The 57,671-nt window shown below is 61.2% G+C and carries 43 protein-coding genes (1 of these 43 running past the window's edge); 32 read left to right on the forward strand and 11 right to left on the reverse strand.

Annotation, left to right across the window (positions count from 1 at the left end; translation table 11 throughout):
- Window positions 1-376: hypothetical protein (locus KY459_10695; GenBank protein ID MBW3565182.1), on the reverse strand; the 376-nt coding region annotated here is incomplete at its 3' end.
- Between the two features lies 1 nt (window position 377).
- Here KY459_10695 and KY459_10700 point away from each other — a divergent pair.
- The gene (locus KY459_10700; protein MBW3565183.1) at window positions 378-563 is read left to right on the forward strand and encodes a hypothetical protein; all 186 of its coding nucleotides are present in this window, start codon (window positions 378-380) and stop codon (window positions 561-563) included.
- Between the two features lie 62 nt (window positions 564-625).
- On the opposite strand, the gene KY459_10705 is transcribed toward KY459_10700, so the two are convergent.
- A complete protein-coding gene (locus KY459_10705) occupies window positions 626-1,282 on the reverse strand; it encodes an outer membrane beta-barrel protein (protein MBW3565184.1) in 657 nt (218 codons plus the stop codon).
- Window positions 1,283-1,441: 159 nt separating this feature from the next.
- On the opposite strand from KY459_10705, the gene KY459_10710 reads away from it, so the two are divergent.
- From KY459_10710 to KY459_10740, 7 genes are all read left to right on the forward strand, one after another.
- On the forward strand, window positions 1,442-3,448 hold the full coding sequence (locus KY459_10710; protein MBW3565185.1) for an oligopeptide transporter, OPT family: 2,007 nt from the start codon (window positions 1,442-1,444) through the stop codon (window positions 3,446-3,448).
- Window positions 3,449-3,712: 264 nt separating this feature from the next.
- On the forward strand, window positions 3,713-6,451 hold the full coding sequence (locus KY459_10715; GenBank protein ID MBW3565186.1) for a TonB-dependent receptor: 2,739 nt from the start codon (window positions 3,713-3,715) through the stop codon (window positions 6,449-6,451).
- Window positions 6,452-6,531: 80 nt separating this feature from the next.
- Entirely contained in the window at window positions 6,532-7,965 is a 1,434-nt protein-coding gene (locus KY459_10720; protein ID MBW3565187.1) for a GWxTD domain-containing protein, read from the forward strand.
- 260 nt (window positions 7,966-8,225) lie between these two features.
- Entirely contained in the window at window positions 8,226-10,148 is a 1,923-nt protein-coding gene (locus KY459_10725; protein ID MBW3565188.1) for a hypothetical protein, read from the forward strand.
- An 86-nt stretch (window positions 10,149-10,234) separates the two neighbouring features.
- A complete protein-coding gene (locus tag KY459_10730) occupies window positions 10,235-11,170 on the forward strand; it encodes an alpha/beta hydrolase (GenBank protein ID MBW3565189.1) in 936 nt (311 codons plus the stop codon).
- 177 nt (window positions 11,171-11,347) lie between these two features.
- Window positions 11,348-12,058, forward strand: a complete 711-nt coding sequence (locus KY459_10735) for an HAD family phosphatase (GenBank protein MBW3565190.1) — start codon at window positions 11,348-11,350, stop codon at window positions 12,056-12,058.
- A complete protein-coding gene (locus KY459_10740) occupies window positions 12,055-14,691 on the forward strand; it encodes a PAS domain S-box protein (GenBank protein ID MBW3565191.1) in 2,637 nt (878 codons plus the stop codon). Before KY459_10735 ends, KY459_10740 begins: the two co-directional genes overlap by 4 nt.
- Before the next feature lie 87 nt (window positions 14,692-14,778).
- Here the strand turns inward: KY459_10740 and KY459_10745 are convergent, their stop codons facing one another.
- The 3 genes from KY459_10745 to KY459_10755 all read right to left on the reverse strand — a co-directional run bounded on the left by KY459_10745 (window position 14,779) and on the right by KY459_10755 (window position 16,116).
- Complete coding sequence (locus tag KY459_10745; GenBank protein MBW3565192.1) at window positions 14,779-15,351, reverse strand: hypothetical protein; 573 nt, start codon at window positions 15,349-15,351, stop codon at window positions 14,779-14,781.
- Window positions 15,317-15,829 carry an exosortase H gene (xrtH, locus tag KY459_10750; GenBank protein ID MBW3565193.1) on the reverse strand — a complete coding sequence of 171 codons (513 nt, stop codon included), beginning with the start codon at window positions 15,827-15,829 and terminating at the stop codon, window positions 15,317-15,319. Before xrtH ends, KY459_10745 begins: the two co-directional genes overlap by 35 nt.
- A gap of 104 nt (window positions 15,830-15,933) precedes the next feature.
- A complete protein-coding gene (locus tag KY459_10755; GenBank protein ID MBW3565194.1) occupies window positions 15,934-16,116 on the reverse strand; it encodes a hypothetical protein in 183 nt (60 codons plus the stop codon).
- Window positions 16,117-16,376: 260 nt separating this feature from the next.
- On the opposite strand from KY459_10755, the gene KY459_10760 reads away from it, so the two are divergent.
- The 3 genes from KY459_10760 (at window position 16,377) to KY459_10770 (ending at window position 21,788) form a co-directional block, all read left to right on the forward strand.
- On the forward strand, window positions 16,377-18,620 hold the full coding sequence (locus tag KY459_10760) for a carbohydrate binding family 9 domain-containing protein (protein ID MBW3565195.1): 2,244 nt from the start codon (window positions 16,377-16,379) through the stop codon (window positions 18,618-18,620).
- Between the two features lie 644 nt (window positions 18,621-19,264).
- Window positions 19,265-21,064 carry a DUF885 domain-containing protein gene (locus KY459_10765; protein ID MBW3565196.1) on the forward strand — a complete coding sequence of 600 codons (1,800 nt, stop codon included), beginning with the start codon at window positions 19,265-19,267 and terminating at the stop codon, window positions 21,062-21,064.
- 124 nt (window positions 21,065-21,188) lie between these two features.
- Window positions 21,189-21,788: a DUF1579 domain-containing protein gene (locus tag KY459_10770; protein MBW3565197.1), complete on the forward strand. Its 600-nt coding sequence runs from the start codon at window positions 21,189-21,191 to the stop codon at window positions 21,786-21,788.
- Window positions 21,789-21,813: 25 nt separating this feature from the next.
- Here KY459_10770 and KY459_10775 read toward each other — a convergent pair whose 3' ends face one another.
- Complete coding sequence (locus tag KY459_10775) at window positions 21,814-23,043, reverse strand: hypothetical protein (protein ID MBW3565198.1); 1,230 nt, start codon at window positions 23,041-23,043, stop codon at window positions 21,814-21,816.
- A gap of 68 nt (window positions 23,044-23,111) precedes the next feature.
- Here KY459_10775 and KY459_10780 point away from each other — a divergent pair, with 68 nt between their 5' ends.
- The 4 genes from KY459_10780 to KY459_10795 all read left to right on the forward strand — a co-directional run bounded on the left by KY459_10780 (window position 23,112) and on the right by KY459_10795 (window position 27,752).
- Window positions 23,112-23,471, forward strand: coding sequence for a hypothetical protein (locus KY459_10780; protein ID MBW3565199.1), 360 nt, complete (start codon window positions 23,112-23,114; stop codon window positions 23,469-23,471).
- A gap of 50 nt (window positions 23,472-23,521) precedes the next feature.
- Window positions 23,522-24,811 carry an asparagine--tRNA ligase gene (gene asnS, locus KY459_10785; protein ID MBW3565200.1) on the forward strand — a complete coding sequence of 430 codons (1,290 nt, stop codon included), beginning with the start codon at window positions 23,522-23,524 and terminating at the stop codon, window positions 24,809-24,811.
- 459 nt (window positions 24,812-25,270) lie between these two features.
- Entirely contained in the window at window positions 25,271-26,917 is a 1,647-nt protein-coding gene (locus tag KY459_10790) for a ribonuclease J (protein ID MBW3565201.1), read from the forward strand.
- A 4-nt stretch (window positions 26,918-26,921) separates the two neighbouring features.
- Entirely contained in the window at window positions 26,922-27,752 is an 831-nt protein-coding gene (locus tag KY459_10795) for an undecaprenyl-diphosphate phosphatase (GenBank protein ID MBW3565202.1), read from the forward strand.
- A gap of 100 nt (window positions 27,753-27,852) precedes the next feature.
- Here the strand turns inward: KY459_10795 and KY459_10800 are convergent, their stop codons facing one another.
- The 4 genes from KY459_10800 to rho form a co-directional block, all read right to left on the reverse strand.
- The gene (locus tag KY459_10800; protein ID MBW3565203.1) at window positions 27,853-30,858 is read right to left on the reverse strand and encodes an FAD-binding oxidoreductase; all 3,006 of its coding nucleotides are present in this window, start codon (window positions 30,856-30,858) and stop codon (window positions 27,853-27,855) included.
- Between the two features lie 59 nt (window positions 30,859-30,917).
- Window positions 30,918-32,459 (reverse strand): glutamine-hydrolyzing GMP synthase, encoded by a 1,542-nt coding sequence (guaA, locus tag KY459_10805; GenBank protein ID MBW3565204.1) that lies wholly within the window; start codon window positions 32,457-32,459, stop codon window positions 30,918-30,920.
- Between the two features lie 94 nt (window positions 32,460-32,553).
- Entirely contained in the window at window positions 32,554-35,562 is a 3,009-nt protein-coding gene (locus KY459_10810) for a TonB-dependent receptor (GenBank protein ID MBW3565205.1), read from the reverse strand.
- A gap of 156 nt (window positions 35,563-35,718) precedes the next feature.
- The gene (rho, locus tag KY459_10815) at window positions 35,719-37,014 is read right to left on the reverse strand and encodes a transcription termination factor Rho (GenBank protein MBW3565206.1); all 1,296 of its coding nucleotides are present in this window, start codon (window positions 37,012-37,014) and stop codon (window positions 35,719-35,721) included.
- Window positions 37,015-37,218: 204 nt separating this feature from the next.
- Here rho and KY459_10820 point away from each other — a divergent pair, with 204 nt between their 5' ends.
- The 3 genes from KY459_10820 to KY459_10830 all read left to right on the forward strand — a co-directional run bounded on the left by KY459_10820 (window position 37,219) and on the right by KY459_10830 (window position 42,636).
- Window positions 37,219-40,020 carry a TonB family protein gene (locus KY459_10820; protein ID MBW3565207.1) on the forward strand — a complete coding sequence of 934 codons (2,802 nt, stop codon included), beginning with the start codon at window positions 37,219-37,221 and terminating at the stop codon, window positions 40,018-40,020.
- 134 nt (window positions 40,021-40,154) lie between these two features.
- A complete protein-coding gene (locus KY459_10825; protein MBW3565208.1) occupies window positions 40,155-40,385 on the forward strand; it encodes a hypothetical protein in 231 nt (76 codons plus the stop codon).
- 76 nt (window positions 40,386-40,461) lie between these two features.
- Window positions 40,462-42,636, forward strand: coding sequence for a bifunctional (p)ppGpp synthetase/guanosine-3',5'-bis(diphosphate) 3'-pyrophosphohydrolase (locus tag KY459_10830; GenBank protein MBW3565209.1), 2,175 nt, complete (start codon window positions 40,462-40,464; stop codon window positions 42,634-42,636).
- 3 nt (window positions 42,637-42,639) lie between these two features.
- Here the strand turns inward: KY459_10830 and rpmB are convergent, their stop codons facing one another.
- The gene (rpmB, locus tag KY459_10835) at window positions 42,640-42,834 is read right to left on the reverse strand and encodes a 50S ribosomal protein L28 (protein ID MBW3565210.1); all 195 of its coding nucleotides are present in this window, start codon (window positions 42,832-42,834) and stop codon (window positions 42,640-42,642) included.
- 191 nt (window positions 42,835-43,025) lie between these two features.
- Here rpmB and KY459_10840 point away from each other — a divergent pair, with 191 nt between their 5' ends.
- The 14 genes from KY459_10840 to KY459_10905 all read left to right on the forward strand — a co-directional run.
- Window positions 43,026-44,081 (forward strand): pilus assembly protein PilM, encoded by a 1,056-nt coding sequence (locus tag KY459_10840; protein MBW3565211.1) that lies wholly within the window; start codon window positions 43,026-43,028, stop codon window positions 44,079-44,081.
- Window positions 44,078-44,704: a PilN domain-containing protein gene (locus KY459_10845; protein ID MBW3565212.1), complete on the forward strand. Its 627-nt coding sequence runs from the start codon at window positions 44,078-44,080 to the stop codon at window positions 44,702-44,704. The genes KY459_10840 and KY459_10845 overlap by 4 nt, the downstream gene beginning before the upstream one ends.
- Before the next feature lie 16 nt (window positions 44,705-44,720).
- The gene (locus tag KY459_10850; GenBank protein ID MBW3565213.1) at window positions 44,721-45,314 is read left to right on the forward strand and encodes a type 4a pilus biogenesis protein PilO; all 594 of its coding nucleotides are present in this window, start codon (window positions 44,721-44,723) and stop codon (window positions 45,312-45,314) included.
- A gap of 2 nt (window positions 45,315-45,316) precedes the next feature.
- Entirely contained in the window at window positions 45,317-45,832 is a 516-nt protein-coding gene (locus KY459_10855; GenBank protein MBW3565214.1) for a pilus assembly protein PilP, read from the forward strand.
- Window positions 45,825-48,407 carry a type IV pilus secretin PilQ gene (gene pilQ, locus KY459_10860; protein MBW3565215.1) on the forward strand — a complete coding sequence of 861 codons (2,583 nt, stop codon included), beginning with the start codon at window positions 45,825-45,827 and terminating at the stop codon, window positions 48,405-48,407. The genes KY459_10855 and pilQ overlap by 8 nt, the downstream gene beginning before the upstream one ends.
- Before the next feature lie 14 nt (window positions 48,408-48,421).
- On the forward strand, window positions 48,422-48,964 hold the full coding sequence (locus tag KY459_10865) for a hypothetical protein (GenBank protein ID MBW3565216.1): 543 nt from the start codon (window positions 48,422-48,424) through the stop codon (window positions 48,962-48,964).
- A gap of 30 nt (window positions 48,965-48,994) precedes the next feature.
- Complete coding sequence (locus tag KY459_10870; protein MBW3565217.1) at window positions 48,995-50,917, forward strand: IPT/TIG domain-containing protein; 1,923 nt, start codon at window positions 48,995-48,997, stop codon at window positions 50,915-50,917.
- 61 nt (window positions 50,918-50,978) lie between these two features.
- A complete protein-coding gene (locus KY459_10875) occupies window positions 50,979-51,833 on the forward strand; it encodes a tetratricopeptide repeat protein (GenBank protein ID MBW3565218.1) in 855 nt (284 codons plus the stop codon).
- Between the two features lie 13 nt (window positions 51,834-51,846).
- Complete coding sequence (locus KY459_10880) at window positions 51,847-52,173, forward strand: roadblock/LC7 domain-containing protein (GenBank protein MBW3565219.1); 327 nt, start codon at window positions 51,847-51,849, stop codon at window positions 52,171-52,173.
- Between the two features lie 4 nt (window positions 52,174-52,177).
- Window positions 52,178-52,666, forward strand: a complete 489-nt coding sequence (gene accB, locus KY459_10885) for an acetyl-CoA carboxylase biotin carboxyl carrier protein (GenBank protein ID MBW3565220.1) — start codon at window positions 52,178-52,180, stop codon at window positions 52,664-52,666.
- A 12-nt stretch (window positions 52,667-52,678) separates the two neighbouring features.
- Window positions 52,679-54,010 carry an acetyl-CoA carboxylase biotin carboxylase subunit gene (gene accC, locus KY459_10890; protein ID MBW3565221.1) on the forward strand — a complete coding sequence of 444 codons (1,332 nt, stop codon included), beginning with the start codon at window positions 52,679-52,681 and terminating at the stop codon, window positions 54,008-54,010.
- An 88-nt stretch (window positions 54,011-54,098) separates the two neighbouring features.
- Window positions 54,099-54,638: a shikimate kinase gene (locus tag KY459_10895; protein MBW3565222.1), complete on the forward strand. Its 540-nt coding sequence runs from the start codon at window positions 54,099-54,101 to the stop codon at window positions 54,636-54,638.
- Window positions 54,635-55,378, forward strand: coding sequence for a metallophosphatase family protein (locus KY459_10900; GenBank protein ID MBW3565223.1), 744 nt, complete (start codon window positions 54,635-54,637; stop codon window positions 55,376-55,378). The genes KY459_10895 and KY459_10900 overlap by 4 nt, the downstream gene beginning before the upstream one ends.
- Before the next feature lie 151 nt (window positions 55,379-55,529).
- Window positions 55,530-57,671: the 5' portion of a FecR domain-containing protein gene (locus KY459_10905; protein ID MBW3565224.1), read on the forward strand. It continues 141 nt past the right edge of the window; only the first 2,142 of its 2,283 coding nucleotides appear in the window; the start codon lies at window positions 55,530-55,532; its stop codon lies off the right edge, out of view.

Genomic DNA, 57,671 nt, shown 5'->3' on the forward strand with positions numbered 1-57,671 from the left:
ATCCGATCGCCTCGAGCTCCCGCGCGAAAACCCTCCCGACCGCGCGAACGCCTTCGAGATTCGTCGTCGCGCTCGGGATGCGGACCGTCTCCTCGATCAGCTCGATCGCCTCGTCCATCCGGGCATCCGCGGCCTCGACGATCTCCTCCTCGAGCGGTGTCAGCCCTTCGGATACCGGAACGGAGGAAACAGGAGGGGGTGCGGACGTGGCGCAGGAAATCGAGGCGACGAGAAGGAATGAAAAGCCGAGATGTCTGAACATGACGGGAGTATAGCGGTGTAGAAGAGTGAAGAGTGAAGAGTGAAGAGTGAAGAGTGAAGAGTGAAGAGTGAAGAGTGAAGAGTGAAGAGTGAAGAGTGAAAAAAGGCGAGACACGGTGACCTACCACCGGGAGGGCGAGGCGCCTGCCGAGCCGCACCGCCACGACCTTGCGCGACCGGGAAAAGAGAATGCGGTACGGAAGAGTAAAAAGAAGCGCCGGGGAAAAGCTCGTGGAGTCGGAAGAGTGAAGAGGTCTTTCCTTTCACTCTTCACTCTTCACTCTTCACTCTTCAAAAAGTGAAGAGGTCTGGAGAGATTACCTTCGCGGCGTCTCTCCTTTCACTCTTCACTCTTCACTCTTCATTAAAACATCAGGCGGAGCCCGCCGGAGAACATGAGCGGATTGATCTCGATGTCCGTGCTCGTGCCGTCGCCCGCGAGAAACACCGCATCCGCGGCAGCCTCCACCGGGACGTATTTCGCATCGAGATAGAGACCGATCATCTCTGAAAAGTTCACATTCAGTCCGGCGTTCACGACGAGACCGACGTCGTCTTCGATGTCGACGCTCTCGAGGTTCGTGTCGTCGCGGTCGAAATCGTCGGCATCATCGAACAGGATGTACGCGGCTCCCGCACCGATGTACGGATCGAGCATGCCGTCCGGATTCAGGTGCCACTGAAGCGTGAGGGTGACCGGGATCATCTCGAGCTCGGTCCGCGCCGTGATCGGTACGGGTCCGCCGGTGGTCAGGATGAACTCCGGCTCGACCACGGAGGCTGCGAGCTCCAGGGCGATGTTGTCCGAGAGGTGAAATCCGAGCGCCGCTCCGAATCCCTCGCTCGAGTCGAAGTTCGCATCGAGGTCATCGAGGTCGGAGTTTTCGTCGATTCCTTCGAACACCCCGTCTCCCTGCGGGTCGAGGCTGGTGACGAAACCGGAAAGTGAGAACGTGTGGTCCTGTGCGGCGAGCGGCATCGCGAGAATCGCGAGCGCCAGAATGAAGAAGGTGCGTTTCATATGGACGGCTCCTTTGGTTGAGTACTGAAAATGGAATTCCACTCCGTGACGGGAGCAGTGCAGAAAAGTTGCCAGATGCCGAGTTATTGTGAATTCTGAATTGACGCCCGGGGCGCCGATCTCTAGAGTGCCATCTCAAACCGAGCCGGGGAGGCGTCGATGAGCCGAGGACTGAGTCGCAAAGCGTACGAGCCGTTAGCGGAGGGAGAAAAGTACGAACCCTGGGTCCCGGCCACGGAGGGACCGCTCGAGTTCACCTTCCGCTCGATCCTTCTCGGAATCATCTTCGGAATCCTCTTCGGAGCCGCAAACGCCTTTCTCGGATTGAAGTCGGGACTTACGATCTCGACCTCGATTCCGGTTGCCGTCATGACGGTCGCGGCGTTCCGCGCGTTCAGCCGAGTGCGCGAGGGAAGCTCGATTCTCGAGGCCAACATGGCGCAGACGATCGGCTCGGCATCGAGCTCGGTTGCCAGCGGCGTGATCTTCACGCTTCCCGCGCTCTTTCTATGGGGGATGGATCCGTCGATCGCGCAGATGACGCTTCTGGCGATGTCGGGGGGACTCATCGGCGTGCTCTTCATGATCCCGCTCCGGCAATATCTGATCGCCCGGGAGCACGGGAAGCTCCCCTATCCGGAGGGGACCGCGTGCGCCGAGGTGCTGGTTGCGAGCGAAGGCGGCGGGGCGCGTGCGGCGAGTGTCTTCTGGGGGCTCGGGATCGGAGCGCTTTTCCGGCTGCTCACGGGGTGGGTCAAGCTCGTTCCCGGTGAGGTCGAGTTCGGAGTGCCGGGGCTGCGCAAAGGGGAGATCTCGAGCGAAGTCTCCGCACCACTCTTCGGAGTCGGATACATTCTCGGTCCGCGCATTGCGAGCGTGATGGTGGGTGGCGGCCTGCTCTCCGCGCTGATCATCATTCCCGCGATCGCCTACTGGGGTGCCGGTCGCACGACGCCGCTCTATCCGGAGACGGTGCTGACGATCACCGAGATGTCACCGGGAGCGATCTGGACCCGATACATCCGCTACATCGGAGCGGGGGCGGTCGCGATGGCGGGTCTGATCACGCTCGCCAAAAGCATCCCGACCATGATCGAGAGCTTTCGAGTGGGAGCCTCCCAGATCCGGAACCGGCTCGGTTCGGATGATGTCCAGGTCGAGCGGACCTCGCGCGACCTTCCGCTGAAGGTCGTCGGCATCGGGATCTCGCTCGTCGCACTCGCACTGATCGTGATTCCAGCGTACGGCGTCTTCACCGGAGCCCTTCCGCGAGCGATCGCCACGATTCTCGTCGTGATCTTCGCGTTCTTCTTCGTGACGGTGTCGTCGCGGATCGTCGGGTTCGTCGGTGTCACCTCGAATCCCACCAGTGGAATGACCATCGCGTCGCTGCTGGGAACCTCCGCGATTTTTCTGATGATGGGCTGGACCGATTCGGTCGGCATGGCCGGCGCTCTCACGGTCGGCTGCGTGGTCGCGATCGCGGCATCGATTGCAGGCGACACCTCGCAGGATCTCAAGACCGGATTCATCCTCGGTGCGACTCCCGCCCGGCAGCAGATCGGTGAGCTGGTCGGCGTGATCACGTCCGCCGCATTCGTCTGCGGCGCCGTGATTCTTCTCGACAGAGGAATCGGGTTCGGCACCGAGGAGCTCTCCGCGCCGCAGGCCACGCTGATGAAGCTCGTGATCGAGGGGGTGCTGCAGCAGTCGCTGCCCTGGGTTCTGGTCGGAATCGGGGCGGCGATCGCGATCATCGTCGAGCTGCTCCGCATTCCGAGCCTTCCCTTCGCCGTCGGCGTTTACCTTCCGCTCGCCACGATGTTCCCCGTTTTTCTCGGAGGTCTCCTCCGCTGGTTCGCGGAACGTGGCGCAAGGGACGGAGTGGAGAAGGACGCCCGGAGGGAGCAGGGGATTCTCTTCGGCTCGGGTCTCGTCGGCGGCGCAGGACTGACGGGGGTCCTGATCGCGGGCGCGGCCGTATGGTCGATCTCGCGGGGAGGACAGCCCTGGGGCGGGCTCGGGATCGAGTACACCCACATCGCGGGCAATCTCACCGGGCTCGTGACCTTTGCGATTCTGGTCGGGATCTTCTGGTGGATCGCGACCAGAAAGCTGGCCGCCCCGGAAGAGCCACCGAAGAGCGCCGGGGTCGATGGAGTGTGATGCGGGAGAGCACAAACCCCCGCTTCGTCCTCGGGCCCGGGATATTGAATCGGATCTTCGGGATTCCGGAATTGTGGCATCGGCAGCGAGCTCGATGTCACGGTGCGGTTTCCAGTTAAATTTCTGAAAACAGGAGCGATGTGGCAAAGTGACGGTTTAAATACAAACCGGCTGAGACTTTGCGTTTACCGTGGATCAGTTATTGAGTATTTCGAGAGAAGTTCATCTCGTCCCATCTGAAACATAACTTTTAAGGAGGCAAGAGTGAAAACCAGATTTCTCAGTTACGGACTTGCATGTCTGCTGATGGTTTTCGGCGGGACCGCGGCGTTTGCGCAGGGGTTCCAGGTCGGAACCGTGAGCGGCCAGGTCCTTGATGACACCGGGGGGGCACTGCCCGGGGTCACGGTCGAGCTGATCAGCGAAGACCGGGGTACGACACGTGTGGAGCTGACGGATTCGCAGGGCGATTTCCGATTCTCGCAGGTGCCGGTCGGAACCTACACGGTCGTGATCAGTCTCACCGGGTTCCAGAACCGCACGCTGACCGGCAACCGGGTCTCGGCCGACAAGAACACGCGACTCAATGTCACGCTGCCGCTGAGCGCGATCCAGGCATCGATCGTGGTCACGGGCGAAGCGCCGGTCGTCGACCGGACGAATCCGGCAGTCGACACTTCGATTCCGGAGGAAACTTTCGAGAAGCTTCCGCTTGGGCGTTCGTATCAGACGCTGATGACGAGCGCACCGGGCGTTGTCGGCAGGGGTAACGCGAATGTCAACGGCGCACTGCGCAACAGCAACGTGTTTCTGTTCGACGGAGTCGACACGACGGACACGACGACCGGTACTTTCGGCGCCAACATGAACTTCGAGGCGATCCAGGAGGCTTCGATCATCACTGCTGCGGCCTCGGCGGAGTACGGACGCGCGACGGGCGCGATCGTCAATGTGATCACCAAGTCGGGCACCAACGAGCTCGAGGGATCGGCCAAGTACATCATCAACAACGATGACTGGGACGAGCAGAACAAGACGACCCATCCGCTCACCGGTGAATCCTTCGCACGCACCAAGAACGACGTCGACAACATCACTTACACGGGAACCCTCGGCGGCCCGCTCTGGAGAGATCGTCTGTGGTTCTTCGGCGCCTATTCGACCAACGAGCAGCCCCGCGGCCCGGTCCAACTCCCGATCTCGGGTGATGAGTACACCTACACGGTCGACTTCACGACCCAGAACTACCGGCTGACCACGCAGCTGACCCCGACCCAGAACCTCTGGGTGAAGTTCGATGACGACCCGGCAGGAACCTTCCTGGTCCGGTATGGCAGACCGGCCGAGATCGAAGCGCTCACCGCGCAGGATCAGGGTGGCGAGCGTTGGGCCGGTCAGTACACCGGCATCCTCGGTGACAATTTCTCGTACGAGCTCATGTACGGCACCAATGACAGTACGATCACGGTCGGGTCGCATGCGGCGGACAGATCGCTGACCAACGGCGCGCTCCATTTCGATCTCGCCACGAATCGCTTCTACAACGGGCCGCTCTTCGAGGGCTTCGTGGATCGCCCGAGAGAGCAGGCTGTCGGAGCGATCTCGTATTTCACCCAGCTCGGCGATAACGATCACGAGCTGAAGTTCGGAGCGGACTGGCAGAAGCTGAACTCGAGCAACTTCTTCGCGCCTTCCAACGGGCAGATGTTCATCGACGAATCATTCGATCATGTGAACAGGACGTTCGTTCCGCTGCTCCGTCGCGACTATGCGATGGCTCCTTCGACGTCGTCGGGCGAGCTCCTGGCTTTTTACGCCCTCGACAAGTTCGAAGTCGGAGACCGGCTCTTCTTCAATCTCGGTGTTCGTTACGAAGAGCAGACGGGTGAGAGCGACATCGGACGTCAGACCGTCGACACGCAGACGATCTCGCCACGACTCTCCGGCAGTTACGACCTGATGGGCGACGGCCGCGCGCTGGTTCGAGGAACCTACGGTCGCTACTACCAGTCGATCATTCAGGACTTCAGCGACAACTTCGCCGCGGTCCCTCAATACCGGAATTTCACCGAGTACATCTGGAATGGAACCGAGTTCGTATTCCGGCGCGAAGTCGATTTTTCGGGTAGTTCGCTCGAAGCGAATCTCGACCTCGAGCCGACCTACGTCGACGAGATCACGGTTGGTGTTCAGTATCAGCTCGCCGGTGATTTCGGAGTCGGCGCTCGCTATCTGTGGCGCGAATGGGACGATCTTCAGGACGATATCGTCGACTTCGACGCTGAAGGCAACGACATCCTCCGGTTCGTCAACAACCCGGACGCGACGAGAGAATACAACGGTCTGCAGCTCACTCTCGAGAAGCGATTCTCGAGGAACTGGGCGGCGATCGCGAACTACACGATCTCCGAGTCGAGCGGTAACTACTATTCGGACTTCGAGGGCGCTCTTCTCGACTATACGAATCAGCAGTGCGAGGTTCAGGACGAAAACATCGGCACCGTACCGTGTGCCGACGTCAATTCCCCGAGCCGGCATGAGGGGAACCCCGAATTCGACCGCGATCAGTTCAACCTGCTGGGGCTTTACAGCCGTCCGGTCGGGCCGGTGAACCTGAGCGTCGGAACCAACGTCCAGTGGTCGGAGGGCATTCGGTTCGCGCGACGGTCGCTCGCCGAAGTCCTGGTTGGTGGCGAATCGACTGGCACCACCTATAGCTACTTCTACGAAGATCCGGGCTCGAGGCAGCTGGGCAGCATCTGGACTGCGGATCTTTCGCTCGAAGGTACCTACATGATCGCCGGGCTTGCCGAGATCGGCGTCAAGGCAGAAGTCTTCAATGTCACCGACGAGCAGAAGCAGGACGACGTCACGGAGACTCTCTTCTGCACCGATGACACCTCGCTCTGCCAGGAGAGACGTGAAGAGTTCGGTCTCGGACTCACCCGTGGCGCCTACCAGTCGCCCCGTTCGTATCGGGCTTCGGTGGTCCTGCGGTTCTGATCCTAACTAGATAGCCGGTATCGTTTGTTGAAGGGCCCGGGGGACTCCCCCCGGGCTCTTTTTTTCTGGAGGACGATTCGATGAAACGTTTGATTCTGTTGTTTGCCGCGCTGCTCTGCGCTCCAGCCGCCCTCGGGCAGCTCAGTGGGGAGCTGCGAGAGTGGGGCGAGGGGCCGGTGCGCTGGCTCATGACCCAGGAAGACCGGAGTACCTGGAACTCACTCGGTGTGGATGAGTATGCGCGCGAGTTCATCGAGCTCTTTTGGGCACGACGGGATCCGACCCCCGGTACCGACGCCAATGAATGGAAGGAGGCATTCGAGAAGCGGGTCGAAGCCGCCGACAAACAGTTCGGCGACTCCCGGATGCGGGGATCGCTCAGCGATCGCGGGCGTGTGTTCATCCTCCTCGGCTCCCCCTACCGCCGGACCGTCCAGCAGGAAACCTCTGTCGGCGGCAGCGAGGCGCGGGCCTCACTCGAGCTGTGGCACTACGAACGGGGCTCCAAGCCCCCCTTCGCCGAGGGACCCGACTTCGAGATCGAGTTCATGGACACCTGGGGACGAGGAGAGTACGTGCTCGTCATGAGCGGGCGCCGAAGCCCGAGAGCGCTTCTCGATCGGGCCGTCGAGTACTACATCTTCCAGCCCGGGGCAGGAGCCGCTCCCGCGGGCCCGATGCCCTGGGACCGCGACTCCGGAATCGATGGCGCCGCGCTGCGCGAAAGCGCGCAATCCCTCAGCGAAGGAGAATTCTCGGGTGTTGGGCTTGCCGTCGCTTACGATCAGGCGGTCACGCCGGCCGGTGACTACTACGTTCCGATGCAGCTGTTCGTATCCGACGCCGAGGTGCTCGGCAATATGGATGAGCTCCGGTTCGTCGGACTCGTCGAGAATGCGGAAGGGGAGATCATCGCCTCCTACGATGAACCGGCAGACCTGAAGCGGACGGGCGATGGAGCGTACTTCGACCGCTCACTGCGGGTACGTCCGGGGGTTTATCTCGGAACGTTCGGTCTCGCGCGCGGAGAGATCGTCGCGGTGGGAACGACGTTTCTCGAGCTTTCCGAGCAGGATCCCGAGGTTGCCCGTATCTCCGAGCTGACCCTGTCCAGGGACGTCCACGTCCTGCAATATGCGCAGAGTCCGACCGAGCCGTTCGCCTGGGGCGGAATGAAGATCGTTCCCGAAGGTGATCTCGAGTTCGCGCCGGGCGATGAGATCTGGTATTTCGTCATCGCGCGGATTCCGGGAATCGAGATCGGCGCCACGCCGCAGCTGAACGTCCAGCTGACGATCGAAGGTGAGACCGCGACGGGACAGCCCGTGCGGATGGCCGCACCGGTGATGCGCGACATGGCGCAGCCGATCCGCGACACGCCGGACCATTTTCTGATCGGGAGCTCGCTGCCTGCCGGGACGCTGCAGCCAGGGAACTACCGTCTCGGGATGGAGATCGTGAACGTATCGGATGGAACGCAATGGAATGCGGCCAGGAGATTCACGGTGCGATGACCTGAATGGCGCACGCTCCTCCGGTACCTCGTCTCTGCGAAAACCTTCCTATCTGAGCATTGACCTACGGGTCGGTGAGAGGACGCTTTCCTACCCTCGGTCGTGACGAGTGTGTATTTCCCTCGGAGCGAGGGAGGTCGGACAGCCCCGGCCCGGTCGGTTCATGATCAGGAATTCACTACTCTCGTCGCCCGGCGGGGAAACCCTCATTTCCAGCCCGTCTAAACGCATGTCTGGGCTCTCAGGCCACTGACGTTAAGATGCCGCCTGAGAAACGCCGGAAGGGAGTTCGCCTGAAAAAGACGCTCATCTTCGCCTCGGTTGTCCTGGCTCTGTTCATTGCGTCACTCATGGTGGGTAATCCGACCGCCTTCGGACACGCGATCGGCCGGCTGATCGGACCGGTAACGGTTGCGCTTCTCCTCGCCCTTGCCTGCATCGGGTTCGGGGATCTCTCTCTGCGGATCGCGCGGAAGATCGTCGCCGAAAAGAGAGAACCGGCCGACCCCGCCTTTCTCCTGGTCATCGGCTACCCCCTGTTTGGAGGGCTTCTCTTTCTGGCCGGCCTGCTCTCGACCGCCCCGGTGGTGGTCGTTTCACTTGCGGCTCTGGCCGCTCTGTTCGGTATGCGGGCGCTTGGAAGGGAACGCTCGAGGAAGCGCGAGCGCCTTTCCATTTCGCTTCTACCCGGTCTCCTTCTGGGGGCGGCCGGATTGATTTCCGTTCTGATGGCCTCGCTGCCCGCCGTCTCTCTCGACGAGGTCGCTTATCACCTCGCCATACCCGACGTATGGCTCTCGACCGGGCGTGCCGTTGCCCTTCCGCTCATGTCGCATTCGTTCTTCCCGCTCGGGACCGAAGCGGTCGATCTGGTGTCGCTCGCGCTGCTCGGACACGCCGGAGCGATCGCATCGCACTTTCTTCATCTCATGGTCGGGCTGGGAGGCGTTTTACTGATCCTGAGATGGCTGGAGCGGAGGGGTTCATCGCTCGGAGCCTTCGGCATTGCCGCCATCGTGAGCACGCCTTCCCTCCTCATCGCCGCCGGCTGGTCGGGAACCGACGTACCTCTCCTCGCGAGCACGGCCGCTCTCTTCATCGCGATCGACGATTTCGTGTGGGAGAGCGCTTCCGCGGCGCGCATCGCGACTGCTCTCGCGTCGGGACTGCTGATCAAGTACACGTTCATCCCACTTGCGTTGATGCTGATCGCGCTCGCGCTTCTCCGTTCGTCACGCCGGTCGCTGCTCGTCCGCGCGGTTCTGCTCGGCGGGATCGCGGGATCGATTTTCTTCGTCAGAAATCTTCTGCTCACCGGCAACCCGATCGAGCCGTTTCTGACCGGCGAGACGGAAGGCATTGAAAGATTTCGCTGGATGGGATCCTTCGGGTCGACGTTCTCGTCGTATTTCTTCTTCACTCGTTACATCGACGACTCACTCGGACTGCTTCTGCCCGCGCTTGCGCTCGCGGCGCTGGCCTCATGGCGAAGAATCGATGAGGGCTGGCTTCGCGCCGCAGCCGTGGCCTTCACCGGGGCTGCGATGGTGCTCATGATCCTGGCTCCCGCCGGCCGTATCCTGCTCCCGTTTCTGCTGATTCCGGCCATGATCGGTCTCGCTGCGATCGGGATCGGACCCGAGGCGATCGCGGGAAAGGTTATACGAGGGGTGCTCGTGGCCGGGACGGTCGTCCAGCTCGTCATGTCGGGGCTTTTCGTTCTTCGCCTGGATCCGTTTCCCGTCGCGTTCGGTCAGATGGATGAACAACGATGGCTCTCCGAGAGAAGGGGGGCACAGGATCTCATCATTGAGGGCAACAGCGTGCTTCTCGACGCCGGCCGGACCCTGGTCCTCGGACTGAACGAGCTCTTCTGGTTCGAGGGAGACGTTCGCGGAGGGGGCAACTTCGACTCACAACGGTTCGTAGCGCTGTTTTCGGATGAAGACTTTCCCGAACGGCTGAGCGAGGAGGGAATCACGCACCTTCTCGTCTATCCGGGCGGAATCGTGATCGACTACGCTCCGGAAGATCCGGAAGTACGGCAGCGTCTGCTCGTGCTGACCATCGAATCTGCTGAGAATCTGCGGCGCTTTCTGCAGGAAGAAACCGAGATCGTCGCCCTGACCGAGAACGCCGGTCTGCACCGGATCAGGGCGATTGGGGAATCGTCGAAACGTTGACTCGGTGAGTCGGTGTGTCCAAACGGCTCAGTGGCTGCCGAGTCTATCGATCTCGATCGACCGCGGAGTAATATGCGGGCCACCTGATGAGAAAGCCGCTGAAGATTCTGGGGATCTCCGTTCTGGCTTTGGCGGGGTTTCTCGGCGTGGTCGAGATTCTCGCCCGGATGAACATCGCCCGCGAACGAGAGAAGCGGAGCCATCTGGGCGACCAGCTCTACAGGGAAGTTTCGGGTGAGGGCGATCCGGTGGTCCTGATCCCCGGGCTCCAGGGCTCGACCCGATATTGGGCGGATGAGCTCGATGATCTCGCACGGACGCATCGGCTGATCAAGGTCGACCTTTACGGATTTGGGCGGTCTCCGTGGCCGCTCGAGGAACCGGATCTCGACGAGCACATCGCATGGTTGCGCCGTACGCTGGTCGCCGAGGATGCGACGCGGGAGGTGACGTTGGTCGCCCATTCGTTCGGAGGGATCGTGGCTGCCGGTTATGCCTCCCGGTATCCGGACGAGGTGTCGAGGCTGATTCTCCTCGGAGCTCCCGTTTTCAACGGAGAGGACGAAGCGCGCGATCGGATCTGGGACCTTTCCGCGATGACTGCCGTCTTCTCGCTGAAACCCGTACTCGCACGCGAAGCATGCATGACGATGGGTGCGTTCCGCCCGGTTTTACGGAAGATCCTCCCACATTTTGCGCAGACGACGCGGCCCGAGGTCATGGAGGATGCGGTTCTCCACGACTGGCCCTCGATCAACGGTGCGATCCAGAACATCCTTCTGGGCGAACCGATCGCGCAGCATCTCGACGGGGTCGGTGAACGAACGATCTTCGTCCATGGAGCGGAAGATCGCGTCACGTCGATGGCGCGCATCCAGTCGCTGGCGGAGCAGATCGATGCGTCGGTCGTGAAGATTGCCTCGGATCATCAGGGTTACGTCGACTACGCCGGAAGGATCATGGATCTCGCGCGATCCGGCAGAACGAAGAGTGAAGGAAGAGTGAAGAGTGAAGAGTGGTGAAGAGTGAAAGAAGAGTGACGAGCGACGAGCGATGAGTAAGGCACTCGTCATTCTGAGCCCGGCGCAGCGCGGGCGAAGAATCCGGGCGGGGTTGTTGAAGAGTGAGGAAAGAGACGCCGTGAATGACTGAGATTTCCTGAATTAGTGAGAATAACGCGAATTCGTCCCGGGTCTGGTATGGACCGGGCAAGAGGTGCAGGCGTGATCGAGGCGCTCATCTTTGATTTCGACGGGTTGATTCTCGATACCGAGACTCCCGAACTGACGGCCTGGCAGGAAGCCTTTGCGGGATTCGGCTGCAATTTGCCGATCGACACCTGGGCGGACTGCGTCGGGAGGCCACCCGGCTCGTTCGATCCCTGTCTCGAGCTCGAGCGTCAAACGGGGCGCCGGCTCGATCGCGAGAGTCTTCGAGCCGAGGTGCGCGCGCGATGTCATTCACTGATCGACAGGGAGGTCATCCGGCCGGGAGTGGTCGACTGGCTCGACGAGGCGGAAGCTGCCGGAGCGGCTCTCGCGGTCGTTTCGAGCTCCCCTCATTCCTGGGTTGACCGTCACCTCGAGAAGCTGAACTTGCTCGATCGTTTCGAACAGATCGTCTGCCGGGAAGACGTCGAACGGCACAAACCGGATCCGCTTCCTTATCAGAATGCGGTCGAGCGACTCGGACGAGAGCCGTTGAATGCGATCGCCGTCGAAGACTCTCCGCATGGTGTTCGGTCCGCGAAGGCCGCCGGGCTATGGACGGTAGCGGTTCCGAACCACGTGACGCGAACGTTGGTCTTCGAAGGCGCCGACCTGACTCTCGCATCGCTATGCGAACGATCGTTCACCTCCGCGGCGGAACAGTTCGTCGCGCCCCTTTCGGGCGAAATAGCGACTCGATGAGCAGAGTGCCGACAGGACGGGGTCTCGCGGGGGGAGCGGGAGGCGATCCGCAGAGCGATCGCAGCGAGGCTCTGAACCTGTCCACTGACCTCGCGGGGCGGGTTTTGGTCGGCCCGCACGCCGGCGAGCTCATCACGAGAATTCAGAACCATCGGGGGGAATGGCAGTTCGCCCGCGGGTGGAAGCACGCGGAGAGCCTGGCCTACCGGGACGGGTCGAGAATCCGATTCATCATAGGGGGAAACCGAGGTGCGCGCTCCGAGGCTGACGAGAGTCTGACGCGAATTGCCATCGACCTGGCGGGCGCCGATCGGAGTATCGATGAGATTCCGGGCACGCTGGCTCGAGTGGGAGCGATGACCGGGTCGTCGCGGGTCTGCATCTTCACGGCGGAAGATGGAGGTGCCGGTTCCCTGTCGAACAGTCACGAATGGTGCGCTGAGGGCGAACGCCCCCTGATCCATCGGAGTCAGGAAGTCGATGCGTCGCAACTCGAGCCCATCATGACCCGGTTCGAACAGAAACCGTGGAACTTTGTGGACGGGACCGCCGGAGAGGACGGGGGCGCTCACAGCTGGCTCGATTGGAGATCGACTCAGGCGATCCTCTCGGTCGCCGTGTTTGACCATGGCATTCTCCGCGGGCTCACCTGTTACGAGGGGATCGATCGGGATCATGGTGAAGTCGTTGAAGATTTGCGCCTCATTGCGATTCTTCTCATGCAAGCGATCGGGGAGGCGAAAATCGAAAGGGAGCTTCGCAAGACCGATGAGCTGTTTCAGTTGCTGCGAAACTCCACAGGCGACGTCGTGTTCGACAGTGACCTCAGTTTTGTAGGCGCCGGCGCGCCGAGCGATGGAGCGGGGAGCAATCTCGACGATTGGGATGGAAAGCGGCGATTCACCGGCGAGGAGTGGTTTTCGATCATCCATCCCGAAGACGTGGAGAGTGTGCGGAGAGCGGTCGAAGCGATCTTTGCCGATCGGGAGCGTAACTCTTTTTCCATCGAATACCGTGCTCGACGCCGGGATGGAAGCTACATTCACCTTCTCGATCGTGGAGAGGTGATCCGGGACGATGCCGGGAATCCGATCCGCGTGATCGGATTGTCGACCGACGTGAGCGAAAGAGTGATCGCATGGCAGCGGTTGAGAGAGAGTGACAGGCGCTTCAGGGCGGTCATCGAGAACGTGTCGGAAGTGATTCTCGTCCTCAACGGGGACGGATTCGTGGAGTACGCCAGCCCTTCGTCACGCCCGGTGCTCGGCTACGAACCTTCGATAATCGAAGGCTCCAGCATTTTCGACAATGTCCATACGGAGGACGCCGAGCGGCTGCGCGCCATCCTCTCCCGGGAAGCAGAGTGTGGAGACATCTCCTCCATGGCGACTTTTCGTTACCGGCATACTCTCGGGAACTGGATTCTGCTGGAGTCGACTGCGACCACGCTGAGAAGGGATGCTCAGATGCAAGGTTCGGTTCTGGTGTGCCGGGATGTCACCGAGCGGCGTCGAGCGGAACGGCAGATCGAACAGTCCACGCGTCTGACCAGCCTTGGTCATCTCGCTTCTTCGCTAGCCCACGAGTTCAATAACGTCCTGATGGGAGCCCGGCCGTACATCGATGTGATTCGACTGACGAGCGACCCGGGAGTGGTCGAGAACGCCATCGACCGGATCGAGGCTGCGATCGATCGCGGACGGTCGATCTCCGAGAGGATCGTTTCGTTTGCCCAGCCGGCCGACACCGTCGTCGAGGCAATTGCCCTCGGACCATGGATTCGTTCGGTCGAGAAAGAACTTCGTGATCTGCTCCCTCCGACGGTCGCGCTCGATCTCCAAGGGCCGGAAGAGGGGATCTACGTTTCGGCCGATCCGGTCGGGCTGCAGCAGGTCCTCGTCAACGTCATCATCAATGCCCGCGACGCCACCGGTGGCCGAGGAAGGATCACGATCGAGTGGAACGGTGCGAGTGAGAGGAGAAAATACTCCCGCCTCGCTCTGGTTCCTGCCGATCACGCCGTGATCGAGATTCACGACACCGGCAGCAACCATTCGCGACTGCCGGATCAGCCGATCGATTGGAGCGCTGGAATGGAGCAGTCCGCGCCGGCACTCGGTCTCACCGTTGTGCGTCAATTGCTGAGTGCCCAGGGTGGAAGCATCGAGATCGATCGCTCCGACCGGGGGACTTCCTATTTTCTGATCCTGAGGACGGCGCAATCGGCGAGGACGGCCGAGGCTGGCTCGATTGCCGAGAATGAAACGGGACGACGGATACTCCTCGTCGAAGACGACGAGGTCGTCGCATCCGGCATTTCAGCCGTCCTGCAGCTCGAGGGGCAGCAGGTCGAAGCCGTCAGCACCGGAAAAGCCGCAATCGAGCACATCCGAGAATACGGAGTGCCTGACGTCGTCATCCTCGACATCGGTTTGCCCGACATCAGCGGTGTCGAAGTGTTTGGCCGCCTCCGGACCCGGCACCCTCATCTTCCGGTCATCTTCTCCAGCGGTCACGGCCGTCGCAAAGAGCTCGAGCCGCTTCTCGCGCAACCTGAAGTGGCCTTTCTCCAGAAGCCCTACGATGCTCGAACGCTGATGGAGACGGTCGAGAGGATTGTCGGGGTCGGATGAGAGGGGCTGGCGCCACAATGAGACGGGGTCGGGTCTGAACTTGGAACTTAACTCCAAAAGCCATCGAAACACGGAGCATTTCAGTGGTTAAGTTCCAAGTTCAGACCCGACCCCGTCATGCCTCTCCGGCTGTCGGCCGAACGTCCACCAGAGCAGAAACGCAACGGCGAAGATCCCCGCGACGCTGTAGAACTGATCGAGAAGTCCCCATAGATTTTTCGCGACCGGACCGTAGTGCACATCGCTCCACGCACCCAGTTGAAGAGCGTAGATCTTCTTCACATGAATGACAGTGGCGGCGATGTGCGTCGCCCAGAGAATGGCGAGCGAGACCGCGAGTCCCGCCATGTTCCGGTCCGACAGCGGAGCGAGACCGAAGAGGGCGAAGAGCAGAACGAGATTGAACGTGAGCTCTCCAAGCCGGATCACGGGGCGGGGGGACTCACGTGGAAAATCCGCACGTTCGACGATGATCATCCCGGGATCTTCATGTTCCTGCAGCGACGTGACTTCGGGACTTTCGCCCAGCCGGAGAATCCATTCGGTCGGCGCCATCACAAAGGATCGATAGATGCCGATCAGCGCGAGCCAGATGCCCAGACCGACGAGGAACGCGACGCCGACTCTAGCCAGCCGTTTCCAGTTTACTCGGCGAGCCAACTCTGCGGACCCATTCGAAGAAAAATACTACGGCCGAGAATACGATCACGACCTGCCAGACCGCGTTGTGAAAAATCTCGAACAGTTGGGGATGGTACTTCCCGAGGAGGTAGAGGGTCGTAATCCGGATCATGTTGATGATCTGGATGAGCAGCGTTCCGAGCACGATGCCCTGAAGACGGGCGCGCCAGCTCATCGGAAAGGCGAGAATTGCAGCCAGCAGGATCAGCATCGCTTCGATGCCATTGCAGCCGTTTTTCACGTCGACCGCGAATGATGGCGAGGAGATCCTCGTCCCGAACGCCAGGGTTTGCTGGCCCAGCAGATTGAGAATCCAGCTCGCGACCGACGCGATCCCGGAGGTGAACGGGATGATCAGCCGATCATTGATCGGATTCCAGGCGATGAAGGCGAAGCTGGCGAACAGGGTCAGAAGGAAAAGCGTCAGAAACCGCGCGCGCCTCTTACGAAGGAGCATGGATCGGGAAACCGCCCAGGCGCGCAGGCTGTTCCGGGTTGAGGCGAGAAAAAAGAAGGAGAGCCGTTCGGCTCTCCTTCTGACAGGTTACAGGGTGTAGGGGATCAGTTGCTCTTCCGATCTCCGCGATCTCCGTGACCGGATTCGCTTTCGTTTTCGGCGTCCTTCCGGACGTCCTGGCTGAGCGATCTGCTGACGTCGTCGCTCTCCTTGAACTTCCCTTCCTCGTCGCGGCGGACATACCTTTTGTCACCCTTGTGTGGTTCGATCAGTTCGCGTTTGCTCATGTGAAACGGCCTCCTTTCGTGGCTTGCTGAGCTAGTGTTATTAAGAGCAACATCGATGCCGAAAAGGTAACAACTAACGGTCGACACCTGCCCGGCCAGTAACCTTCCCATTCTTTTCCCGTTAGGTATTGTGTGACGGCACCGGGACTGAGGACGCACATCAGCAGGTCGTGGAGATTCTCCTCGCAGCCGGAGCCCGCGAGTAGCTACCGATACTGGAAGCCACAGACGCCGGCGGTCCGGCACGAAGGAGATCTCGGTTGAGACTACAACAGTTGATGATGGCCACTGCGCTGTTCGGCATTTGCGGCGGCTTTCCGCTGACGGCACAGGAGCAGAACGAGACCCCTCCGCCGCGCACCTATCAGATCAGCCCGGCGACCTCGGAGATTCGGGTGGACGGATTTCTCGACGAGGCGGCCTGGACCGATGCAGCGGTGATCAATTTGCCGTGGGAGTGGTTTCCTCAGGTCAATGATCCGGCAGGGACCAGAACCGAGGCCCGCATCACGTTCGACGAGAATCGGCTTTATGTGGCATTCGAGGCATTCGACCCGGATCCTTCGCAGATTCGAGCCTACTATGCGGACCGCGACACCGCCTTTCTCGACGATACGGTCGGAATCACGATCGACACGTTCAACGATCAGCGACGCGCATTTCAATTTCGAGTGAACCCGCTGGGAGTGCAGATGGAGGCGATCAACAGCGACGTCGATCAGTCGGAGGACTGGTCGTGGAACATCATCTGGGACGCGGTGGGACGGATCACGACCGATGGGTACGTCGTCGAAATGGCCGTTCCATTCAGTCAGCTGCGGTTTCCGCGCGCGAGCGGCGCTCAGACGTGGGGAATCCTCATGACGCGGGATCGTCCTCGCAGTGTGAGGCACAGGCTTCGTTCTGCTCCGCTGGATCAGGAGCGCAACTGCTTTGTCTGCCAGCTGGAGGACGCGAGCGGATTTCGCCAGATCGAGCCCGGTCGCAATCTCGAGCTCGATCCGACAATTACGGCGGCCCGCACCGACGTTCTGACTGACTTCCCAGGGGGGCGTCTCGAGAGCGGCGATACGGACTTCGACGCCGGTATCACGGCGAGGTGGGGGGTCACGCCGAACATCACGGTGAACGCCGCGATCAATCCGGATTTCTCGCAGGTGGAAGCCGATGCAGCGCAGCTGGACGTGAATACGACGTTCGCGCTTTTCTTTCCCGAGAAGCGACCGTTCTTCCTCGAGGGAGCCGATTTTTTCAACACACCGGTCAGGGCGGTGTTCACCAGAAGTATCGCTGATCCAATTGCTGGTCTGAAGGTGACGGGGAAGGAGGGCTCGAACGCTTTCGGGCTCTTTGCAACCCTCGACGAAATCAACAACCTGATCTTCCCCGGCTTCGAACGTTCCCGACGAATCTCGCTCGACCAGGAAGTGTTCGCCTCGGTGCTTCGCTACAGGCGTGACATCGGTGAACGATCGACTCTCGGCGGACTTTACGCCGGACGTGATGGCGACGGTGGCTACTCGAACCACGTCTATGGAGTCGATGGCGTCTTCCAGCTCACCGAATCCGACACGATTACGTATCAGGCGCTCGGGTCGACGACGTCGTATCCGTTCGACGTTGCCACGGCGTTCGGTCAGCCGGATGACTCGTTCAACGGTTACGCGGCCAGAGCCCGGTACCGGCATTCGGACCGTAACTGGTTCTGGCACCTCGATTACGACGACTATTCGACCGACTTCCGTGCCGACAGCGGTTTCGTTCCGCAGGTCGGATATCGAGAGCTGAGCGCGGGTGTCGAGCGGACGTTCTACGGGTCGGAAGACACCTGGTTTCGCCGCTTCTTCGTTTTTCTCGGAGCGGACAAGACTGACCAGCACGACGGCATCGCGGACGAATGGGGAGCGGATCTGTCCGTGGCCTATTCGGGACCGATGCAGTCGTTTCTCCGGGTTGCTCTGGCACCCAACGAGGAGTTCTTCGATGGAGTCCACTATGACAACTTCCGCCAGAATATCTACGGTGAATTCCGCCCGACCGGGTGGCTCTACGCCGGCGCATTCGTCGGCTGGGGCGAGACGATCGATCGCGCGAATTCACGACAGGGCGATTTCTTCACGATCGAGCCGATGGTTCAGCTGAAAGTCGGGCGCCGCACCGAGGCCGAGCTTCGGCACGTGTATCAGACCCTGGATGTTCTGCCCGGGGAGCTGTTCAATGTGCACCTGAGCCAGCTTCGCGTCCTCTACCACCTCAATCTCAGGACCTTCGTTCGAGCCATCGTTCAGTACGAGAACCTCGATCTCAATCCGCTCGCCTACACTTTTCCGGTTCCCGACGACAGCGAGGAGCTCTTCACGCAGCTTCTTTTCTCCTACAAGCTCAATCCGCAGACCGTTCTGCTCGCCGGCTACTCCGACGGCCGAGAGGGACTCGACGAGATCGCTCTCACGCAGACCGATCGGACGTTCTTCATCAAGGTCGGCTATGCGTGGCTGTTCTGAGGGGCGGTTGCCAGTTGCCGGTTGCCGGTGTGGAACCAGGCTGATGGTTGACCACTCTGTCGCCCGCTGAAGCGGGCTCGAGACTGAATTTGGAAAAGCTTCTGTCCCCCGGCTGAAGCCGGGGGCTAAGATCTGTCGCCCGCTGGCGCGGGCTGGCCGGATCCCGAACGCGGAAACGGTGGAAGCGCTCAGGGCAGAAAGCAGAGCCGAGCACCCTTGCCGCCACCTGAGGGTGGTAACAATCAACGTGGACAAGAGTGGCAACCATCAACCCTGGTTGCACACCGGTTGCCGGCGAGGGATGGTCTCGCATCCTCCAGGAAGTGTGGAACCCGCATCGCGTGCGAAAGAACCAACGCCAAGCGCTAACCGTTGCCGGGCGAAAGAACCAACGCCAAGCGCTAACGTTGCAGGCTCGCGCAAAACAGACATATCGACAAAGCCGCCGAAGGCGGCGACAGTTCTTAGCCCCCGGCTTCAGCCGGGGGACAGGAGCTTGTCCGAAAATCAGTGCGAGCCCGCTTCAGCGGGCGACAGAGTGGTAACAATCAATCTATAGATCTCACAATCTACCTGGGTCGTACCCCGACAACTGGCCCCCGGCAACCGGCAACATCGATACACTCTCCCCGGGAGATTGATCGATGCGAACTTCTGACGCCATACCGTACCTTGTCCTCCTGTTTGTCGCGTGTGCCGGTACCAACCCGTCGACGACGGCCACTGCACGAAGCCCCGAGCCCGTCGTCTCCGAGGCCGCGCGCCTGCACGACCTTTTCGAGCGAGAGTGGCAGCTGAGTCTCGAGGAGAATCCGATCGCGGCGACCTACGCCGGGATTCACGACTACGACGACCGCATGCCCGACGTGAGCCCCGGGGCAATTCACGAGGCTGCAAAGCGCCGGGCCCTCTTTCTGGAAGAGCTACATCAGATCGATCCGGCGAAGCTTTCAGACCTGGATCGAGTCTCCTGGCAGATGTTCGAGAGCTCCCTCGAGGAGACGATCGCGCACGATCGTCTCCGAACCCATGAGATGCCGATCGATACCGACAGCGGGTTCCACAGCTCGCTCACATTCATTAAGAGGGTGATGCCCTTCGATTCGGTGCGCGGCTACGAAAATTACATTGCGCGCCTCGAGGCGATGCCGGCCTACATCGACCAGCAGATCGAGAACATGAAGTCGGGACTGAAGCGGGGATTCACCCAGCCGCGCGAGATTCTCGGCGGGGTGGAGGGGACGATCGCGGCGCATGTGATTGACGATCCGACCGAAAGTGTATTTTTCGATCCCTTCGAGGAGTTTCCCGCGGTGATCGGCACGGCGGAGCGGAACCGGCTGAGGGCCGAAGGGGTCGCCGCCATCGACGGAGTCAGCGCCGCCTACGAGAAACTGAGGACATTCTGGACCGAATCATACGTTCCGGGGGCGCGCACGACGCTCGGTGCCGGCCAACTGCCCGGTGGAGAAGAGTACTACCGCCATCAGATCCGCCACTACACCACGCTCGACCTCTCCCCCGGGGAGATCCACGCGATCGGCCTGGCGGAGGTCGCGAGGATCCGCGGAGAGATGATGGAGATCATCCGGGGCACTGGCTTCGCAGGCTCGTTCGATGAGTTCCTGGAGTTCCTCCGGACCGATCCACGTTTCTACGCGGAAACACCGGAGCAATTGCTCGAGCGCGCCGCATGGATCGCCAAGAGCATGGACGGGAAGCTCCCCTCGCTCTTCCGGACGCTGCCACGACAGCCGTACACGGTCGAGCCGGTTCCTTCGCACATCGCCGAGACGTATACGGCGGGCCGATACCTCTCGGCCCCGAAGGATGGGACGCGCGCGGGCACTTACTGGGTGAATACTTCGAAGCTCGACAGCCGCCCGCTCTATACGCTCGAGGCGCTGACGTTTCACGAGGCGGTGCCGGGACACCATCTGCAGAACGCGTTGGCCGAAGAGCTGACGGGACTGCCTGAGTTCCGGCGGCAGACATATCTTTCGGCTTTCGGGGAGGGGTGGGGTCTGTATTCGGAGTGGCTGGGGATCGAGGCGGGCTTCTACCAGGATCCGTACAGCAACTTCGGCAGGCTGACGTACGAGATGTGGCGGGCATGCAGACTCGTGGTCGATACGGGAGTTCACGCGATGGGGTGGACGCGGCAGCAGGCGCGCGATTATCTGGCTGCCAACACGGCACTTTCGCTTCACGAGGTGTCGACCGAGGTCGACCGGTACATTTCCTGGCCGGCGCAGGCTCTTTCCTACAAGATGGGGGAGCTGGAGATCCGACGTTTGCGGAGGAAAGCCGAGGAGATACTGCAAGATCGATTCGATGTCCGATCCTTTCACGACGCCGTGCTCCTGAACGGCTCGGTCCCGTTGCCGATCCTGTCCGATCAGATCGATCGGTACATCGAGGAGCGGCTCGCGGCGGCGGATTGAGCTTCCGCCAGGGCGTCTCAGCTGGCTCACCGGCGCAGAACGAGACATTTCTGAGCGATGAAACGAGCGGATCGCTCCAATAGAATCCGAAGGGTTGTTGTATGGATCTCCAGGAGGACTCGATATGCAGAAGAAGCTCTGTGTCATGGCGTTCATGGCATTTCTGATGTGCGCCGGTGCCGCGATCGCTCAGGAAGAGGAAGCAGCGATGAGCGCCGAGGAGATGGCGATGATGCAGGCGTTCGAGAAGGCGGGGACGCCTGGCGAGCAGCATGCGCGACTCGCGAAGATGGCGGGAGAGTGGAAGGTCGCCGGGAAATTCTGGATGGAACCCGGAGATCCGGTCGTGTCCGAGGGGACGTCGAGCCGCAGGATGATGCTCGATGGGCGAGTACTCGCGGAGTCGTTTACCAGCGAATTCATGGGAGTGCCCTTCGCTGGGCACGGTATGACTGGTTATGACAACGTCACCGGCAAATGGTGGACGACCTGGAATGACTCGATGAGCACCGGGATATTGACGATGGAGGGTCAGTGCACCGAGTCGGGCGATGTCTGTACATGGATCGGGTCGAACATCGATCCGATGACCGGGAAGACGATGTACACGAAGATGGTCGGGCGATCCCGGAACGACCGGGAGACCATCGAATCATGGGTGATCGGACCGGACGGAAAAGAGACCAGAACGATGGAGCTCGTCTACACCCGAAAGAAGGAGTGACTCACCCTGAACCCTCGGCCTTCGCTCAGCCGAAGAACAGATAGGTCACGAAGATCGCTCCGATGATTCCGGCGGCGTCGGCGGCGAGTCCCGCGCCGACGGCGTGACGGGTCCGGCGGATTCCGACCGAACCGAAGTAGACCGCCAGCACGTAGAACGTCGTTTCGGTGCTCCCCTGGATGATGCTCACGAGTCGCCCGGCGAACGAATCGGCGCCCAGGGCCTCCATCGTCTCGATCATCATTCCGCGCGCGCCGCTTCCCGACAGAGGCCGCATCAGCGCCGTCGGCATTCCGTCGACCCAGCGCGTGTCGAGCCCGGCGAAGGCGACGAGATTTCTCACGGCGTCGAGAAAGAGATCGAGAGCGCCGCTCGCTCGCAGAATGCCGATGGCGACGAGCATGGCGATCAGAAACGGGATGATTGTGATTGCTACGGTGAACCCTTCTTTGGCTCCCTCGACGAAGGTCTCGTAGACCGGCTCCTTCTTCCACAGAGCCATCGTGAGAAACGCGATGATCACGCCGAAGATGACGAAGTTCGAAACGAGCGCAGTCTGAGCCTCCATGACTTCGCGCGGAAGGGTCGCGAAGTACCAGACGATGGCGGCAATGATCGCGGTGAAGCCGGCCAGGTAGGCGAGAACCACCGGTTGCCATAGCCGGAGCTTCTGAATTGCCGCGGTCACGATCAGGCCGGCCATCGTCGAACAGAATGTGGCGACGAGCAGAGGGATGAAGACATCGGTCGGATCGGCGGCTCCGAGCTGCGAGCGGTAGACGAAAATCGTGATCGGGATGAGCGTCACGGCGGAGGTATTGATGACGAGGAAGAGGATCTGGTCGTCGGTCGCCGTCTCGGGCTCCGGGTTGAGCGTCTGCAGCTCCTTCATCGCCTTCAGTCCGAGCGGTGTCGCGGCGTTGTCGAGTCCGAGCATGTTTGCGGCCATGTTCATCACGATTGCTCCGGTTGCCGGATGACCTTCAGGGATACCGGGGAAGAGGCGTCGGAGAAGTGGAGCAAAGAGTCTGGCCATCAGGTCGACGGCGCCCCCTCGCTCTCCGAGCTTCATGATGCCGAGCCAGAGGCACATTACGCCGGTCAGACCGATCGCGATCTCGAACCCCGTCTCGGCCATGGTGAATGCGGCTGCAACCATGTCGGCCCACACCGAGGCTTCCCCGAGAGCGACCCATCGTCCGAAGGCGGTCAGAAAGGCGACGATGAAGAATGCACCCCAGATCTTGTTGAGCATCGCGCGATAGCTTAAACGAGAATTCTCCCGTCACGAGGTAGCATCGGATCTGCAGGTCCGTGGTCGGAGTGGAAGATCGGGATCTGCACGAGGCTTTGCGGCGATACGAGGACTGGCGCCGGGCGCGCCGGCTCAGACGGGAGAGCGGAAGCGCCCGGATCAGCGCGGAGGAGCTTTCGACGCTCGCCGGGCTCGAGGATCTCGTCGGGACTTTTTCGACGGATACACGCAATCGCTGGCTGGACATCGTTGACGAACTGCGCGGGCGCAACGAGAGCGACGACTGCCGGTGTGGTCATCATCGGAGCCAGCACCTCGATGGAAGAAGCTGTGATCAGGTGGTCGGATGCTCGACCGTGTGCGACTGCGGAGCCTTCGAGCCCGGAGCGCGGGCCGGTTCGGAAGAAGTCGGGGCCGGCCAGAGTTGAGGAGCGACGAAACCGGTGTCACCACGTTCAGGCGCCGGACGGGTGAATGGATGGATATGCAGATTCGCGAGCTCCCGGATCATGACGGCGAAAAGGTTCGGGTGTCGGGCTGGCTGTACAACAAGCGGGGATCGGGGAAGCTGCAGTTTCCGATCGTGAGGGATGGAAGCGGCGTCGTTCAGTGCGTCGTCTCCAAAAAGGAAGTCGACGAGAAAACGTGGGGCGAGGTCCTGCGTGCGACGCAGGAGTCGACAGTGCGGGTCACCGGGGTGGTGAAGAAAGAGGATCGCGCTCCGGGGGGTGTGGAGATTCACGTCGAGACCTTCGAAGTCCTTCACGAGACGATCGATTTTCCGATCACGCCGAAGGAGCACGGGACGGCATTTCTGATGGATCACCGCCATCTCTGGCTCCGCTCGTCGCGACAGCATGCAGTTCTCCGGATCAGGAGCGAGGTGGAACAGGCGTGCCGCGACTTTTTCTACGACCGTGACTTCGTCCTGATCGACTCGCCGATCCTGACGCCGGCGGCATGCGAGGGAACCTCGACACTCTTCGAGACCGATTACTTCGGCGAAAAGGCCTTTCTCTCACAGTCGGGCCAGCTCTATCTGGAGCCGGCGGCGGCGGCGCTCGGTAAGGTGTACTGCTTCGGTCCGACATTCCGCGCCGAGAAATCGAAGACGCGGCGGCATCTGATGGAGTTCTGGATGATCGAGCCGGAAGTTGCCTTTCTCGAGTTCGACGGTCTGATGGAGCTCGCTGAGGAGTTCGTCGAGTACGTGGTCGGCAGGGCGGCGGAGCGCTGCAGGACGGAGCTCGACACGCTCGAGCGTGACGTATCGAAGCTGGAGGGAATCACGCGCCCGTTTCCGCGCGTGCGTTACCACGACGCAATCGAGCTTCTCCGGTCAAAGGGGATGCACGTGAAGCCCGGCGACGATTTCGGGGCCGATGAAGAGACCATGATCGCCGAGTCCTTCGACAAACCCGTGATGATCACGCACTATCCGGCGGCGATCAAGGCGTTCTACATGCAGCCGGATGCCGGCGATCCTTCGCTCGCGCTGGCACTCGACATGATTGCGCCCGAGGGATATGGTGAGATCATCGGCGGCTCGCAGAGAATCCATGATCACGACCTTCTGGCCCAGCGCATTCGAGAGCACGATCTGCCGGTCGAGGCGTTCCAGTGGTATCTCGATGTTCGGAAGTATGGCTCGTTCGTACATTCCGGATTCGGGATGGGGATCGAGCGGGTCGTAGCATGGATCTCGGGAGTGAAGCATCTTCGCGAGTGCATTCCGTATCCGCGGATGCTGACTCGAATGTATCCGTAAGGCGAGCGACGAGAGACGAGCGGCGAGGTGCGAGCGCCGCGCGGTGTAAATCCCGGAAAGATCCGGGGGGGGTTTCACGATTCACTCAGCTCAAAGCCGGACCGCCGATTCACCAGCTACCGTCGGATTCGTTGCTTCGCTTCCCCTGATGAAAAGACCACGAAATTGTGTGGACTTCGACCTTTTGCAGCGCTTCGCTTGGCCTGATGTCCCACCCTGCAAGGTCCCTCGCTTGCCCACCCGACCGCCCGCTCGGGACGACGTCGGTTCGAGTATGGGGTGCGGAGTTTTACGGGCTCCGGTTTTCATTCCCGCTTCACCGGCGCAACGCGCAGGTCAATTGCTCAGGATGACAGGGGCGAATCCGCGTATTGGTGTAGGCCGGGCAGCCCTGGCTCCCCTCGTTCCGAACCCCGTGTCCCGTGCCCCGCAAATCCCCTCGAGCGGGAAGGGACGCCCATGAGCCTGCGCATCATTCCCCTCGGGGGACTCGGGGAGTTCGGCCGCAACACGATGGTGTTCGAGACCGGGAGGTCGGCCATCATCGTCGACTGCGGAATGTCTTTTCCGGAACCATCGACGCTCGGAGTCGACGTCGTACTGCCGGATCTCACCTACGTCGAATCAATTCGCGAAAAAGTTCACGGCATATTTCTCACCCACGGCCACGAAGATCACATCGGAGCCGTACCGTATCTCGCGAATATCGTCGATGCGCCGATTTTCGGGCGGCCCCTCACGCTGGCATTCGTGAAGGAGAAGTTCGTCGAGATGCCACCGGCGAATGACGTCGACCTGCGAGTCATCCGGCCGCGCGAGGCCGTGGAGGTGGGCGACTTCCGGGTCGAGGCGATTCATGTCACGCACTCGATCGTCGATGCGGCGGCGTTCGCCATCCAAACCCCGGAAGGAATGGTGATTCACACGGGGGACTACAAGTTCGATCCGACGCCGGTCGCCGGGCCCCCGTCGGATCTCGCTCGGTTCGGCCAGTTGGGGGATGAAGGGGTCACGTTGCTGGTGGGAGACTCGACCAACTCGATGTCGCCCGGAGTCTGCGGTTCGGAATCGTCGGTGGGCCGGTCGCTCGAAAAGTATTTCGAATCGAGTGAAGGAAGAATCTTTTTCACGACATTCGCGTCTCACGTTCATCGCCTCCAGCAGGTCGTCGAGCTCGCGGAGGAATTCGACAGGCGAATCTGGCTCGTCGGAAGGAGTCTCATCGAGAATGTCGCGCACGCCGAGCGGCTCGGGTATCTGTCGATTCCGAGGCACGTGAGAGGGGACGGCAAGACGGTCGACGACGACGATCTCGACGCGGTGATCATCTGTTCCGGCTCCCAGGGAGAACCGAACTCCTCACTCGCGAGGATCGCCCGCCGCGAGCACCGGGTCGCGACCGTCGTTCCGGGAGACATGGTGATCTTTTCGGCGAGAACGATTCCGGGCAACGAGCGAAGTGTGATGCATGTGATCGATCATCTGCTCGACTCCGGTGCGGAGATCGTTTACGAACAGGAAGGCATTCATGTTTCCGGGCACGCCTACCTCGAGGAGCTGAAAACGATGTTCACGTTGACCCGGCCTCGCTTCTTCATCCCCGCGCACGGTTCCCGACTCAATCTCGAGCGGCATGCGGAAGTTGCCGAGGCGATGGGGATAGAGCCGAACGCGGTCCTCCGGATCGTCAATGGTGACGTTGCGGAGATTGATGGAGACGTCGCCCGGATTCTCGATGAAAAAGTCCCTGCAGGTCGGGTTTTCGTCGACAGAGAACAGGAAGAGGTTCCGACGCTCGTTGTGCGCGATCGGCAACATCTGGGCGAAGACGGGTTCGTGATCGTCGTTGCCGCGATCGACCAGCAGGCTGGCGAGCTCGTTCGAGATCCCGAGATCATCACGAGAGGAGTCATCCACGTTGACGCCAACCAGGCCTTCATCGACGAGGTACGGAAACTGCTAAGGGACGCGATGAACGACGCGTCGCTCGACGAGATACGCGACGTTGAAAACGTACAGGAAATGATGCGACGCGAGTTGAAGCGATTCTTCCGAAAGCGCCTGGGACGGCGACCGATGATCCTCCCCGTCGTGTGGGAGATGTGACCGTTTGACGATCGTCCAGGCAATCGTACTCGGTCTCGTTCAGGGCCTCACCGAATTCATACCCGTCAGTTCCACGGGGCATCTGAGGGTGATCCCCGACCTTCTCGGCTGGGGTGACCCCGGCGCGGCCGCCTCGGCCGTCATCCAGCTCGGCACGCTCCTGGCCGTTCTGATCTACTTTTTCAGGGATATCGTGAACCTGACAACCGCCTTCTTCCGGGGAATCGTTTCCCGGAAACCGCTTGCAGACCAGGAGTCGCGTCTGGCGTGGCTGATCATCCTGGGGACCATCCCCATCGGAATTTTCGGGCTGACGTTCAAGGACTTCATCGAAACCCGAGCGCGCAATCTCTGGATCGTGGCTTTCGCTCTGATCGCGATCGCGATTCTCCTGATGATCGCCGAGGCCTATGCAAGGAGGCGGGAATCGAAAGAGATGGAGGAGATCACCGTCATGGATACGGTGATCATCGGTTTCGGGCAGGCGCTCGCGCTGATTCCCGGCATGTCACGATCCGGTTCGACGATCATGACGGGCTTGTTTCGAAAGCTGAACCACCGGGCAGCCGCGCGCTTCTCCTTTCTCCTCAGCATCCCCGCGATCGGAGCGAGCGGGGTTTTCGAGCTCCTTGCGGAATGGGATCATCTGGCAGATCTCGGATGGGTGCCGATGTTCGTGGCGATCTTCTTCGCGTTTCTGTCGGGCTGGGCGTCGATCTGGTTCCTTCTCCGCTTTCTCGAAAAGCACACGACGCACGTATTCGCCTGGTACCGGATCGCACTGGGGCTGCTCATCATGGGATTGCTGCTCGCCGGTACGGTCCAGCCGTACTGAGAGGCGAGAGACGAGAGGCGATGGCCGAGAGGCGAGAGAAGTTGGCTTGCTACGCTCGCATCAGCAGAGCAGAGTGTGTCGAATGGGCGAAAACGATGATTCACGATCGCTTCCTGCCTCGGCGCCGTTTTCGTCGAATCAGCCAGACTGCGAACAGTCCGGCTGCCACCGCCACGATCACGCCGGCGCGGCGAGCCTGAGAAGCGGGTTGATCATCTCGATCGGATACGCGTCCCGTCAGCGCCTGCTCGACGAGCTGAGCGGTGTGAAAGGGCTTGCTGCCGGAGAGCTGGCGAACCTGTTCCCTGCAGGAGAAGCCGTCGGCGACGACGATGGCCTCCCGGGGAGCGGAACGGATCGCTGGCAGAAGCTCCCGGTTCGCGATTGCCACTGAAACATCGAACTTGTGAGCTTCGAATCCGAACGCTCCCGCCATTCCGCAACAGCCGATGTCGCCGTTCAGACGGCGAACACCGATGGAAGTGAGAACGTCGTCGTCGACCGTCGATGTCGAGAGTGCTTTCCGATGGCAATGTGACTGAACGATCGCGTCGACGGGGGCCATCGACGGGAGCTCGGCCGAGAGCAGCGGCTGCCGGACGAGCTCCTGAAACGTGATGAACTGGGTGGACAGCGCCTTGGCTCGCGGATCGTCCGGAAAAAGATTCAGGAGCTCGTCGCGGAAAACCGACGTGCAGCCCGGCTCGAGACCGACGATGGGCGTTCGTGCATCGATCTCCGGCTCGAGGCGATCCAGAATGTTCGCGAGCTTCTTTTTCGCGAAGTGCAGAAAGCCGAAATCGTAGAAGGGGCGTCCGCAGCAGAGTCCTTCCGGGGAGAGATCGACACGGAATCCGAGTGCTTCGAGGGAAGCGATGGCAGAGCTCCCGATTTCGGGATTGAAGCAATCGGTGAAGGTATCGGCCCAGAGGATGACGCGTTTGCCGTCACTCACCCGGGGTTCCCGCGCCCGGTGCATGCGCTGCAGCGATTTCGGGGCGAATCGGGGCAATTCACGCCCCTGCGAGATGCCGGCAAGCCGCTTACCGAAGCTGCCGGCGAGACTTGTCATCGCGTTCGTCAGCCCGGGATAGCGGGAGCCGAGCCTGGCCCACTCCGGGATCAGACCCATGGTGTACGCAGCGCGGGGTCTCGCTCTCCCTTTGTAGTAGTGATGCAGGAACTCCGATTTGTAGGTGGCCATGTCGACACCGACCGGGCATTCCGATTTGCACGCCTTGCAGGAGAGACAGAGATCGAGCGCCTCGCGAACCTCGTCGGATTTCCATCCCCGGTCGAGAACGCTGCCGTCTATCATCTCGAAGAGAAGGCGTGCACGGCCGCGGGTCGAGTGCTTCTCTTCACGCGTCACCATGTAGCTGGGGCACATCGTTCCCCCCTCGGTGCGCCGGCACTCACCGACGCCGACGCAGCGGATCATCGCGTTGGTGAAGCTGCCTTCGTCCTGTTCGTAGGCGAAAGCGGTGTCGGTTCGCATCGGCTGCCACTGCGCTCCGAGACGGAGGTTGGAATCGATCGGATAGGGATCGACGACCTTCCCCGGATTCATCCGCCCCTCCGGGTCCCAGGCTCGTTTGAACTCGCGAAACGCCTCGATCAGCTCGTCGCCGAACATGATCGGAAGGAGCTCCGCCCGCGCCTGGCCATCACCATGCTCACCCGAGAGCGATCCGCCATGTCTCACGACCAGATGTGCGGCCCGTTCGACGAACTCGCGGAAAAAGGCGATCCCCTCGTTCGATTCCAGGTCGAAGTTGATCCGCGTGTGCACGCAGCCGTCACCGAAGTGGCCATAGAGATTCGAGCGGTATCCGTACTCGTTCATCAGACTGCGAAGCTCGCGGAGGTAGGAGCCGAGGCGATCGGGCCGGACGGCGGCGTCCTCCCACCCTTCCCATGCGTGCGGCTGGCCCGGAACGACGGCGGTGGCTCCGAGCGCCGATTCGCGAGTCTTCCAGACGAGGCGGGCCAGCTGGGGATCGTCGAAGATTCTGATGGAGGGGCGGTTCTTCCGTTTCCGCTGCATCATCGCGACGAACTCCGCGACGCGCTCGCCGAGCTCCTCAGAGGAGTCGGCTCCGTGCTCGACGAGCAGCCATCCTCGACCCTCCGGGAGAAGATCGGCGGCTTCCGGGTAGAGGTTCTTCTTCCGCATGTCGCGAATGAGGTTGTCGTCGATTCCCTCGAGTCCGATCGGTGCGCCTTTCATGACCGCGGGGACCATGTCCGCAGCAACGTAGACGTCGTCGAAGCCGAGGACCACCAGAGAGCGGTAAGGCGGGCTTGGAACGAGCCTCGCGGCGGCCTCGAGCACGAAGACGCACGTCCCTTCCGTACCGACGAGCGATCGGGCGACATTGAAGCCGTGCTCCGGAAGGAGTTGCTCGAGGTTGAATCCGGAGACGTTTCGGGGAATGGGCGGAAACTTCTTTCTGATCAGGTCGCCGTAGCGGTCCCGGATGGAGCGGAGCTCGGAGTAGATCTGACCGCGCCGGCCTCCGGCAGCGATGATCGATGCGAGGTCGTCCTCGGAGGTGGGCCCGACGACCATTTCGACCCCGTCGGCGGTCAGAACCCGCATCGATTCGATGTTCGCATCGGTCTTGCCGGACATGATCGAATGAACGCCGCAGGAGTTGTTGCCGATCATTCCACCGAGGGTGCAGCGGCTGTGAGTCGCCGGGTCGGGACCGAATGTGAGCCCGTGCACTTCGGCGGCGTCACGGAGCCGGTCGAGGACGACGCCCGGCTCGACTCGGGCGATCCGCCGGACGGGATCGAGCTCCAGGATGCGGTTCATGTACTTCGAGGTGTCGATGACGACCGCGACGTTGCAGCACTGCCCGGCGAGGGAGGTGCCGCCACCTCGCGCGAGAATCGGTGCACCGTGATCGCGCGCGATCCTCAGAGTGGCGACGACGTCGTCTTCATCCCGCGGAACGACGAGACCGATGGGGACCTGACGGTAGTTCGACGCATCGGTGGAGTACATTGCCCGGGCACCGTGATCGAATCGGACTTCTCCGCGAACCGCTTCGCGAAGATCGCTCGAGAGGCGCTCGGCATCACCGTTCCAATTCGTCATCTCTGAAGTATTACCGCGTCGGACTCGTCGGACAAGTCAGACACGTCGGACTGTCCGACTCACTCCCACTCGATCGTGCTGGGAGGCTTGGACGAGACGTCGTAGACGACCCGGTTGATCCCCTTCACTTCGTTGACGATGCGCCTTGAAATATGGTCGAGGACGTCGGGAGGAAACCGATACCAGTCGGCGGTCATGAAGTCGCTGGTCGTCACGGCACGGAGTGCACAGACGTTCTCGTAGGTTCGCTGGTCACCCATGACGCCGACACTTCGCACCGGAAGGAGGACGGCGAGCGCCTGAGCGATCTCGTCGTAGAGACCAGCTCGCCGGATCTCGTCGACGAAGATGGCGTCGGCCTGCTGGAGGATCGCGACGCGCTCGGCGGTGACTTCTCCGAGAATGCGGACCGCGAGCCCGGGTCCCGGGAACGGATGCCGCCAGACGAACTCACGCTCGAGTCCGAGCTCCACGCCGAGCTGGCGGACCTCGTCCTTGAAGAGCTCTCTCAGTGGCTCGATCAGCTTCAGCCCCATCTTCTCCGGCAGGCCGCCGACGTTGTGATGGGTCTTGATGACGGCGGACGGTCCACGGACGGAGACGGACTCGATGACGTCGGGATAGAGGGTTCCCTGCACGAGATATTCGACTTCTTCGATCTTCCGGGCTTCTTCTTCGAAGACGGCGATGAACTCGTAACCGATGAAGCGCCGCTTCAGCTCGGGATCGTCGATTCCGGCGAGCTTGGAGAGAAAACGCTCACGTGCATCGACCGCCACGACGTGGAGACCGAGCCCGTCGCTCAGCCTCGAAACGACCTGCAGCGCCTCGTCCTTGCGAAGGACGCCATTGTCGACGAATACCGCCGTGAGCTGCTCGCCGATTGCACGGCCGACGAGGAGTGCGGCGACGGACGAATCGACCCCGCCGCTGACGGCTGCGATCACGCGACTCGAGCCGACGGTTTCCCGGATCTCAGCGATCTTGCGATCGCGAAACCCCTCGATACTCCAGTCGGCGCTGCTCTCGCAAATTCCGAAAACGAAATTGCGGAGGATTTTCGATCCCTCTTCGGTATGAGAAACCTCCGGGTGAAACTGGATTCCGTAAATCTTCCGGTCATGATTCGCGAAGGCGGCGAGGGGGGCGTTGGCCGACGAGGCAATCGTCGTGAAGCTCGAAGGAGATTTCGTGATGCGATCGCCATGGCTCATCCAGACGCGCTGTCGTGATGCAGTTCCTTCGAAAAGGGGAGATGAGGTCGTCTCGATCGTTGCGGCTCCGTACTCACGATGCGTCGCCGGCTCAACCTCGCCATCCAGAAGGTGAGCGGTCAGCTGCATCCCGTAGCAAACGCCAAGAACCGGGATCCCCATGTCGAAAACCTCGCGCGAGCAATGGGGTGCTTGCTCGGCGAAAACCGATTGCGGCCCTCCGGAGAGGATGATGCCGGCGGGCTTCATACGGCGAATTGCTTCCGGGTCGAAATCGTATGGGTGAATCTCGCAGTAGACCTCGAGCTCGCGAATCCTTCGTGCGATCAGCTGCGTGTATTGCGAGCCGAAATCGAGGATGAGGATGGAGGATTCCTGAGCGGTCAAGAAGCGGTGTTCCTTTCGAAGGACGGCGCGGCGCGGAAACAAAAACGGCCGCCCGTTGGGGCGGCCGTTGAATGATACACGTGCGGATTTCGAATCAGAAGATCAGGCGGACCGCGGCCTGGTACTGGCGGGGCTGCCCGGTGAAGGAGTTTTCACGACCGAAATTCGGGTTTCTCGTGAAGTTCCAGCCCGAGCTGCTTCTGAAGGAGCCGCTGAAGTAGGTCTGGTTGCTGAACGAAACGACCGTATTGTCTTCGTTGAGCGCGTTGAAGACCTCGCCGATGAGCTCGATACCGAAGTCGTTCCAGATCCGAAACTCCTTGCTGAGGCGAATGTCGAGCGTCGAAAAGTTCGGCTGCTCGAACGAGTTGCGCTCCATGATCGTCGCGCCGCGCTCGGCAAGGAATGCGGCGAGCTCCTCTCGGCTCGATCCGTTGGCCTGAGTCAGATCGATGATCGCCCCGTCGCGGTCGACGAAGACCGGCGTGTTGACGCCGACCTGGAACAGGCCGTTGAGCCCGCTCCTTCCGGCGTTTATCTCGGCGGTGTACGGCGAGCCGCTATTCCAGCGATAGATGCCGGAGAGATTGATGCCGAATGGAAACTCATAGGTGCCGGAGAGCACGGCGCGATGCTCGATGTTGTAGTCCGCGCGGCCTTCGCTGAGCTCCGGATTGAAAGGATCGTAGCTGCGCGAGCTCGAGGTGGAACGCTCATTCGAGTCCTGGTCGATGGCTTCCGACCACGTGTAGTGAGCGAGCCACGAGAAGCGGCTGTCGCTGGTTGCGTATTTGCGGGTTGCGAGAGTGATCGACTCGTAAGTTCCCTCGGCGTCGCTGACGTGCATCTTGATGTCGCGGAACGTCGGGTACGCGGCACCGCTCCGCCCGGCGGAGTAGGCCGGTAGATTGCCGTAGACGATGCCCGTCGGAACGGCGTTGATGTTGACCAGTCTCTGCTGGTTGGTCAGGTCGGCGTAGACGCCTTCGATCGAGACGCTGTACATCCGGCCGAGCTGCTGCTCGTAGCCGAGGCTCATCCGCGTCGATTCCTGGTTCTCGAGCTCAGGAGAGACCAGCGTCAGATCCGAGGCCGACCGGACGAACTGCGCGAACTCGTCCTCGGGCACAATGTTCGGATACGTGGGACATGGGTTTCTGCTGCAGATCAGCACGATCCGGTTGTAGTTACCCGAGATCTCGGCGAGCGGCGCAGCGTACAGAATCGATGGAATCGGTGTGAAGTACCTTCCAACCCCGCCGCGGATGACCGAGCGGCCATCAGCACGAAGGTCATATGCGAAGCCGAACCTCGGTGCGAAGTTGTCGTCGTCGTTGTTGAAGTTGTCGACGAACTCCGGAAACTGCGGGAATGCATTGCGATGCGGGGTCGGGATGTCCTGGAGGTCATACCGCAGACCGAAGTCGAGCGTGAGGTTGTCGTTGTATGTCCAGCTGTCCTGAATGAAGGCTCCCCAGGCGTTGTAATCGAACTCGGTCACCCCATCGGTGGGACCGCTGCCCTGGTCGAGACGGGAGGGGTTGTTGGCGAGAAAATCCTCGACCGAATCGAAAAAGTACTGGCCGGCATTTTCGCGGGGAAACAGATTGTAGATGTCGGTGGTGAGGTACTCGACCCCGCCCTTGACGTAATGGTTGCCCATGAGCCAGGACGCCTTCTCCTTGATCTGCAGTTTCTTCTCGTCGGTTCGGTTGGGGAGAAACTCGCTGCGCCCGAATCGGATGTCGAACGGTCCCAGATCGATGCGGGTCTCGGGCAGATTCATCTCGAGGGCGTTGATGGGACGCTCCTCGACACCGTACTGGACGATCAGCTGATTGAAGATCGAGTCGGTCAGCACGGAGTCGAGCTCGAGGACCGTGGAGTTGACGGTGTTGAACTCATCTCCCTGATTCGAGAGCATTCGCGGTGACTCACTGGGGGAGTTGTGGTAATCGGCGTAGTTGTGCCGGAGGGAGAAGTGATGGTTGGAGCCGATGTTGGCGTCGAGCTTCGCGAGATACGTCTCCTGGTCGTCGTCGCTCGCGTACTGGAACTGCTGGTCCAGAGCGCCACCGAGAAGCTGATCGATTCTGGATGTCAGCGCGTTCTGCGTGGCGGGATCGAGGTTCTGAAAACTGCTGCTGAGACGGAAGTCGTTCGCCGTGATCTGCTCGTTGATGTCCTGAAAGTCTGCGGTGAGAAAGTAGTGGAGAACATCCGTCATGATCGGACCGCCGACGGCGACGCCGTACTGGTCGACGTCACGGGCGTCGAAGAAGTCGACGACGTTCTGACCGTCGATCGTGGCCTCTCGCTCGTCGGCCCATGAGGCGTCGCGTTTGTAGTAGAAAAGCTGCCCTTCCATCTCGTTCGTACCGCTCTTGGTGATCGCGTTGACCGTCCCGCCTACGCCCCGGTTGTACTCGGCGCTGTAGGTGGAGCGGATGACCTGCATTTCCTGGATAGCGGCCTGCGAGAAAACGAAGGGCGCTTCGGTGCCTCCACGCTCTTCACCGAAGAAGTCCGAGTTGGCCTCGGCTCCGTCGATGTTGAAATCGGTCGCGATGCCACGTGCTCCGTTGAGGGCGACGCGACCGCCGAAGGCGTCCGTCACACCGGGCGTGAGCGAGACGAGATCCTTGAAGTCTCGTCCGAGAATCGGCAGATTCTGGATCTGCTCTTCACTCACCGAATATGTGACATCGGACTCCGTCGCGTCCACGACCGGAGCTTCGGCCGTGACGATGATCTCCTCGGAGAGTTGGGGATTGAGCGTGAGCGAAACGTCAGTGGTGGCGCCTAGCCGGACCATGACGTTCTCGCGCGTCTCCTGTCCGAGCCCGACCAGCTGCGCCGAAACCCGATACGAGCCGGGAGGTAGAAGGGCGAGGATGAAGTTTCCGTCGACGTCGGTGTAACCGACTCGCGACAGACCGGTGTTCTGATTCGTGGCCGTGACGGTGACGCCGGGCAGCGGCGATCGGCTCGAGTCGGTGACCTTGCCGCGAATCTCACCGGAGGTCTGGCTCGTCTGCGCGAGAGCAGGAATGGTGAGAACAGCGCACAGCACGGCCATGACCGAGAATTTGAACCTGGACATGTTGCCTCCTGAAAAGGGTTTGGGGATGATTGGAATCTTCATGAGAATCGTCGAGGCTGACAGCCTAATGCCGACCAGCTCGAACATCAACTATTTTGATCGTTTTTGGTAATGCGCGCCTGCGCTGGCTGTGAATCCGATGTAAAAAAATCATCGTCAGAAACTCTGCAGAAACTCCTCGTTGGAATCGAATTTCTGCAGCTTTTCGAGCAGCATTCTCATCGCGTTGAGGGGGTCGGTGCCCGCCAGTGCCCGGCGCAGCTGGTGGATCTTCGGGAGAACCGACGAATCGAGCAGCTTTTCTTCCTTGCGAGTACCGCTTTGCGGGATGTTCATGGCGGGGAAGATCCGGCGCTCGAACAGGCCCCGCTCGAGAACGATCTCGGTGTTGCCCGTCCCTTTGAATTCCTGGAAGATGACCTCATCCATCCGGGAGCCGGTGTCGACCAGAGCGGTCGCGACGATCGTCAGCGAGCCCCAGTTCTCGGCATTTCGAGCCGCGCCGAAGAACCGTCGGGGCTTCTCCATGGTTCGGGCATCGATTCCTCCCGACATGATCCGGCCGCTTCCCTTCTGTTGATTGTTGTAGGCACGAGACATCCTGGTGATCGAGTCGCAGAGGATGACGACGTCTTCTTTGAGCTCCACGAGCCGCCGCGCTCGTTCGAGAACGACCTCGGCGATCGTGATGTGATTCTCCGCCGTCTCGTCCGAGCTGGACGCAATTACGTCCCCCTGCACGGAGCGACGCATGTCGGTGACTTCCTCGGGGCGCTCGTCCACGAGAAGGACGAGAACGATCACTTCGGGATGATTCGTTTCGATACCGTGCGCGATGTCTTTCAGAAGCGTCGTCTTTCCGGCTTTCGGGGGAGCGACGACCAGGCAGCGCTGACCCTTGCCGATCGGAACGAGAAGGTCGAGCACACGTGTGGTGAGGCGCTGCGATTCGGTCTCGAGCTTGAACTGCTCGGTGGGATCGATCGAGATCAGATCGGCAAACGGATGTCTTTGCTCCTGATAGTCCTCGATGGAACGCCCTTCGATCTTCTCGACATCGTCGAGAACCAGCCCGCGGGTCGTCTGGTTGGCAATTCCTTCGATCAGAATGCCGTCGTCGAGGCGCAGCTTGTCGATGATCGAGCGGGGAACCTGCGGATCGGCTGGTTGGGGGACGTAGTTGTTGAGAGTGTCGAGAAGAATGCTCTGCCCGTTCGGTTTTGTCCAGAGGACCCCCTGGACGCGTTCGGGCTCGCCGGTGATCTGCAGCGGTTGCTGCTGAGCCGTGGAAGGGGCTCGCCCCTTCCGCTTTCGCCTGGGACGTTTCCGTCGGCGTTGCGCGTCGTTCATCTGAGCGTCATCGGGCCTGGCAGAACCGTCGGACTCGGCGGAGCTACCGCCTCGCCGTCTGCGGCGGCGGCGCCTGCGGGGTGGATTGTCTTCAGTCGTCATGCAGGGAATCCTTTCGGAAACCAGTCTCGCTCGAAAAGAGCGATCGTGAATTGCCACGATCCGTCACGCGGAGGTTCTCGACGCGTGGCGTCTCCCGGGCCTCGAAGAGCTCACCGGGTCGCGGCGTCGCTAGTATAGTCTGCCAAAATCGAATTGCAAGGGCAGAACTGGTGTGTAAGAATCGTTCTGCTGCGGCAACCGATCATGGCTCGCCAAATTCTCGTCATCGAATACGAACCCCGCTACATTCAGCGAGCCGAGGATGCCCTGGTTGCCACCGACATTACGTCTCACGTCGCCAGGTCGGGCGATGAAGCGGGCAGGCTCATGGCGAGCAACCGCTACGACCTCGTCGTACTCTCGACGATCATACCGAGATTCAGTACTGCCGATCTCGTCAAGTCGGTCAGACAGAACCTCGGACCGTCCGTTCCTATTCTCTTCACCATCAGTGGGTACAGCGGATCCGACCCGAAGACGGACGCGCAGAAGCTCGGTGGGCAGGGCCTGCTGCTCAAGCCCTATACTGTCGACGACTTCTCCCGCAAGCTCAAAGAGATGCTCCCCGACTCCTCGGCTGAGGAAGCGCCGTTCGAGACCGCACCCACGGTTCAGATGTCTTCCGAGGAGCTGTTTGGTGATCTGGTCGACCGGCCCACGCTGAGCAAGGAACCGGACCCCTCAGCGCTGACCGAAAAGGTCCGCAAGGTCTCAGTCGAAGACGTCGACAAACTTCTGGAGGATACGCTCGCCGGAGTGCGAATCCCGACGCTGAGAAAGCGTGCCCCCGCGGCCGAGCCTCCCAAAGAGTCTCCCGCTCCGGCTCCGGCCGATGACGTCGACAAACTTCTCGAAGACACTCTGTCGGGCCTCGAGGGTCGGAAGAAGAAGGGGCCGCCGGAATCGCCGGCTCCGTCTCGGCAGACCGGTCCGGAGCACGACCTCCCTCCGTTTCCCGAAGCCACTGCGGAGCCAGCGAGCTCGGGAGAAGCCGGAGGCCCCGTTTCGTCAGATCCGAACCAGTTCGGCCAGTACAAACTGATCGAGAAAATTGCCACCGGAGGTATGGCGGAAGTCTGGAAGGCGCGGATGCACGGTCTGGAGGGCTTCGAAAAGATCGTTGCGATCAAAAAAATCCTTCCCCATCTCTCGGACAACGAGGAATTCATCGAGATGTTCGTCGATGAAGCCAAGCTCGCAGCTCAGCTGAACCACAACAACATCATCCACATTTACGATCTGGGCAAGCTCGAGGAATCGTGGTTCATCGCGATGGAGTACATCGACGGCTACGACCTGAAGAGCATTCTGAAAATGGCGCGCGAGCGCGTACACCCGCTGCCGGTTCCACTTGCACTTTTCGTTGCGTCGAAGATCTGCTGGGCTCTCGATTACGCTCATCGGAAGAAGGGCTTCGACAACGAAAAACTCGGGCTCGTTCATCGCGACGTCTCCCCTCAGAACGTTCTGATCTCGTCGGAAGGCGACATCAAGTTGTGTGATTTCGGGATCGCGAAGGCGGCGACCAAGGCCTCCCACACTCAGGCGGGAGTCCTCAAGGGAAAGCTGCAGTACATGTCGCCGGAGCAGGCGTGGGGCCGTCAGATCGACCATCGGTCCGATCTTTTTGCGACGGCTGTCGTGCTTTTCGAAATGCTCGCCGGGCGGAAGCTCTTTCAGGGCGACAGCGACATCTCGGTACTCGATCAGGTTCGTGAAGCTCAGGTTCCGGCTCCTTCGATGTACGAGGAGGATGTCACTCCGGAAATCGACGAGATCGTCCTCAAGGGGCTTGAAAAGGATCCGGAGGCCCGGTACCAGACGGCGGGGGAGATGGCGAGGGCCATCGATCAACAACTATTCAACTTCAAACCGGCCCCCACCAACCTCGATCTCGCAGCGTGGATCGACGGGCTCGAGCGATCCGCCAGGGTTCCGACCGAAGAGCGCCCATTGCCGCTCCAGCCGGTCGAGACAAGATCCTCGGCTGAATCCGAGAGCTCCGAGCCGCGTGAAATCGTTACGCCGGCTTCGCTGATCACGCCGGCGCCCGAAAAGGTCGTGACCGAGGCCGCAGCCGAGCCGGAAGAGGTCGTGATCATCGATGAGCCTCCGCGGAAAAGAAGCGCGGTGCCGTGGATCGCGGCCATCCTCCTGATCGGGCTCGCCGGTGCGGTGGGAGCCTGGTACGTGATGGCCCCCTCGCGCGATGCAGGCGAACAGGCGCCGGCCTCCGAGATCGCCGACCGCGGCGATGTCCCCGCGCCGGTCGGTATCGTGCAGCCCACCGAAACGGCCGGAACGATTGCCCTGACCGGGGAAGGTCTCGAAGAGGAAGAGCTCGTCCCCGACGAGCAGGAGCTGGAGCCGGAGCTCGACGCTGCGGATCTGGCGAGGATCGATCAGGAGGTGAGGGATCGGCTCGCGGCGGACCGGCGAGACGCTGAAGAGCGACAGAGACGACAGAGGGAGCAACTCGACCGGGAACGGGAGGCAGCAGCGCGCGCTTCCGAGCCTCCCCGGCGGACGGCACAACCAGATCGGCCGACCCCGACTGCGACTCCTCCCGCGACCACGACCCGCTCCACGCCGCTTCCCGAGGAAGGAGTGCCGGTGAGCACGTCTCCGGAAGAGCCCCGTACGGTGGAGCCCGATCCGCCTCCCCCGACGACGCGGGCCGAAGAGGCGACCCTCGAGGTCAGGACCGGCGACTTCGTTCCTCCCGGAACCCCGGGTCTCGTCGAGCCCGAGCTTCTCAGTCTGGGGAGAAAAGATTATCCGGCGCTTGCGAAGAGGCTTCGGGTCGAGGGAATCGTGATCGTTCGCGCGCTGGTCGCTGAGACTGGTGAAGTGCTCGAGGCCGAAGTGCTGCGAGGCATCAGCCCCAATGTCGGCCTGAACGAGGCAGCCGAAACGATGGTGCGGACGGGAAGGTTCCGTCCCGCAACCAAGGACGGCGTGAAGGTGCGGGCCTACAAGACGGTGACCGTACCCTTCAGACTCTGACTCTGAGGTCAGGGCCGAATATGCCGGGCCGTCGGTCGCGTTTGAGCCGACAGCGTGCGGATGGCGGCGATCCGCGCGGGGTCCTGAGTTATACTTCGACGCTCGGAGCCCGACGGCTCCTCAGGAGAGGTCAAATGCCAATTTTGAGCGATCAGCAGCGCGAGTTCTACGAGAACACGCTGAGGGTGACCCGGGATGAGATTGAAGAGCTCAAAGAGCAGATCGAGGAAGAGCTGTCGAAGGTCAAGGAACGGATCGCGGAGCTGCAGACTGCCATCGCGGCCTCGCGGCAGATGTACGAAGCGGCCTGCAACCGGCTCGGGATTCCGGTCGACCTCGACGAGGACGAAAGATCCGAGGGCTGAGCGCGTCCTGCCGAGGGCATTCGGGACGGGCGGAATCATGTTCTGATTCAACCGATGCTGGTCGGATCGGTATGACATGATTCGGTTCGAAGACATTCTCGAAAAGGTCGAAGCGTACAAACCCGACTTCGATGAGGAGTTTCTGCAGAAGGCCTACGTTTACTCAGCCTTCGCTCACAAGGGGCAGACCAGACGTTCGGGTGAGCCGTATCTGATCCATCCGCTGAATGTGGCCTACATCCTCGCCGAGATGCGGCTCGACGAGGTGTCGATTGCGGTCGGGCTGCTCCACGATGTGCTCGAGGACACGCTGACGACCAAGGAGGAGCTCGCCGCGTTGTTCGGCGAAGAGGTCGCTGAGCTCGTCGACGGTGTCACCAAGATCTCCCGCTATGCCTACGTGTCGAAGGAGGAGCAGCAGGCCGAGACCTTTCGAAAGATGATCCTCGCGATGATCTCGGATTTGCGAGTGATTCTCATCAAGCTCGCCGACCGGCTCCACAACATGCGAACGCTCGATCATCTCCCGGAGGAGAGGCGGGTGAAGATCGCGCAGGAGACCATGGAGATCTACGCTCCAATCGCAAATCGTCTCGGCATGGGGATCGTGAAGTCGGAGCTCGAAGACACGGCGTTCCGTTACCTTTCACCGCGGGAGTACCACGAGATCGAGCAGGCGGTGAAGGAAAAAATGAGGGTCGGCAGCGATCTTGTGGACTCTCGAAAGGAAGAGCTCCAGCGACGACTTTCCGAGGCGGGAATCGATGTCGAGGTGACGGGCCGGCTGAAGACGAACATCTCGATCCATCAGAAGCTCGTGCGCCAGGGGATCTCGATCGCACAGCTTTACGACTATCTCGCGTTCCGGGTCACGACCCCATCGGTGGCCGACTGCTACGCAGCCCTCGGGGTTGTTCACCAGCGATGGCGACCCGTCCCCGGACGGATCAAAGACTACATCGCGATGCCGAAGCCCAATTTCTACCAGTCGCTCCACACGACCGTGGTCGGCCAGGGGGGAACACCGTTCGAGGTCCAGATTCGTACGAGAGAGATGGATCTGATTGCGGAGCAGGGGGTCGCGGCTCACTGGAAGTACAAAGAGGGGCGGATCGGCTCGGACGGAGCAGATACGAGTTTTCTGTGGCTTCGGCAGCTGGTCGAGTGGCAGAGCGACGTCAAGGATCCCCGGACCTTCCTCAACTCCCTCAAAATCGACCTCTATCCTGACGAGGTCTACACGTTCAGTCCCCGGGGCGATGTCTTCGCGTTTCCGCGGGGGGCCACCGTCCTCGACTTCGCCTATCGCATCCACACCGACGTCGGGCATCAGTGCGTGGGTGTCCGGGTGAACGGACGTCTCGTTCCGATCAAAACAGCACTCCAGAACGGGGACATCGTCGAGATCATTACCGGACCCCACCAGAAGCCGAGCCGCGAGTGGTTGAATCTGGTCGTCACGGCGAGGGCAAGGCACAAGATCCGGCACTGGCTCAACACCGAGCAGAAGAAGCACTCCGTCGAGCTGGGACGGAAGCTGCTGGACAAGGAGGCGCGCAGGCACAAGGTGCAGCTGAAAAAGGTGATCGCCGCGGGGCAGCTGGACGAGCTCGCGAAGCGCCAGGGATCAGGGAAGGGAGAAGACCTGCTCGCTGATGTCGGCTACGGAAAGGTGAGTGCCCGCTCGGTGCTCGAATCACTCGCGCCGGAGCGGATGAAGGAACCTCCGCAGGACGACGGGGTGATCCAGCAAGCCGTCAGAAAGCTCTTTCCGTTCGGCTCTGCTGCCATCAAGGTTCGAGGCGCGGACGACATCATGACGTACCTCGCGAAATGCTGCAGCCCGCTGCCCGGCGAGCCGATCGTCGGATACGTGACCCGAGGCCGCGGTGTGGCGGTCCATGGGGTGAATTGTCCGAATGTGGAGAACCTGCTTTTCAACCCGGATCGGGAGATCAAGGTGGAATGGGGAGGGGAAGCCTCGCGAACCCGGTTCGCTGTCGATCTCGAATGCCTGCTGGAGGACCGCCCCGGTGCGCTGGCCCAGGCGCTGGCCGCGCTGGGCGATCTGCAGGTTCATCTGCTGCAGGTCGACGCGAGGACTGGTGAGGGGAGAGGGAGAATCGATCTGAGTGTCGAGATCGGGGACATCCGGCAGCTCGACCGCCTGACCCGCTCGATCCAGTCGATCGACGGAATCGTGACGGTCAGGCGGAAGTACAATCTCCGGCCCGCAATGGCGGCGGAGTAGAGGTCAGCGGGCGGCTTTGGCGACTTTTCCGGAGCGGATACAGCGCGTACAGACACGAATCCTTCGAACCGTGCCGTCGACCACGGCGCGCACCCTCTGCAGGTTGGGGAGCCACCGACGCTTGGTCACGTTGTTCGCGTGACTGACGTTGTTTCCGGAAACTGGTTTTTTGCCGCAGACTTCGCACATTCTTGCCATGAGATTCCTTCGTTATGCGGCCGCAGGATTGGGCGAGCTCGACGGCTGCTCCTCGGGCCGTGGCGTGTGAACATCGCGAGGTTTCAACTTATGCCCGGCTGTTGACACATGGCTGAAAAGAGTGTACTTTCGCCTCGAGTTCTGCCAGTCCAGACTGTGCCACGAGAAGTGAGAGATGGATGGGGTGAAGGGTGTTCTTCTCAAAGAGCAAAAACCTGGTCGGTCTTGATATCGGGTCCTCGGCGATTAAGCTCGTCGAGCTGAAAGAGAAAAAGGCCGGAAATTTCCAGCTCGTCAAAATCGGGTTGGAATCGCTGTCTCCGGAGGCCATCGTCGACGGCTCCATCATGGATTCCTCTCTGGTCGTCGAGACGATCTCCCGTCTGGCGAGCGAGCAGGGGGTAAAGAACCCGAATTTCGCCACCTCCCTGTCGGGTCATTCGGTGATCATCAAGAAGATCACTCTTCCTGCGATGTCTCCGGAGGAGATGGACGAATCGATCCAATGGGAGGCGGAGCAGTACATCCCCTTCGACATCAATGACGTGAGTCTGGATTACGTCCCCCTCGATACCGGGATGGGCGACAACGCGGACGTCATCCTGGTCGCCGTGAAGAAGGACAAGATCGGCGATTACACGTCGGTGATCAGCCAGGCGGGGAAAAACGCGGTTCACGTCGACGTCGACGCATTCGCCACGCAGAACTGCTACGAGTACAACTACGGGGGGACCGGGGCCGGCACCGTCGCCCTCGTCAACATCGGCGCTTCGGTGACCAATGTGAACGTCCTCGTCGGGGGGCAGTCGCAGTTCTGGAGGGACATCACCTTCGGGGGGAACCAGTACACCGACGCCATCCAGAGGGAGCTGAACCTTCCTTTCGAGTCGGCGGACGCTCTGAAGAGAGGTCAGCCGGCCGGTGAGTACACGATCGAGCAGGTGATTCCGGTGCTGAACTCGGTTTCCGAAGACTTTGCGGGCGAGCTTCGGAAGACCCTCGACTTTTTCACGGCAACCTCGGGCAACGCCGGAGTGGACGAAGTGATGCTCTCCGGTGGCGGGGCCTCGGTACTGAACCTGGAGTCGATTCTTTCGGACAAGTTCGCCTTTCCGGTCCACACCCTGAATCCATTCCGGAGTATCCAGGTCAACGAGGGGGATTTCAATCCGGAGTGGCTGTCGGAGGTCGGGCCGAGTATGGCTGTCGCAGTGGGGCTGGCCTTGAGGAAGCTGGGTGACGCATGATCAGGATCAATCTCGTCAGCGAGGGACGCGGTCCGCGGGGTGGCGGTGCAGCATCGGCCGTCGGCGGCGCGATGACCGAGGCCGCTCCGGGCGACCTCAACAACAAGGTGCTCGTCGGCATCGCGCTGGTCGGGCTGATCCTCGCCGGCGCGTACTGGTTCCTCTTCTGGAGCCAGAGGAACCGCCTCGAGAACCAGGCCGTGGAGCTGCGGGCCGAAGCACAGGCTCTCGAGAAGATCATCCGGGAAGTCGAGCAGTTCAAGCAGAGAAAAGCGGACCTCGAGCTTCGGATCAATCTGATCAATGACCTCAAGAAGAACCAGAAGATGCCGGTTCGAGTCATGGATCGTGTCAGCCAGAATCTTCCTGACCTGCTCTGGTTGACCAGCATGCGCGTAACCGGGACGCAGGTGGAAATCGAGGGGCAGGCGCTCAACACTGCTGCCGTTGCGGTGTTCGTCGAGAACATCAAAGGGGATCCTCTCTTCGCTGAACCGAACGTAAGGAGAATCTCGCGGCAGGGCAACACTGAGGTCTACCAGTTCCAGATGGGATTCACATTCTTTCTTCCGCAGCTTCCCGAAGAGGCGGAACAAGGAGAAATCGTGGAGCCGGCGGCGTGACGGGAGGGGTTGAAAAGTGACGGGTCTCGAAGGAAAACCTCTCTACTACGGCCTGCTGGTGGGAGCTCTGATCGCCGGCATGCTCGTGGCGTTGGTGCACTTTTTCCCGGTCGCCACCCTCAAGACCGAGATCCAGACTCTCGAGGACGAGATCGACACCCTCGAAACAAGGATCGCGGAGGGGAGGGCAGCCGAGAGAGAGCTTCCGCAATTTCGGGACGAGGTCGCACGCCTCGAGCTGGAGCTGGAGCGTCTGAAGAAAATTCTTCCCTCCCAGCGCAACACCGAGGAGATCATCAAGAAGGTCAAGGCGCTCGTCGATGAAGGAGACTTCGTCCTCAAGAATCTCAACTTCCCCGAGTTCAACGCGGTCGAGAGCGATATTTACATGGAATGGCCGATCTCGGTCGCGCTCGACGGTCGTTACCATGACCTCGCCATACTCTTCAACAAGCTCGGCAACTTTTCGAGAATCATGAACGTCGAGAACATTCAGATCGACGCTCTCAGCCAGCAGGACGAGCGAACGGTGTCGAGCCAGTTCACGGCGAAGACGTTCGTGCTGATCGAAGAGACCGGGAACGAAGAAGGAACGCCGGGAGGAGAATGACGATGAATCGACTCAGGTTGCTGGCGTTTCTTCTGGCGATCCTTCTGATTCCGGCCGGCCTGGCTCCGGCACAGGAAGCGACATCGGCCGAGCCCGAATCGGAGCAGGAGTCCGCTCCGGAAGACGTTCTTCAGGATCTCGAGAGCATTCTGGAAGAGGATGCGGTCGATACCTATCGTTACGATCCCCAGGGGCGCCGCGATCCTTTCCGATCGCTGATTCGCGGACGTGAGTCGGCCGTTCGAACCGATGTTCCTCCGGGCGTGCCCGGGTTTCTGATCGACGAGATCGACCTCCAGGGCGTGATTCGCTCCCGATCGGGGCTCGTGGCGACGATCAAGGGCCCGGACAATATCGGCTACACGATCCGGCCGGGCGACAAGCTTTACGATGGAGAAGTCCTGAGGATCACGCCGACGGCGGTTTACTTCCGGCAGGAAGTCAATGATCCGACACTGATCGAACGACAGCGGGAGGTCGTCAAGGAACTCGACAACCGGCCCGGAGGACGTGGCTGATGTCTTGGAGGAGCGTGTGATGGTGGAGGTGGGAATGATGAGGATGAAGCTCCAGTACGTTCTCGGTGGAGCCCTGATGCTGGCGGCGTTCGGCTGCTCGTCAGCGGGCGTGACTCCGGATGATCCGTCGAGCCCGGTCAGGGCGAGCGCCGTTTCCGGCGAGTCGGTCGAAAAACCCGTGCTGACGTCGATCAGGTCCGAGCTCGTACCTTCGCCGCGGCTCGTTTTCAATACGACCCAACACCCTTCGTACACTTCCTACAGCCCCCAGGCCGACGTTTTCGTCGTCGACCTCCCCTCGGTGACTCGAGCGGCCGGACTCGAGATCCCCTCGAATCTTCCTCCGATCGTGGCTTCTCTCGCCGCGGAAGAGGTTTTCGAGCTCGGGACCCCGATCACACGGATCACCGTCCGCCTGACCGGCGATCTCGATCCGAGCGTCTCGACCGAAGGAAAAAACCTCGTCATCAGTCTCGGGGAAACCGATCCTGTGGCAATTGCGGATGAGCCTGCCGCGCAGTGGGGAGATGACGAGGGCGTTCGACTTGCCGAGCCCGTCGTGACGAGCGAGGCGCTGCCGACGGCGGAACCGGTCGTACCGATTCTCGACGAGCCGCTCGAGGATTCGAGCGAGCCAGCCATCGCTACCGTCACGGAGCCTCGGCTCGTCATCGTTCCCGACCAGATGGCTTCGAATCTTCTGGGAGTCAAAGTCGAAACCACGAGCGAAGGTCTCGTCGTGAAGCTCCGAACCGATGGACGCGTCGATTACAAAAGTTTCACGCTGCCGGACCCGGCCAGGATCGTGGTCGACCTGAACGGACTGGTCAACCGGTCGGAGCGCTCGGTGATCTCGACGGGTAGCGCCTCAGTTCAGCGGGTTCGGGTAGCGCAATTCAGCAGTGATCCCGATCCGGTCGCGCGCGTCGTGCTCGATCTCAAGGGAGACCATCCGTATACCGTCCGGCAGGCGGCCGAGGGGCTGGAAGTGGTGATGTCCGACGCCGCCCGTCCAGTCCGAACGATGCTTGCAAGCGAGATCGACACGGACCTCCCCGCAACTCGCGTGGCCCCGAAAATGACGGCGGCGGATCTGCCGAGGGAAGCGCCGGAAGATGTCTTCAGAGTGTCGGATGCAGCGGGGGTCGAGCAGGATGCGACTCACCTGGTTTATGCGCCGCAGACGGTCCGCGAACCGGAGCCGCCGCCGCAGGAGCGGCCAATCGACACCAGCGTGATCCGGAGCACCGTCGAGCAGGAACCGGTCGACGACGTGTTCCAGCAGGGCGTCACTCCGGGCGCGACGGTCGAGGGCGGTACGGTTCTCCTGCCGGGAGAGAGCCGGGAAGTCGGCGCGATGGAGCGGATCTTCACCGGCGAGCCGATCGACATCACGTTCACCAACGCGGACCTGATCGACGTGTTGAGACTCTTCAGCGAGATCACCGGGTTGAACATTGCGATCGATCCGGAAGTGCGGGGGACGGTCACGGTCCGGTTCGAAGGAGTTCCGTGGGATCAGGCGCTCGATCTGATTCTCCGGCAGAACGACCTGACCTACACGTACAGCGGCAACGTCATGCGGATCGGAACGATCAACCGCCTGACGGCCGAGGCCGTACGGACACGTGAGCTCGCCGAAGAAGAGCGAAACAACGTGCCTCTCCGGACTGTCATCAAATACCTTTCATATGCACGGGCACCCGACGTCCAGTCGATTCTCAGTGCCCTCAGCACGCCGCGCGGTACGATCATCGTCGACGCGCGTACCAATCAGTTGATTATCTCCGAGGTCCCGGACGTGTTGCAGACGATGTTCGATCTGATCGAGACGATCGATGTGGCAACGCCCCAGGTCATGATCGAAGCGAGAATCGTCGAAACGACGAAGAACTTCGCGCGTCAGCTCGGAATCACCTGGGGCTTCAACGGGACTCTCGACCCGGCACTCGGCACGGGGACTGGCCTCACGTTCCCCAACCGGGTGGATGTCACGGGCGGGCCATTCGACTTCGGAGCTGGCAATCCCGTCCTCGATCTGAGCTTCATGGATGTGCTGGGCACCTTCGATCTCGATGTTCTCCTCACGGCAGCCGAAAGCGAGGGACTGGTCAAGGTGGTCTCGGCGCCGAAGGTCACCACTCAGGACAATCAGGCCGCAGAGATCCAGAGCGGTGTCCAGATTCCCGTGCAGACGCGCGTGAACTTCACCACGACCGTCACCTACATCGACGCGACGCTCAGGCTCTCGGTCACACCGCAGGTCACGGCAGTCGGAACGGTCATCATGGACATTCAGGTTCAGAAGACGGAGCCGGCGCTCGGTCTGACTGTAGTCGGCGGGACGAACTCGCCGCTGATTACCAGACGAGCCCAGACCAAGCTGATGGTGCGTGACGGCGGAACGACCGTGATCGGTGGTATTTACCAGGCCACCGACAACAATGCGCAATCAAGAGTTCCGTTCCTGCACCAGATTCCGGTGCTGGGCAACCTGTTCAAGAACAATGACATCTCTTCGAGGCACGACGAGCTGCTGATCTTCATTACGCCGCGGATCGTGAGGGTACAGTGAGGGTAGGAGCGATGATGAAAAAGCTGACACTGACGGTCGCAGCACTCATGGCACTCGCCGGCTGCGACGACGTGGCCCGGGAATCTTCGCCGGTCGAGCTCGTCGCGACGGTGACGCCGGATGTCGTCCAGCTGGTGGACCTTGCGGACCCCGTTTGCCCGGATCTGGTCACCGTGGTCGTGAACGCGATCGCGAAGAATCCTCTTTCGGAGGAGACTTTTCTCGACGTTCGGCTGACCCGAATGAGGGTTTCGTACAGGCGAACCGATGGCGGAACACTGAGACCCAGCTCGTTCGTCAGAACGATCTCGGGCCTGGTTCCGATCGGGGGTACCGCATCCGTGAATACTCGGGTGTTTCAGGCCGACGCGACAAACGAGGCTCCGTTCGCCGCGCTCATGCCCAGCAACGGTGGGGTCGATCCGGAAACCGGACGGAGAGTCGTGCAGATGGATGTCATTCTCGAGATCTTCGGAGAGACCCTCTCCGGCGAAAATGTAGCAACGAGCGTCAGTTTCCCGGTTGATTTCTGTTTCAACTGCGGCGGGTGCGCTTGAGAGTCGGGTGTGGAAATGACGGGGGAAACAATGGATAGAAGGACAGTCAAGGCAATCGCGGTGCTCATGCTCCTGCTGGTCGCGGCCTGTTCGGGAGATTCGCCGACTGCGCCCCCTCCGGGCGGTGGCGGTCCCGGGGGCGGAGGAGCCCAGGCAGTGACCGTGGCCATCGAGGCTTCGAACGACGATCCGCTCGTCAACTCCACCTCGACGATCATCGCGACAGTGACCCAGAACGGTCAGCCGGCCGTCGACGGTACCGCTGTCGAATTTTCGACGACTCTCGGCATTTTCTCCGAGACCGGGACGGCGACGACCGTCAAGATCACCGATGAAGGGAAGGCAACGGTCACGCTGACCTCGAGCCAACCCGGCTCGGCGACGGTACGGGCCCGCGTCGGGTCTGCAGTCGCCACGACGGGAGTCACCTTCAGGGCTCAGGGAACCGGTCCCCCGCCGACCAATGGAGGCCCGACGATCAACTCCATCTCCCCGACGACGGGAAGTCCCGAAGGCGGCGAGATCATCACGATCAACGGTACCAACTTCCAGGCACCAGTTCGGGTACTCTTCGGCAACCGCGAAGCGACAGTCGTCTCGGTGACCGAGACCGAGATCAGGGTCGTGGCACCGAGGATCGATCTCCCACTCGACACTCAGTTTCAGGAAGTGCAGATCACCGTCATCAGCGGCGTCGGCACGGACGATGAGGCAAGCGTCACCGCCGCACAGAGGTTCCGTTATGAGCGTCAGATTCTGACGCCCAATCTCTTCAGCGTGACTCCTTCGTCCGGTCCGAACGAGGGGAACACCCGCGTGAGCATCATCGGTGAAGGCTTCCAGGCACCGGTTCGCGTATTCTTCGGAACGGGCATCGGAGTGGAAGCAGCGGTTCAGCAGGTCACATTCAACGAGATCATCGTCCTGACGCCTCCTGCGCTCGGTTTGGGAAGCGCGCTGGCGAACAGCGAAGTTCCGATCCGCGTCACGAACGTCGCCTCGAACACCTCGGCGACTTTGTCGCCTGCATTCCGTTACGGACCTGAAATGGTGATCACCGGCATTTCGCCGGGAGTCGGTTCCGGTTCAGGTGGAACGGAAGTCACCATTTTCGGTTGGGGATTCGACGACCCGGTCGCCGTCACGATCGGCGGGATCGGAGCACAGCCGATCAAGGTCTCGGGAACCGAGATCGTCGCGATCACAGGAGCTCCCCTACCGGCATGCGGTGGCACCGTGAGCGGTCCGACCACCGTGACGAATCTCGAAGATGGTAACTCGGCAGAAGGGCCCGAGTTCCAGTTCGTGTTCGTCAACCCCAGCATTACGTCAATTTCGCCCAGCTCGAGCACTGCGGGCGGAACCATCCAGATCACGGTCGCAAACCCCGGCCCCGGCAGCGTGAGGTTCGAGATCGGCGGTCAGACGGTGATCCCCACAGCGGGAGTCCAGATCGGTCCGGACCTCTTCCGATACAGCGTGACCGTTCCGACCAACCTCGACTTCGAGGAGGAGGAGTGTGGCGTCAACGGGACTCGGGAGATTCCGACCGCCTTCGACGTGACCTTCATCAATGTCACGACGACCTGCACCGACAGTCTGCCTGGTGCTCTCACCGTCACGCCTCCCAGCACGGAGTGCGTCGAGCCGCCGGTAGCCGTGGTCAGTCCGACCGCGGTGGCGTACGGCGATGTCGCGGTCGGTGCTTCGGCGGATCGAGTCGTCACGGTGAGCAACGCCGGTGGCGGAACTCTCAGCGTCACTGGAGCCTCGAGCAGCAATCCCGATTACGCGGTGACGGCGGGACCGTTCCCGGCGTCGCTGACGGCGGGTCAATCGGCTGACTACACGATCACGTTCACTCCGGCGGCGGCCGGCGCGTCGACCGGTACGGTGACCTTCCAGACATCCGCGGGAGCCGTGACCGTCACGGTTTCCGGCAACGGAATCTGACGAGCTTTCGGATAGAATCGGGGATGGCCGTCCTTTTGTGGCGGCCATCCCCTTTGTACTTATGGCCAAGGCTGAAGACACTCCCCGAATCCAGGCGCTCCGGGCGAAACTCTCCGCTGACCCGTCTTCGCGCGTTTTCTACCAGCTCGCGGAGGAGCTCCGGAAGCTCGAGCGCTTCGAGGACGCCGAGGAAGTCCTGCGAGGCGGGATCGAGCATCACCCTGAATACCTCTCCGGATTGCTCAGCCTCGGGAGGGTGCTCGTGGGGCAGGGGAAGTTCGCCGAAGGTATCCAGGTGTTCGAAAAGGCTCTCACGAAGGATCCCCACAACGTAGTCACTGCCCGGCTCCTTGCCGACGCTCATTTTGAAGTCGGCTCGAATCTCGAAGCGGTCAAGCGATACAAGCTCGTACGGGCGCTCCATCCGCAGGACGAAGAAGTCCATGAACGGATCGAGATCCTTGAAAAGCGGCTGAAAGAAGATCAACCCACGGCATCCGAGGCGACGGTGCCCGCGGAGCCAGTCGTTGGCGATGCGGATGCCGAAGAAGCGGTCGATGCGTCGGGAACGAGCTCCGATACCGCGGACTCGGAATCCGCCGCGACAGAGGACTCAACGGTCACCATGGGCGATCTCTATGCCAGTCAGGGACACCCCGACGAGGCGCGAGAGACGTACCGGAGCGTTCTGGAGAGACAACCGGCGAACGATCGAGCCGAGGCACGTCTTCAGCGGATGGACCATGAGGATCTGAAGGCGAAGGGAGGTCAGGCGGAACTGGAATCAGGAACGGGGCTGGAAGACTCGGCGAGGCCATCGGCAGGCGAGCCCGCGCGAGACGACGCGCGCACCCAGCGTCTGGAGGAGTGGCTGGCGAAAATGAAAGGACGGGCTGACCAGAGTGTTCGAGGATGAACTTCGGCGGTTGGTGGACAGCGTACCTGGGGCGCTCGCCTCGTCATTGACCGATCTCGACGGAATCCCGGTTGCGTCGACGAATCCGGGTGGTGTGCCTCTCGACCACATCGCCGCGGAGCTGACCAGCGCCTTTCGGAGCGTGCAGGTCACCAACACCGGCATGGATATCGGCGTTCTGGCTCAACTGATGCTCATGACCGAGAAGTACGCCATGTATCTGTCGAGAGTGACGGAGGAGTATTACGTTTTGGTGGTAATGTCCCCGGAAGGAAGTCACGGAAAGGCGAGATTCGAAATGAAAAAAGTCCGGCACGCTCTCGCTGACGAACTGGTGTGATGACGTGGCACTATTGAGCTATCAGGAGATTCTGCAACTTATCGACAAGATCTCGGAAAAGGGGATGACTCTGGTCGAGATCGAGACGGGAGGAGTGCGAATCCGGATCGAGAGAAGCAGTCCGGAGCCGCGCGGTGAGGCCACGATCGCGCCTATGGCAGCCACAGCGACCTCACCGGCGATGGCGGCTCCGATGCCCTCCTCAGGGACGGGTGAGACAGACCAGTCCGCTCAGGAAGCAGGGGATGACGAGTCGTGGCACGTGATTACGTCCCCGATCGTTGGGACATTCTATCGATCCGCCAACCCGGAGTCGGAGCCCCTCGTGAAGCAGGGCGACAGGGTTACCCGAGGCGCCGTTCTCTGTATCATCGAGGCGATGAAGCTGTTCAACGAGATCGAGAGCGACTCCGACGGTGTCATCGAGAAAATCTATCCAGAGAACGGTCAACCGATCGAGTACGGCGAGAAGCTCTTTGCGTTACGGCGCTGAGGACGGCCCTCGGTGATCCAGAAAGTCCTCATTGCAAATCGGGGCGAGATCGCTCTGCGAATCATCCTGGCGTGCAAGGAGATGGGCATTTCCACCGTTGCCGTCCACTCGGAAGCCGATCGCGATTCCCTGCACGTCAAGTATGCGGATGACGATGTCTGTATCGGTCCCGCTCCCTCGCGACAGAGTTACCTGAACATTTCGAGCATCATCGCCGCGGCCGAAATCTCGGGAGCGGACGCGGTCCATCCCGGCTACGGCTTTCTGGCGGAAAACGTTCACTTCGCCGAGATCGTCGGCGAGTGCGGAATGAAGTTCATCGGCCCGTCGCCGAGGGCGATCCAGCTGATGGGGAACAAGGCGAATGCGCGCGACGCCGCCAAGGCGGCGGGGGTGCCCATTCTGCCCGGAAGCGACGGACCGGTTCGAACGTCGGCGGATGCGGTCGAGCTCGCGAGCGCGATCGGTTTTCCCGTGATTCTGAAGGCCTCTGCCGGTGGAGGGGGCCGCGGCATGCGCATCTGCAGATCCAACGAGGAGCTGCTGCGTGCGTTCGAGACCGCCCGCAACGAGGCGGAACGGGCCTTTGGCGATGCAGATGTCTATATGGAGAAGTTTCTGGAACGCCCGAGACACATCGAAATCCAGATCATGGGTGACTCGACCGGACGAATCGTTCATCTGGGTGAACGGGAGTGCTCCATCCAGAGGCGCCACCAGAAGCTGCTGGAAGAGTCCCCCTCGCCGGTCATCGGGCCTGAAATGCGGGAGCGAATGGGGAAGGCCGCGATCGAGCTCGCCCGCGCGGTCGAATACGAGAACGCAGGAACGATCGAATTTCTGTTCGACGGTACCGACTTCTATTTCATGGAGATGAACACCCGTATCCAGGTCGAGCATCCGGTAACCGAGGCGGTCACGGGAATCGATCTGGTCAAGGAGCAGATCCGAGTCGCATCGGGCGAACCGATGGCCATCCCGGAGGAGCTCGAGCTTCGCGGTCATGCGATCGAGTTTCGCATCAATGCGGAAGACCCCGAGACTTTCGGACCGCAGCCAGGGAAGATCACGACGTACCATCCGCCGGGCGGTCCTGGGGTCCGAGTCGATTCCGCGGTCTATCGCGATTACGTGATTCCTCCCCACTATGACTCGATGATCGGAAAGCTCATCGTTCACGGTCGCGACAGGGATGAAGCGATTGCGCGCGGTGTGCGAGCGCTCGAGCTCTTCACGATCGAAGGCGTCAAGACTCTCATTCCTCTGCACCTCAGAATCCTCGCGAACGAGAAGTTCAGGAAGGGCGATTTTTCGACGCGCTTCATGGAGGAGCTCTTTGAGTGAGTCCGCGATGGCCTCCACCTTTTGTATGGATTCGGGCTGCCTGATCCAGCGCGGCACGATGCTCGTCCTTTGACCCTGGAGAGACCTTGTGAGAGTTTATCTCGTAGGATTCATGGGAGCGGGCAAGACAACCGTGGGGAGTGTCCTTGCGGAGCGCATGAAGGTCCCGTTTCTCGATCTGGACGAGCTCGTCGAGGGAGCCGAAAAGATGTCGATACGCGACATCTTTGCGGAACAGGGAGAGCCGTATTTCCGGAAGCGTGAGAGCGACATCCTCGCACTCACCGCGCACCTCGAGTCCGCTGTCATCGCGACCGGCGGCGGTACCTACACCTTCCGTGAGAATGTCGCTCTGATCGACCGCGTCGGAATCAGCGTCTACCTTTCGCTTCCTTATTCGATCCTGAGGGAACGGATCAGCCGTTCTTCGGCAGAGCGGCCGATGTTCACCGATGAAATGGCGCTCCACCGCCTCTTCAACAGCAGGATCGAGCACTATCGCCAGGCATCGCTCGCGATCGAGGTGAGGGAAGAGGAAACGCCGAGAGAGGTCGCGGATCGCATTCTGAACAGACTCAGGCGGTCAGGAGAGCACAACCCCGGGGATTTCGGAGAATCCTTTCTTTGAGAACGCTGGTGATCAGCGACGTTCATGCGAATCTGGAGGCGCTGGAGGCGGTCCTGCGCACGGTTCAGAGAAAGGGAGTCGCCCGCATCATCAGTCTGGGGGACGTCGTCGGTTACGGCGCGAACCCGAACCAGGTGCTCGACACGTTGCAGCGTCAGCGAAGAACCAAGATCTACGTGCGGGGAAATCATGACCGCGTGGCCTCGGGGGAGGGAGAGCCTGACGAGTTCAATCCTGCGGCCAGGCAAGCGATACTCTGGAGTCGTGAGAAGCTCAGCCGCGACGGACGGAACCGGCTGCGCAATTTCGTCGTCGGTCCCGTCGATCTCGGTGATGGCACTCTGCTCTGTCATGGAACTCCGGACGACGAGGACGAGTACCTTCTCAGCGAGGTTCAGGCGATGCGGATCTTTTCGGCCTATCCACACAAGCTCGTCCTTTTCGGCCACACGCATCTTCCCTCGATCTTTCGACTCGATCAGCGTGGAGACATCTCGGGGGAGTTGGCGGAAGCCGGGATGACGCTGAGAATGGAGCCGGGCATTCGTTACCTAGTCAATCCCGGTTCAGTCGGACAGCCGCGCGACCGAGACACCCGGGCGGCTTTCGGACTTTGGAATTCGAAACGATCGACCTTCCGATTCATGCGTGCCGACTATGACATCGCAGGGGCCATCGACGCGATCTGTTGTGCCGGGCTCCCCGAGATTCTGGGCCGCCGGCTGCGGTCGGGGTTCTGACCTCGATCGTGGACACGGCTGTCACCGGATGAGGTCGAACAGGAGTGCCCCGAGCTTCTGTAGGACGCTAAGCGGCATGAAATCAGCGCTTTAAAGCGGACGGCATGCTGGCATTCACACCGCAATATCTCCAGCACCGGTGGAGGCTCAAATGAAACGTCTTACTCTGGTTCTGCTCGCGCTCACATCCCCTCTCTGGGCTGATGACGATCGCCATCAGTCCTTCATCGCTTACGACGTGGGTGGGACGATTGTCAGCGGGGAGGATGGACGTGACATCGAAGTCGGTGTCAATACGCCCCTGTTTTCCGGAGACCGCCTCGCCACCTCCGCTCGGGGGAGAGTCGAAGTGAGGCTTTCGGACGGCAACGTTCTGGCCGTGGACCGCGATACCGTGGTCGACCTCGTGTCGGTGCTCGGCGACTACGAGATGGAGAGCGACGAGACGATCATCGGGCTGACTTTCGGCAAGGTTCTCCTTCACCAGACCGGCCGACGATCGGAGCCGGTGAGGCTCGATACGCGATTCGCGACGTATCGACTCGATGACTCCGGCATTCTTGCGGTCGAGACTTCGGATCGGGGCGATTCCGTTGCCGTAATCGGAGGGATCGTTAATCTGAGTCTTCCGACCGGGCGTTATCAGGTTCGCACGGGGGAGCGGATCAGGGTGGATGAACGGGGAATCTACGATGAGGCGGGGCTCGCGCGCGACGGCATGGACGATTTTGAGCGGTGGTACATGCGTCGGAACGATGATGGTCGACGCTCCTCGCGATATCTCGGCGACCGTCTGGCCTATGCGGATCCCCTTCTCGATGCGTATGGACGCTGGGTGTACGTCCACGAGTACAGCAACTGGGTGTGGCGGCCGACGGTGTCGGTCGGATGGCGGCCGTATTACAGCGGATACTGGCACCGCGGGCGACGAGGTGGGCTGGTCTGGGTATCGTCCGAGCCCTGGGGCTGGGTGCCGTATCACTACGGGTCGTGGGCCCACAGCCCGCTCTACGGTTGGGTCTGGATCCCGGGCAACCGCTATTCGCACGCCTGGGTTTACTGGCTGTGGGGACCGAGCTACGTCGGTTGGGCACCGAGGGGCTACTACGACTGTTTCCAGCCATATTTCGGCTGGGCATTCAACCGCGGTCGGAGGATTTCGGTCGGTATCGGATTTGACGTCTGGGGTCGCGTTCACGTCTCCGATGGGGATCTGAATCAGTGGACTCTGGTACGACCGGATCATCTGGTGTCGACGCGAGTCGATCGCGCTGCATTGACGACCGATGCGATTCGTGAGCGTCTGCAGCGGGATGGGAGGGGCGCCACGTTCACCGGTGGCAACCCGCGACTCGGTGAAGAAGACTTGAGGAATCCGGCCGAGGCGGTCGAGCGGATCGCTCGTCGCACGGTTGGAGGGGGTACCGGCACTGTCGGATCGGGGCCCACGTCGGATGTAACTCGGTTTTTCCGGCGTGACCCCGATCTGCCAGAATCCGATCGGGACCGGATCGCGCGAGCGTTGGATCGAGCGACGCCGCGAGCGAGCGACTCGCCGCGAACCGCCGGCGAGACCGCGACGACTCCGTCATCCGGAGGGGTGAGAGGTCCTTCGATTCAGCGGCGCGTACCCTCCGGGTCCGGGGAAACATCGGATCGGATCACGCGGACGCCGGCTCGAAACGTGTCGGGAAGTGTCGACGAATCGAGGCGAGGAGCCATCTCGCGACCGGCGCCTGAGCGACCGGCGCCCGTGACACCTGAGCGTCCGGCGATCGTGACGCCCGAGCGTCCGGCGACCGTGACGCCAGAGCGTCCGACTCGCCAGCGGGTGACGGAACCGGACAGTCGTTCCAACGCGGGCGAAACTCCCAGACAGCTGGCGGTTCCGCGCCGGGTGATCGATTCGATCGAGTCGGCGCGGGAGTCGCGCCGTCGTGCAACGCGGTCGTCCGAGGGTTCCGATCAGACCACTCGAAGGGCTCCGGCATCGGACGACTGGCGACGAAGGCCCGCCGCGAGCAGTCCCGAGGCGGATCGGACGCCGGCGAGAACGAGGACCCCGGATCGGACGCCGGTGCGAACGAGGACCCCGGATCGAGCTCCGGTGCGTGCTACTCCGGATCGGACACCGGTCCGAACGACGACCCCGGATCGGACACCGGTACGTACGACGAGTCCGGACCGTTCGACCAGGACGAGCGCGCCGCGAGCGACGAGTCCGACGCGGAGCCGAAGCGTGTCGAGGCCAGAGCGGAGCTCGTCGTCATCGACTCGGAGCTCGTCGTCATCG

Source organism: Acidobacteriota bacterium, from assembly GCA_019347945.1.
Classification (GTDB): Bacteria; Acidobacteriota; Thermoanaerobaculia; order Gp7-AA8; family JAHWKK01; genus JAHWKK01.

What these genes read in the sequence shown, in the direction of transcription:
- KY459_10705 (MBW3565184.1), bottom strand. Translation starts at nt 1,282, where the DNA reads ATGAAACGCACCTTCTTCATTCTGGCGCTCGCGATTCTCGCGATGCCG.
- KY459_10710 (MBW3565185.1), top strand. Translation starts at nt 1,442, where the DNA reads ATGAGCCGAGGACTGAGTCGCAAAGCGTACGAGCCGTTAGCGGAGGGA.
- KY459_10720 (MBW3565187.1), top strand. Translation starts at nt 6,532, where the DNA reads ATGAAACGTTTGATTCTGTTGTTTGCCGCGCTGCTCTGCGCTCCAGCC.
- KY459_10725 (MBW3565188.1), top strand. Translation starts at nt 8,226, where the DNA reads ATGCCGCCTGAGAAACGCCGGAAGGGAGTTCGCCTGAAAAAGACGCTC.
- KY459_10730 (MBW3565189.1), top strand. Translation starts at nt 10,235, where the DNA reads ATGAGAAAGCCGCTGAAGATTCTGGGGATCTCCGTTCTGGCTTTGGCG.
- KY459_10735 (MBW3565190.1), top strand. Translation starts at nt 11,348, where the DNA reads ATGGACCGGGCAAGAGGTGCAGGCGTGATCGAGGCGCTCATCTTTGAT.
- KY459_10740 (MBW3565191.1), top strand. Translation starts at nt 12,055, where the DNA reads ATGAGCAGAGTGCCGACAGGACGGGGTCTCGCGGGGGGAGCGGGAGGC.
- xrtH (MBW3565193.1), bottom strand. Translation starts at nt 15,829, where the DNA reads ATGCTCCTTCGTAAGAGGCGCGCGCGGTTTCTGACGCTTTTCCTTCTG.
- KY459_10755 (MBW3565194.1), bottom strand. Translation starts at nt 16,116, where the DNA reads ATGAGCAAACGCGAACTGATCGAACCACACAAGGGTGACAAAAGGTAT.
- KY459_10765 (MBW3565196.1), top strand. Translation starts at nt 19,265, where the DNA reads ATGCGAACTTCTGACGCCATACCGTACCTTGTCCTCCTGTTTGTCGCG.
- KY459_10770 (MBW3565197.1), top strand. Translation starts at nt 21,189, where the DNA reads ATGCAGAAGAAGCTCTGTGTCATGGCGTTCATGGCATTTCTGATGTGC.
- KY459_10775 (MBW3565198.1), bottom strand. Translation starts at nt 23,043, where the DNA reads ATGCTCAACAAGATCTGGGGTGCATTCTTCATCGTCGCCTTTCTGACC.
- asnS (MBW3565200.1), top strand. Translation starts at nt 23,522, where the DNA reads ATGGATATGCAGATTCGCGAGCTCCCGGATCATGACGGCGAAAAGGTT.
- KY459_10790 (MBW3565201.1), top strand. Translation starts at nt 25,271, where the DNA reads ATGAGCCTGCGCATCATTCCCCTCGGGGGACTCGGGGAGTTCGGCCGC.
- KY459_10800 (MBW3565203.1), bottom strand. Translation starts at nt 30,858, where the DNA reads ATGACGAATTGGAACGGTGATGCCGAGCGCCTCTCGAGCGATCTTCGC.
- KY459_10810 (MBW3565205.1), bottom strand. Translation starts at nt 35,562, where the DNA reads ATGTCCAGGTTCAAATTCTCGGTCATGGCCGTGCTGTGCGCTGTTCTC.
- rho (MBW3565206.1), bottom strand. Translation starts at nt 37,014, where the DNA reads ATGACGACTGAAGACAATCCACCCCGCAGGCGCCGCCGCCGCAGACGG.
- KY459_10820 (MBW3565207.1), top strand. Translation starts at nt 37,219, where the DNA reads ATGGCTCGCCAAATTCTCGTCATCGAATACGAACCCCGCTACATTCAG.
- KY459_10825 (MBW3565208.1), top strand. Translation starts at nt 40,155, where the DNA reads ATGCCAATTTTGAGCGATCAGCAGCGCGAGTTCTACGAGAACACGCTG.
- KY459_10830 (MBW3565209.1), top strand. Translation starts at nt 40,462, where the DNA reads ATGATTCGGTTCGAAGACATTCTCGAAAAGGTCGAAGCGTACAAACCC.
- rpmB (MBW3565210.1), bottom strand. Translation starts at nt 42,834, where the DNA reads ATGGCAAGAATGTGCGAAGTCTGCGGCAAAAAACCAGTTTCCGGAAAC.
- KY459_10845 (MBW3565212.1), top strand. Translation starts at nt 44,078, where the DNA reads ATGATCAGGATCAATCTCGTCAGCGAGGGACGCGGTCCGCGGGGTGGC.
- KY459_10855 (MBW3565214.1), top strand. Translation starts at nt 45,317, where the DNA reads ATGAATCGACTCAGGTTGCTGGCGTTTCTTCTGGCGATCCTTCTGATT.
- KY459_10865 (MBW3565216.1), top strand. Translation starts at nt 48,422, where the DNA reads ATGAAAAAGCTGACACTGACGGTCGCAGCACTCATGGCACTCGCCGGC.
- KY459_10870 (MBW3565217.1), top strand. Translation starts at nt 48,995, where the DNA reads ATGGATAGAAGGACAGTCAAGGCAATCGCGGTGCTCATGCTCCTGCTG.
- KY459_10875 (MBW3565218.1), top strand. Translation starts at nt 50,979, where the DNA reads ATGGCCAAGGCTGAAGACACTCCCCGAATCCAGGCGCTCCGGGCGAAA.